The organism is Streptomyces sp. NPDC001156 (assembly GCF_053598275.1).
In genome coordinates this window covers 1-44412 of record NZ_JBSFJX010000066.1, presented here as the reverse complement: position 1 = coordinate 44412, position 44412 = coordinate 1, and the positions used below count along the sequence as shown (strand labels likewise).

The 44412-nt window shown below is 72.2% G+C and carries 36 protein-coding genes; 24 read left to right on the top strand and 12 right to left on the bottom strand.

What is annotated here, in order from left to right; translation table 11 throughout:
* Together ACWDA7_RS27215 and ACWDA7_RS27210 are read left to right on the top strand one after the other, a co-directional pair.
* On the top strand, nucleotides 1-802 hold an 802-nt coding region (locus tag ACWDA7_RS27215), incomplete at its 5' end, for a hydroxyacid dehydrogenase (RefSeq protein WP_450607118.1).
* Nucleotides 799-2715, top strand: a complete 1917-nt coding sequence (locus ACWDA7_RS27210; protein WP_450607116.1) for a DUF2264 domain-containing protein — start codon at nucleotides 799-801, stop codon at nucleotides 2713-2715. The genes ACWDA7_RS27215 and ACWDA7_RS27210, both read left to right, overlap by 4 nt.
* Here ACWDA7_RS27210 and ACWDA7_RS27205 read toward each other — a convergent pair.
* A complete protein-coding gene (locus tag ACWDA7_RS27205) occupies nucleotides 2703-3551 on the bottom strand; it encodes a chitosanase (protein WP_450607114.1) in 849 nt (282 codons plus the stop codon). The genes ACWDA7_RS27210 and ACWDA7_RS27205 overlap by 13 nt on opposite strands.
* Nucleotides 3552-3678: 127 nt before the next feature.
* A complete protein-coding gene (locus tag ACWDA7_RS27200; RefSeq protein WP_450607112.1) occupies nucleotides 3679-6477 on the bottom strand; it encodes a SpoIIE family protein phosphatase in 2799 nt (932 codons plus the stop codon).
* 296 nt (nucleotides 6478-6773) lie between these two features.
* Between ACWDA7_RS27200 and ACWDA7_RS27195 the strand changes: the two genes are divergently transcribed.
* The 11 genes from ACWDA7_RS27195 (at nucleotide 6774) to ACWDA7_RS27145 (ending at nucleotide 18116) form a co-directional block, all read left to right on the top strand.
* Entirely contained in the window at nucleotides 6774-8510 is a 1737-nt protein-coding gene (locus ACWDA7_RS27195) for an enoyl-CoA hydratase-related protein (protein WP_450607110.1), read from the top strand.
* Complete coding sequence (locus ACWDA7_RS27190; protein ID WP_450607109.1) at nucleotides 8507-9748, top strand: hypothetical protein; 1242 nt, start codon at nucleotides 8507-8509, stop codon at nucleotides 9746-9748. Before ACWDA7_RS27195 ends, ACWDA7_RS27190 begins: the two co-directional genes overlap by 4 nt.
* On the top strand, nucleotides 9745-10287 hold the full coding sequence (locus tag ACWDA7_RS27185) for a hydrogenase maturation protease (RefSeq protein WP_450607107.1): 543 nt from the start codon (nucleotides 9745-9747) through the stop codon (nucleotides 10285-10287). Before ACWDA7_RS27190 ends, ACWDA7_RS27185 begins: the two co-directional genes overlap by 4 nt.
* A 207-nt stretch (nucleotides 10288-10494) precedes the next feature.
* Nucleotides 10495-10890, top strand: a complete 396-nt coding sequence (locus tag ACWDA7_RS27180) for a hydrogenase maturation nickel metallochaperone HypA/HybF (protein WP_450607105.1) — start codon at nucleotides 10495-10497, stop codon at nucleotides 10888-10890.
* 3 nt (nucleotides 10891-10893) lie between these two features.
* Entirely contained in the window at nucleotides 10894-11667 is a 774-nt protein-coding gene (gene hypB / locus ACWDA7_RS27175) for a hydrogenase nickel incorporation protein HypB (protein WP_450607103.1), read from the top strand.
* Nucleotides 11664-14054, top strand: coding sequence for a carbamoyltransferase HypF (gene hypF, locus ACWDA7_RS27170; protein WP_450607101.1), 2391 nt, complete (start codon nucleotides 11664-11666; stop codon nucleotides 14052-14054). The genes hypB and hypF overlap by 4 nt, the downstream gene beginning before the upstream one ends.
* A gap of 55 nt (nucleotides 14055-14109) precedes the next feature.
* On the top strand, nucleotides 14110-14418 hold the full coding sequence (locus ACWDA7_RS27165) for a HypC/HybG/HupF family hydrogenase formation chaperone (RefSeq protein WP_450607099.1): 309 nt from the start codon (nucleotides 14110-14112) through the stop codon (nucleotides 14416-14418).
* Complete coding sequence (gene hypD, locus ACWDA7_RS27160) at nucleotides 14415-15539, top strand: hydrogenase formation protein HypD (RefSeq protein ID WP_450607097.1); 1125 nt, start codon at nucleotides 14415-14417, stop codon at nucleotides 15537-15539. The genes ACWDA7_RS27165 and hypD overlap by 4 nt, the downstream gene beginning before the upstream one ends.
* Nucleotides 15532-16611, top strand: a complete 1080-nt coding sequence (hypE, locus tag ACWDA7_RS27155; RefSeq protein ID WP_450607095.1) for a hydrogenase expression/formation protein HypE — start codon at nucleotides 15532-15534, stop codon at nucleotides 16609-16611. The genes hypD and hypE overlap by 8 nt, the downstream gene beginning before the upstream one ends.
* A 69-nt stretch (nucleotides 16612-16680) precedes the next feature.
* The gene (locus ACWDA7_RS27150) at nucleotides 16681-17250 is read left to right on the top strand and encodes a TetR/AcrR family transcriptional regulator (protein WP_450607094.1); all 570 of its coding nucleotides are present in this window, start codon (nucleotides 16681-16683) and stop codon (nucleotides 17248-17250) included.
* 167 nt (nucleotides 17251-17417) lie between these two features.
* Nucleotides 17418-18116, top strand: coding sequence for an SDR family oxidoreductase (locus ACWDA7_RS27145; protein ID WP_450607092.1), 699 nt, complete (start codon nucleotides 17418-17420; stop codon nucleotides 18114-18116).
* Nucleotides 18117-18190: 74 nt separating this feature from the next.
* Here the strand turns inward: ACWDA7_RS27145 and ACWDA7_RS27140 are convergent, their stop codons facing one another.
* From ACWDA7_RS27140 to ACWDA7_RS27130, 3 genes are all read right to left on the bottom strand, one after another.
* The gene (locus ACWDA7_RS27140; RefSeq protein WP_450607090.1) at nucleotides 18191-18946 is read right to left on the bottom strand and encodes an NUDIX hydrolase; all 756 of its coding nucleotides are present in this window, start codon (nucleotides 18944-18946) and stop codon (nucleotides 18191-18193) included.
* A 125-nt stretch (nucleotides 18947-19071) separates the two neighbouring features.
* Nucleotides 19072-20595 (bottom strand): N,N-dimethylformamidase beta subunit family domain-containing protein, encoded by a 1524-nt coding sequence (locus ACWDA7_RS27135; RefSeq protein WP_450607122.1) that lies wholly within the window; start codon nucleotides 20593-20595, stop codon nucleotides 19072-19074.
* 137 nt (nucleotides 20596-20732) lie between these two features.
* Nucleotides 20733-21848: an AI-2E family transporter gene (locus ACWDA7_RS27130; protein ID WP_450607088.1), complete on the bottom strand. Its 1116-nt coding sequence runs from the start codon at nucleotides 21846-21848 to the stop codon at nucleotides 20733-20735.
* Between the two features lie 350 nt (nucleotides 21849-22198).
* Here ACWDA7_RS27130 and ACWDA7_RS27125 point away from each other — a divergent pair, with 350 nt between their 5' ends.
* On the top strand, nucleotides 22199-23926 hold the full coding sequence (locus tag ACWDA7_RS27125; RefSeq protein ID WP_450607086.1) for a GAF domain-containing protein: 1728 nt from the start codon (nucleotides 22199-22201) through the stop codon (nucleotides 23924-23926).
* 118 nt (nucleotides 23927-24044) lie between these two features.
* On the opposite strand, the gene ACWDA7_RS27120 is transcribed toward ACWDA7_RS27125, so the two are convergent.
* Both ACWDA7_RS27120 and ACWDA7_RS27115 read right to left on the bottom strand, forming a co-directional pair.
* A complete protein-coding gene (locus tag ACWDA7_RS27120) occupies nucleotides 24045-24746 on the bottom strand; it encodes a response regulator (protein WP_450607084.1) in 702 nt (233 codons plus the stop codon).
* A 144-nt stretch (nucleotides 24747-24890) separates the two neighbouring features.
* On the bottom strand, nucleotides 24891-25574 hold the full coding sequence (locus tag ACWDA7_RS27115) for a CBS domain-containing protein (RefSeq protein WP_450607082.1): 684 nt from the start codon (nucleotides 25572-25574) through the stop codon (nucleotides 24891-24893).
* Nucleotides 25575-26066: 492 nt separating this feature from the next.
* Here ACWDA7_RS27115 and ACWDA7_RS27110 point away from each other — a divergent pair, with 492 nt between their 5' ends.
* The 8 genes from ACWDA7_RS27110 to ACWDA7_RS27075 all read left to right on the top strand — a co-directional run bounded on the left by ACWDA7_RS27110 (nucleotide 26067) and on the right by ACWDA7_RS27075 (nucleotide 35529).
* Entirely contained in the window at nucleotides 26067-26975 is a 909-nt protein-coding gene (locus tag ACWDA7_RS27110) for a universal stress protein (RefSeq protein ID WP_450607080.1), read from the top strand.
* Nucleotides 26976-27227: 252 nt separating this feature from the next.
* The gene (locus tag ACWDA7_RS27105) at nucleotides 27228-28133 is read left to right on the top strand and encodes a universal stress protein (protein ID WP_450607120.1); all 906 of its coding nucleotides are present in this window, start codon (nucleotides 27228-27230) and stop codon (nucleotides 28131-28133) included.
* Nucleotides 28134-28504: 371 nt separating this feature from the next.
* Nucleotides 28505-30886, top strand: a complete 2382-nt coding sequence (locus ACWDA7_RS27100) for a phosphoketolase family protein (RefSeq protein ID WP_450607078.1) — start codon at nucleotides 28505-28507, stop codon at nucleotides 30884-30886.
* A 936-nt stretch (nucleotides 30887-31822) separates the two neighbouring features.
* A complete protein-coding gene (locus ACWDA7_RS27095) occupies nucleotides 31823-32893 on the top strand; it encodes a zinc-dependent alcohol dehydrogenase family protein (RefSeq protein WP_450607076.1) in 1071 nt (356 codons plus the stop codon).
* Nucleotides 32894-32911: 18 nt separating this feature from the next.
* On the top strand, nucleotides 32912-33589 hold the full coding sequence (locus ACWDA7_RS27090; RefSeq protein WP_450607074.1) for a helix-turn-helix domain-containing protein: 678 nt from the start codon (nucleotides 32912-32914) through the stop codon (nucleotides 33587-33589).
* A 71-nt stretch (nucleotides 33590-33660) separates the two neighbouring features.
* Entirely contained in the window at nucleotides 33661-34110 is a 450-nt protein-coding gene (locus ACWDA7_RS27085) for a pyridoxamine 5'-phosphate oxidase family protein (protein ID WP_450607072.1), read from the top strand.
* Nucleotides 34111-34144: 34 nt separating this feature from the next.
* Entirely contained in the window at nucleotides 34145-34864 is a 720-nt protein-coding gene (locus ACWDA7_RS27080) for a CBS domain-containing protein (RefSeq protein ID WP_450607070.1), read from the top strand.
* Nucleotides 34865-34938: 74 nt separating this feature from the next.
* Nucleotides 34939-35529: an Rv1733c family protein gene (locus ACWDA7_RS27075; RefSeq protein WP_450607068.1), complete on the top strand. Its 591-nt coding sequence runs from the start codon at nucleotides 34939-34941 to the stop codon at nucleotides 35527-35529.
* Nucleotides 35530-35565: 36 nt separating this feature from the next.
* On the opposite strand, the gene ACWDA7_RS27070 is transcribed toward ACWDA7_RS27075, so the two are convergent.
* Nucleotides 35566-36219 (bottom strand): CBS domain-containing protein, encoded by a 654-nt coding sequence (locus ACWDA7_RS27070; RefSeq protein WP_450607066.1) that lies wholly within the window; start codon nucleotides 36217-36219, stop codon nucleotides 35566-35568.
* A gap of 102 nt (nucleotides 36220-36321) precedes the next feature.
* The gene (locus tag ACWDA7_RS27065) at nucleotides 36322-36777 is read right to left on the bottom strand and encodes a Crp/Fnr family transcriptional regulator (RefSeq protein WP_450607064.1); all 456 of its coding nucleotides are present in this window, start codon (nucleotides 36775-36777) and stop codon (nucleotides 36322-36324) included.
* A 654-nt stretch (nucleotides 36778-37431) separates the two neighbouring features.
* On the opposite strand from ACWDA7_RS27065, the gene ACWDA7_RS27060 reads away from it, so the two are divergent.
* Both ACWDA7_RS27060 and ACWDA7_RS27055 read left to right on the top strand, forming a co-directional pair.
* Entirely contained in the window at nucleotides 37432-38307 is an 876-nt protein-coding gene (locus ACWDA7_RS27060) for a universal stress protein (protein WP_450607062.1), read from the top strand.
* A 76-nt stretch (nucleotides 38308-38383) separates the two neighbouring features.
* On the top strand, nucleotides 38384-40762 hold the full coding sequence (locus tag ACWDA7_RS27055; protein WP_450607060.1) for a glycoside hydrolase family 65 protein: 2379 nt from the start codon (nucleotides 38384-38386) through the stop codon (nucleotides 40760-40762).
* A gap of 64 nt (nucleotides 40763-40826) precedes the next feature.
* On the opposite strand, the gene ACWDA7_RS27050 is transcribed toward ACWDA7_RS27055, so the two are convergent.
* From ACWDA7_RS27050 to sthA, 3 genes are all read right to left on the bottom strand, one after another.
* Nucleotides 40827-41150, bottom strand: a complete 324-nt coding sequence (locus tag ACWDA7_RS27050; RefSeq protein ID WP_450607058.1) for a DUF1876 domain-containing protein — start codon at nucleotides 41148-41150, stop codon at nucleotides 40827-40829.
* A gap of 231 nt (nucleotides 41151-41381) precedes the next feature.
* The gene (locus ACWDA7_RS27045) at nucleotides 41382-42002 is read right to left on the bottom strand and encodes an L-threonylcarbamoyladenylate synthase (protein ID WP_432924712.1); all 621 of its coding nucleotides are present in this window, start codon (nucleotides 42000-42002) and stop codon (nucleotides 41382-41384) included.
* Nucleotides 42003-42201: 199 nt separating this feature from the next.
* Nucleotides 42202-43605: a Si-specific NAD(P)(+) transhydrogenase gene (sthA, locus tag ACWDA7_RS27040; protein WP_450607056.1), complete on the bottom strand. Its 1404-nt coding sequence runs from the start codon at nucleotides 43603-43605 to the stop codon at nucleotides 42202-42204.
* Nucleotides 43606-44412 lie beyond the last annotated feature (807 nt).

Genomic DNA, 44412 nt, shown 5'->3' with positions numbered 1-44412 from the left:
CCCCGTCGCGCAGCCGCCCCGGCTGCGCGCGGTGGTGCACACCGCGGGCAGCGTGCGCTCGCACATCACCGAAGCCTGCTGGGAGCGCGGCATCGAGGTGTCCTCCGCCGCCTCGGCCAACGCGGTGCCGGTCGCCGAGTACACCCTCGCGATGATCCTGCTCACCGGCAAGCAGGTCCTGGAACGAGCCCGCGACCACCGCGTCCGCCGCACCGGGGACACCTGGCTGCGCACGCCCCGCGCCGTCGGCAACTTCCGCCGCACCGTGGGCATCCTGTCGGCGTCGCTCATCGGCCGCCGGGTCATCGAGCTGCTGCGCCCGCATGATCTCGAAGTGCTCCTGTACGACCCGTACGTCACCGACGCGGACGCGGCGGAACTCGGCGTGACCCGAGTCGGGTTGCCCGAACTGTTCACGCGCAGCGACACCGTCAGCGTGCACACCCCGCTGCTGCCCGCGACCCGCGGTCTGGTCAGCCGCGAGCTGATCGGGGCGATGCCCCCGGGCGCCGTACTGATCAACACCGCCCGGGGCGCCGTCGTCGACCAGGACGCGCTGACCGAGGCCGCCGTGGCGGGCCGCATCCGTGCCGTCCTCGATGTGACCGATCCCGAGGTACTGCCACCCGTGCACCCGCTGTGGGACTGCGACAACGTGCTCATCACCCCGCATCTGGCAGGCAGTCAGGGCAACGAGTGGCGCCGCCTCGCCGAGCTCGCCCTGGCCGAGACCGCGCGCTGGGCGTCGGGCGCGGGCTTCCTGCATCCCGTACGACGCGAAAGGCTGGCGTTCCAGGCATGAGCATCCCCTTCGAACTGCCCCCGGAGGACCGTGAGTCGAGCCCGTACACCGGCTACCTCCGGACCCACTGGGAGGCTGTGGCCGACGGGCTGCTGGCATCCGCGTGGCGCTGGAGCACACCGGGTGGTGCCCTGCTCGACCTGCCCGGACGGCCCTCTCGCTCGGGAGTGCGCTCCGACGGTCTTGAGGGCTACGCCCGCACCTTCCTCGCCGCCGCGTTCCGCGTGGCCGGCGCCGGCGGCGGCGACCCGCACGGCTGGCTGGAGCGGTATGCGCGCGGTCTGGACGCGGGTACGCGCACCCCCGGCCGCGACGACGGCGAGTCATGGCCCCTGATCCTCGGTCACGACGTCCAGGGCCAGCCGATGGTGGAGTCGGCGTCCGTCGCGCTCGGGCTGCGGCTGACCGCACCCTGGCTGTGGAAGCACCTCGCCCCCGGTGTCCAGGACCGGGCGGAGGAGTGGCTGCGCGGAGCACTGCGGCACACGCCCTCGCCGAACAACTGGTACCTCTTCCCGTTCACCGTCGCCGGGTTCCTGGAGTCCGTGGGCCGCGGCGACGCGGAGACCGCCGCGGTCCGGGAACGCGCGCTGGAACTGCTGGAGGGCTGGTACCGGGGCGACGGCTGGTACGCGGACGGGGACGGACGCGCCTTCGACCACTACAACGGCTGGGCCCTGCACCTGTATCCGGTGCTCGACGCCCACCTCGGCGGGCACGCGGAACTGTCCGCCCTTCATGGCGCCAGGCTGCGCACGCATCTGGACGGCTTCTCGTCGATGTTCGGCGCGGACGGCGCGCCGCTGTACTTCGGCCGGTCGCTGACCTACCGGTTCGCCGCGTCGGCGGCCGTCGGCCTGGGCGCTGTGACCGGCCACACCCCGCTGCCGCCCGGCACCTCCCGACGGCTGATCAGCGGCAGTCTGCGCTACTTCCTGGACCGCGGCTGCCTCACTGAGGACGGGCTGCTCGGCCTCGGCTGGCACGGCCCGCACGAGGCGACTTTGCAGAGCTACTCCGGTCCCGCGTCCCCCTACTGGGCGTCCAAGGCGTTCGTGGCCCTGCTGGCGCCGGCCGGCGATCCGCTGTGGACGGCCCGCGAGGAGCCCGCGCCGGTGGAGGCCGCCGGCCGTGTTCTCGCCCTGCCCGCACCGGGGTTGCTGGTGCAGTCGACTCACGCGGACGGGATCGTACGACTGCACAACCACGGCAGCGACGACGTACGTCCGCACCAGGGAGAGTCGGCGGCGGAGGACGATCCGCACTACGGCCGCCAGGCGTACTCCACACGCACCGGGCCCACGGCCCTCGGGAACGTCGCGGACAACCACTTCTCGGTCGTGGTGAACGGCCGCGGAAGCGTACGGCGCCGTATCAGTCCCCTGGGAGCCGAGCACGGCGACGGCTGGGGCTGGGCCGCGTCCTGGCACCGGCCCGTCTTCGCCGCCGGGCCCCCGATGGTGCCGGGCCTGCGCGTGGAGAGCGTCACGGTAGTGCGGGGGCGGTACGAACTGCGGATCCACCGCGTGGCCGGGGCGCCGGAGGGCGCCCGTGTCACCCAGACGGGATGGGCCAGCGGACCCGAGGAGCCCGTCGTGTCGGCGCTGCACGGGCTGTACGGCTGGGACGACGGCCTTGAGACGGTCCGCGCGCCGCAGGGCACGGCCTGGACCCGCTGGGCCCGGGTGCCAAGGCTCACCGGGCCCGGCGGAGGCACGTCGGTGCATGTGTGCCTGGCCGTCCTCACCGCCGAACCCGGGCCCGCCCCCCTGGCCGACGTCGTCGCCGGCGTGCTGGCCGACGACGACGCCGTCGAGGTCACCTGGGCCGGGGACGGGGCCCGGACCCGGGTGGAGTTCCGGCCGTTGAAGGTCTCACTCGTGGAGCGGGAGCCGGGCCGTCAGCCGATGTGATAGCTGTCGCCGTACACCTTCCAGTCCAGCGGCGGGTCGAGGTTCAGATTGCCCTTGCGCAGGAAGACACGCTGTTCGGTGTCGACCCGGCTGGTGTCGCTGTGCGCCTCCTCCTGCTTCATCGCCCACACCCGCGCGTCGAGGAAGGCGTTGAGGTACGCCACCTCGCCGCCGCCCTGCGCCGGCGGCTTCGCCGTGCGCAGGGCGCGCTTGCGGATGTTGCGGAAGCTCGTGGGGTCGTCTCCGTCGCCGTGCATCACGATCGCGTCGTAGTACGTGAACTGCCCGAGGACGCCGAGGCCGTCGGCCTTGCCCTGCTGGACGGCTGGGTTGAAGTACACCCGGTCGCGTTCGTCGTTCTGCGCCTGCTGGAACGCCGTGTCCTGGGCCGCCTTGCGCCAGTCCTTGGGGAAGTTGGGGTCGAGTCCGTCGTGCGAGTCGGTGCCGTTCACATCGCGCAGTGCGGGCAGGTACTTGGCGAGGACGTTGCCGGGCTTGCGGTCGGTGTAGAGCTGGACGAGGTCGAGCATGTCGCCGGTGCCGGAACAGAATCCGATGATGCCGGCCGTGTAGCCGCGTCCGTCGCCGATGTCCTCGATGTACTTGTACTGCGCCTTCCAGTCGAGGGAGGAGTTCTCCGCGCTCGACACCAGCTTCATGGCGATCTCCTTCTTCGCCGGGTCGTCGAGTCCGGTCGCCTTCGCGGCTGCCGGAGTGGCCGAGACGCTCGGGGCGTCGAGGAGCGGGAATGCCGCCAGGGAGGCGCCGATCAGCGCGAGGACGGTGCGGCGGGAGGTGACGCGGGCGCCCTGCGTGTCGTGGAACGGATGTGCCACGGGGACTCCAAGTGGGTTCGGGGGGTGGTGAGTTGTACTGATAGGAAGGTTTACTATCAGATCCCCTGAGTGTTGGGTACCCGTCAAGCGCCAAGTTTCCGGCGGCGATCACTCCTGTGAACAGGCCTCAGGACAGCGGCTGTTCGGCCCAGATGACCTTGCCCGTCGGCGTATAGCGGGTTCCCCAGTGCTCGGCGAGCTGCGCGACGAGGAAGAGGCCGCGTCCGCCCTCGTCCGTCATCGTCGCGTACCGCAGATGCGGCGAGGTGCTGACGGCGTCGAAGACCTCGCAGATCAGACTGCGGTCGCGCAGCACGCGGACGTGGATGGGAGAACTGCCGTAGCGGATGGCGTTGGTGACCAGTTCGCTGAGAATCAGCTCGGTCGTGAACGTCAGCTCCTCCAGCCCCCATTGCGCCAGCTGCCGTGTCACCGCCGCGCGTACCTCGGCGACGGCCGCCGGGTCCATCGGCACCTCCCACTGGGCGACATGGCCGGCTGTGAGGGTCCGGGTGCGCGCGACGAGCAGGGCGATGTCGTCGCTCGACCGGTGCGGCAGCTTGGCGTCCAGCACCGCCCGGCAGGTGTCCTCGGGCGACGGCCCGGCCTCCGTCAGCGCGGTGCGCAGCAGCTCGAGCCCGGCGTCGATGTCGTGCTCGCGGTCCTCGACGAGCCCGTCCGTGTAGAGGACGAGACGGCTGCCCTCCGCCAACTCCAGCTCCGCCGTCTCGAACGGAAGCCCACCGAGGCCGAGCGGGGGACCGGCGGGCACGTCCAGGAACTCGACGCGGCCGTCGGGCCGAATCAGGGCCGGCGGCGGGTGACCGGCCCGGGCGACGGCGCAGCGCCGGGAGGCCGGATCGTAGATCGCGTACAGACAGGTCGCGCCCGTGACGGGGGCGCTGCCGCCCTCGGTCGCCTCGTCCTGGTCGATACGGCCCACCAGTTCGTCGAGCAGGCCGAGGAGTTCGTCGGGCGGCAGATCCAGCGCGGAGAAGTTGTGGACCGCCGTGCGCAGCCGTCCCATCGTGGCCGCCGCGTGCAGGCCGTGGCCCACGACGTCGCCGACGACCAGCGCCACGCGGGCGCCCGACAGCGGCAGCACGTCGAACCAGTCGCCACCCACCCCGGCCTGCGCCGGGAGGTACCGGGAGGCGATGTCCAGGGCGTCCTGCTCCGGCAGCTTCCGCGGCAGCAGACTGCGCTGCAGGGTCACCGCCATGCCGTGCTCCCGCGTGTAGCGGCGCGCGTTGTCGATGGACACCGCGGCACGGGCCACCAGTTCCTCCGCGAGGGCCAGTTCCTCCTCGTCGAAGGGCTCGGGTTTCTGCGAGCGCCAGAAGTTGGCCACTCCGAGCACCACGCCTCCCGCCCGCACCGGAACGGTGATCAGCGAGTGGATTCCGTACTCCACCACCTGCGCGGTCCGCTCGAGGTCCTGGGCGAGCCAGCCGGGGGCCTCGCCGAGGCGGGGTTCCAGGGCGGCCCGGCCGCTGCCCAGGCTGTGCGCCTGGGGAGTGGTCGCGACGAAACGGATCCGGTCACCCACCGGGTACAGGGGAGGGTCCTCGCGGATCCCGCTGAACGCGGTGCGCCGCAGTTCGTTGCCCGCCTCCGGCTCCTCTCCGCGCAGCACCTCCTCGAACAGGTCCACGGTGGCGAAGTCCGCGAACCGGGGGACGGCCAGCCGCGCCAGCTCCTGCGCGGTACGCGTCACGTCAAGGCTGGTACCGACACCCACACCGGCGTCGTAGAGCAGCGTGAGGCGCTCGCGTGCCTCCTCGGCCTTGCCGGAGAGGGCGCGCAGCTCGGTCGAGTCACGGAGGGTCGCGACATGACCGGCCGGGGCTCCCTCCAGATCCGTTGGCCGCTGGTTGACGGCCAGCAGCCGGTCCTCGACCAGGTGGACCTCGTCCGTGGCGATCCGCCCCGACGCGAGCAGGGCGGCGGTGTCGGGCGGAAGCCCGAGGTCGCTCACGTGCCGCCGCTCCGCGTCCGGCGGCAGGTCGAGCAGCCGCTGGGCCTCGTCGTTGGCGAGCAGCAGACGTCCGTCGCCGCCGACGATGATCACTCCCTCCCGGACGGAGTGCAGCACGGCGTCGTGGTGTTCGTACATCCGGGTCATCTCGCGCGGTCCCAGGCCGTGGGTCTGGCGCAGCAGCCGCCTGCTGACGAGCGCGGTCCCGGCCGTCGCCAGGACCAGCCCCGCGGCGGCCGCCGCCAGCACGAGCGGCAGTTGCCGATCCGCCGCGCCGCCCACGTGCTCCGTGGTGATACCGGCCGACACCAGGCCCACGACCTTGCCGTCGGGCGCCTTGACGGGCACCACGGCCTGCACCAGCCGGCCGAGGGTCCCGTTGATCTCCTCGATCACGATGCCACCCGCCAGCGCGGGTTCGATGGTCCCGACGAACTTCTTGCCGATGCGGTCCGGCTTGGGATGGGTGTAGCGGATGCCCTCGGTGTTCATCACAACGACGAAGTCGACCTTCGCCTCCTTGCGTGCCGCCTCGGCCCGCGGCTGCAGCACCGCGGTCGGGTCCGGGCTGCTCAGCGCGTCACGTGTGCCCGGCGCGTTGGCGAACGCCTCGGCGACGGCGAGGGAGCGGTGGCGGGCCTCCTGAGTGGTGTCGTGCCGCACCTGCAGCAGCAGCGCGACCACCGCCGACAAGACCAGCAGCAGCACGATGACCACTTGCAGGACGAAGACCTGCCCGGCGACACTGCGCCCGGTCAGCGCCGACCAGATCCCCGCGAGCGGACTCGGCGCGGCGGGCCCCGCGTCCGGCGCACGCTCCTCCTGGTGGCGGTGCTCAGCCTGCCGTCCCTCACTCGCGGGCGCTCGGCGAAAGCGGTGAGCGCGTGGCGCGCGCGGGCCGCTTGGGCGGGTCGACCGGGTGCCGGTTCGACGCAGGAGCCGGACCATGTGCCATGTCTACACTGCCGCGCCCCAAGAGGCGAGGGGCGTCACACACGGTGGTGCCCGCCCAGCGGCCGGAAACGAGGCGGGAGCCCCCGCGGAACGCAGCGCGCCGGGCGGCCGCGGTCGGTCTCCCGGAGCGCAACAGCCGTGCCCCAGCACGGTCTCGCGCCCGAGCAGCCCTCCGGCGCCCGCGTTCGAGTGACCCGGCGGCTTGTCTTCGGAGCAGATGGACCGGACGTGCCTCACGATCACACTCGGCGGGGCTGATCTGCCCGCACGTCGTCCGCCGGGAGCCCACCGTGCACATCCTGCTCGTGGCCAGCGCGTTCAACAGCCTCACCCAGCGCGTCCATGCCGAACTGCGGGACCGCGGCCACACCGTGGCGGTGGAACTCGCCCTGTCCGCCGACTCGTTGACAAACGCCGTATCCCGGCAGGGGCCGGAGCTCGTCATCGCGCCGATGCTGAGGACGGCCATCCCCCGGCAGGTGTGGACGACCCGCCCCTGCTTCGTCGTCCACCCGGGTCCCGTGGGCGACCGCGGACCGTCCTCCCTCGACTGGGCGATCCAGGGTGGCGCCGAGCAGTGGGGGGTGACGGTCCTGCAGGCCGAGGAGGTGATGGACGCCGGCGCCGTGTGGGCGTCCGTCGCGTGTCCTCTCCCGCCGCTGGCCAAGAGTGATCTGTACCGCAACGAGATCGCCGACGCGGCGCTGGCGGCCGTGCTGCTCGCCGTGGAGCGGTTCGCCTCCGGCAGCTACCGCCCCCTCCGGCAGGAAGCGGCGCGGACCCGTCCGTACCTCGACCAGAGCGTCCGGACGATCGACTGGAACACGGACCCCACCGCGACCGTCCTGCGCAGACTGCGCGCCGCCGACTCCCGGCCGGGTGTGCTGGACACGCTGCTGGGCGAGGAGTGGTACCTGCACGGCGGCCACCCCGAGGACGTCCTGCGCGGCACGCCGGGGGAGTTGCTGGCCAGCCGGGCCGGGGCGATCTGCCGGGCGACGAAGGACGGCGCCGTATGGATCCCCGAGTTGCGCCGCCGACGGCGTCCCGGGCATCCGGCCACGGTCAAACTCCCGGCCGTACAGGCCCTCGGCGACCTGCTGCCCGCGTTGCCGCGGCTGCCCGCACTGGCCGGTCCGGGCCTGCGCACCTGGACGGACATCCGGTACCGCGAGGAGGGGAGCGTCGGCTTCCTCTCGTTCTCCTTCCCGAGCGGCGCGATGAGTACCTCTCAGTGCCGGCGCCTGCTGGACGCCTACCGCGAGGCCTGTGCGCGTCCCACCTCGGTGCTCGTGCTGGGCGGCCGACGGGACTTCTTCTCCAACGGGATCCACCTGGGCGTCATCGAGGCCGCCGAGGACCCCGCGGCGGAGTCCTGGGCGAACATCAACGCCATGGATGACCTGGTGGAAGCGGTCCTGAGGACCACCGACCGGCTGGTGGTCGCGGCGCTCGCCGGCAACGCCGCGGCCGGCGGCGTGATGCTCGCCCTGGCGGCCGACGAGGTGTGGTGCCGCGCCGGCTGCGTACTGAGCCCGCACTACCGGCTGATGGGCCTGTACGGATCGGAGTACTGGACGTACACGCTGCCGCGCCGGGTGGGTGCCGCGGCGGCCGACCGGCTGATGCACGAGGCCCTTCCGATGAGCGCCGTGAGCGCCCGCCGCCTCGGACTCGTCGACCGGGTGGTCGAGTGCGGGCCGCAGGACTTCGCGGCGGAGGCGGGCAGGTTGGCGGCCCGGCTGGCGTCGCTGCCGGGAAGCCGCTCACGCCTCGCGTCGAAGAAGGCGGACCTGGAACGCCAGGAGAGCGTCGAGCCGCTGTCCGCCTTCCGGGCCCGCGAGCTGGCCGAGATGCACCGCATCTTCCACGACCCGGATGCTCCCTACCACGCACTGAGGCGAGCCTTCGTACGCAAGGAGAAGCCCCTGTGCACGCCCCCGCACATCGCCCTCGCCACGGGCGGCCGGACCGGGGCGGATCCGGTCGGCAGCGGAAGCCCGACCACCGGAAGGACCGCGCCGTGAGCGTCACCTCGTTCGCCCCCGAGACCGAGGCGCGCCTCGCCCTCGCCCGGCGGGTGGCCGACGCCGTCCTCTTCGAGGGCTGCCCCCTCCACCCGCACCGCGCCACCGCCGGCAGGAGCCGGCTGCGGCCGTTCGGTGTGCTCGTCCCGCCCGCCTGGGACACCGACGACGAGGAGTACGACTTCCAGTACACCGAATGCCTTATGGAACCCGGGACGGATGCCTGCCTGGCGGTCGAACTGCGCTTCCTCCGCGCCCGGCGGCGCACCGTCCAGCGCGCCCGCCCGGACGGAGAGTTCGAGACCGTACCCGAACTCGCTTCCCCCGATGGGATGTTGGTCTCCCTGGACGAGGGAACCGAAGAGCATGTGGAGGCCCTGCTCACGGTGGCGGAACTCGCCGGCGGCGACGGGATCACCATCCCCTTCGGCTGCCCCGCGAGCGAGGAGAGCGAAGCGGTCCTGGACGGGGACGGCCGCGTCGCCGGCCGTCTGATCCACCGCCACGAGGAGATCAACGGCGTACTGCGGCTGTCGGCCCGCAGACTCGAGGGGCCGTTCCGGCTCATGCGGCTGACCGCCGTCGTGGAGAACACGAGCGGCTGGGCACCCGCGGAGAAACGGCCCGCGGACCGGGACGCGGCGCTCCCGCACTGCCTGGTGGCCACCCATCTGCTGATGGGGCTGAGCGCCGGGTCGTTCCTTTCGATGACCGATCCTCCGGAGTGGGCCAAGGGCGCGGCCGCGGCCTGCCGCAATCTGCACACCTGGCCCGTCCTCGCGGGCGAACGGGGCCGCGCGGACGTGGTGCTGTCCTCGCCGGTCATCCTGGAGGACCACCCGGTCCCCGCGCCCGACGGCTCCGGTGCTCCCGCCGTCGTCCACACCCCCGAAGCCGATGCGATCCGCGGCCCAGCGGGCTCGGCGCCCCCCGAGTGGCGGGATCCGGTGACCGCGACCGAGGCATCCCCGGTGTCCGACCGGGTCGTCGTGGAGGGCCGCCCGGTTGCCGTCGGAAGCCGGGTGCGCCTGAAGCCGGGGATGCGGCGCACCGACGCACAGGACCTCTTCCTGCGAGGGCGCACCGCGAGGGTCGAGGCCGTGCTGAACGACGTGGACGACACGGTGTACCTGGCGGTGACGGTGGAGGACGACCCCGGCGCCGACATCCGCCGCGTACAGGGAACCTTCCTCTACTTCCGGCCCGACGAGGTCACCCCACTGGAGGACGACACATGAGCCTTCCCCCGGACGACGGCAGGGTCCTCGTCGCAGGCATCGGCAACATCTTCCTCGGGGACGACGGCTTCGGCGTGGAGACCGTGCGCGCGCTGGCCGGGCGCGATCTGCCCGACGCGGTCGAGGTCGTGGACATCGGGGTGCGGGGTGTGCACCTCGCGTACCAGGTCCTCGACGGCTACGGCACACTGATCCTGGTGGACGCCACCGAGCGCGGCGGCGAGCCCGGGACGCTGTACGTCATCGAGCACGACAGCGCGGGTCTGGACGCGGAGGGCGTAGCGCTCGACGGCCACCGGATGGCCCCCGACGCCGTACTCGCGCTGCTCGGCACACTCTGCGCCGGAACCGGGGCACGTCCGCCGCGGCGCACACTCGTCGTGGGCTGCGAACCCGCCTCGGTGGAGGAGCGCATCGGCCTTTCCGCGCCGGTGTCCGCAGCCGTACCCCAGGCGGTCCGGCTGATCGAGAAGTTGCTGCGGAACCAGGACGACGGCCGGACGACGCCGCAGAGCCTCGTCGGCGACGCCGCGCAGTGAGGAGCGCCGCCCCCGGCCTCCGGCGCCCCGCGTAACGGGCCGTGCGCCGCCGGACGGTCCGTTGCGGCGAACGGTGTACGCGGCCGGGGAGTGACGGCGTGCCGGTCTCGTGCTCCATGGCGGCTCACCTCTAATGGACACCGGCGGGCCGCGTACGCACGCCCTGTCCCACGGGGCGGGGACCGGTCTTCGCCGGGACGGAGACGCATGCACGAGATGTCCATCGCGATGGCGGTAATCGGCCAGGTGGAAGAGGCGGCCGAGCGGGCCGGTGGCGTCACGGCGGTGCTCTCGGTGCGGCTCCAGGTCGGCGAACTGGCCGGCGTCGTCCCCGATGCCCTCTCCTTCTGCTTCGAACTGGCCTGCGCGGGAACCGTGCTGGAGGGCGCCGAGCTGGTCACGGACACGGTGCCCGGACGGGCCCGCTGCACACCCTGCGCACACGAATGGGCCGTCGGTATGCCACCCCTGCTGAGCTGCCCGCTGTGCGACGGGGGGACCACCGACCTGCTGTCGGGCCGCGAGCTCCAGATCGTCGGCGTGCAGTGGGAGGACGGACGGGCAGCCGCGCCCACCCCCCAACCGATCCCCGAGGAGCGCTGAACCATGTGCCGTGTGGTGGACCTGAAGCAGGCCGTACTCGCCAAGAACGACCGGGCCGCGGACACCCTTCGCGCCGAGCTGACGGCTCGCGGCACCACCGTCGTCAACCTGCTTTCGAGCCCGGGGAGCGGCAAGACCGCGCTGCTGGAACGCGAACTGGTGCTGGCCCGCGAGCGGTCCGTGCCGGTGGCGGCGCTCACCGCCGACCTCGCCACCGAGAACGACGCGGCGCGGCTGGCGCGTTCGGGAGTCCCGGTCAAGCAGGCCCTCACCGACGGGCTGTGCCACCTGGAGGCCGGGATGCTCGCCCGCCATGTGGCGGGCTGGCTGCCGGATGCGACCCGGCTGCTGTTCGTGGAGAACGTCGGCAACCTCGTCTGCCCCGCTTCCTACGACCTGGGGGAGACGCTGCGGGTCGTGCTCGCCTCCGTGACCGAGGGCGAGGACAAGCCGCTCAAGTACCCGACCGCCTTCGGCCTCGCCCACCTGGTGGTGGTCACGAAGACCGACCTCGCCGAGGCGGCCGCGTTCGACGAGGCCGCGTTCCGCGCGAACGTCGAACGGGTCAACCCCGGGGTGGAGGTGCTGCTGACCTCGGCCCGCCGGGAGTTCGGCCTCGGCGCCCTGCTCGACCGGGCGCTGGCGGCCGCCGACGGTGCGCCCCCGCACATGCCCGTCATGGCCCGTCAGCCCCACGGCCACGGTCATGACCACGCTCATGACCGGACCCATGACCACACGGACGGCTCCGGGGTCATGGCACCTTCGCGCTCGTGAGCGGTGTGCCCCCGGCGGCCGTCGCGGTCCCCACGTCGCTGCGCCGAAGGGTGACCGTGCGCGGCGTGGTGCAGGGCGTCGGTTTCCGGCCCTACGTCTACACGCTCGCCACCGGACTCGGCCTGTACGGGCATGTGACCAACACCCCGCAGGGCGTCGTCGTGGAGATCGAGGGAGCACCCGAGGCCATCGCCGGGTTCTGCGACCGCATCGCCCGCGAGGTACCGCCGCTGGCCCGCGTGGACCGCGTCGAACACGAAGAGGTGCCCGTCACCGGCGACACCGCGTTCGCCATCCTCGCCTCCCGTACGGACGGGCCCGCCGGAACCCTGATCCCGCCGGACACCGCCACCTGCGCCGCGTGCCTGCGCGAACTGGCCGACCCTGCGGACCGGCGCCACCGCCATCCGTTCGTCAACTGTACGCACTGCGGCCCACGGTTCACGATCGTCACGGGCCTGCCCTACGACCGGCCGCACACCACGATGGCGGACTTCCCGATGTGTTCCGACTGCGCCCGGGAGTACGCCGATCCGGCAGACCGCCGTTTCCACGCCCAGCCGGTGGCCTGCCCGCACTGCGGACCCCGGCTCCGCCTGCTCGTCCACCCGCAGGACGGCGCGGGCACACCGGTACCGTCAGCCGCGGCGGACCCGGTGGCCGAGGCGCGCAGGCTTCTGGCGAGCGGCGCGATCCTCGCGGTCAAGGGCCTCGGCGGATATCACCTGGCCTGCGACGCCACCGATTCCGAGGTGGTCGCCAGGCTGCGCCGCCGCAAGGCCCGCGACGGCAAACCGTTCGCGGTCATGGCCGGTGGCGTCGACGACATCGAGCACCTGGTCCGGATCTCCCCCGAGGAGCGCGAGCTGCTCGACGGAGCCGTGAGACCCGTCGTACTGCTGCGCCGCCGCATCGGCTGCATTCCCGCAGCGGATGCCCCGCGCCCGGCCCGGACCGTGGCGCCCGGCAGCCCCGACCTCGGCGTCATGCTGCCGTACACGCCGGTGCACCGCCTGTTGTTCGGGCTCCCCGGCGACCCCGCGGGTCCTCGACTGCTCGTCATGACCAGCGGAAATGTGTCGGGCGAACCGATCGTCACCGACGACGGGGAGGCGCTCGAACGGCTGGCGCACCTGGCCGACGCCTGGCTCACGCACGACCGGCCGATCCATGTGCCCTGCGACGACTCCGTGGTGCGCGTGTGCGACGGCCTGCCGCTGGTCGTGCGCCGTGCCCGCGGGTACGCGCCCCTGCCGCTGACGCTCCCGGTGCCCGTACGCCCCGGCATCGCCGTCGGTGGAGACCTCAAGAACGCCTTCTGCCTCGGTGAGGGCCGACAGGCCTGGCTGTCCGCGCACATCGGCGACATGGACGATCTCGCCACCCAGCGGGCCTTCGAGTGCGCCGTGGCACAACTGGAGTCGATCACCCCGGTGCGGCCCGGGCTGCTGGCGGCCGACCGGCATCCGGGCTACCGCTCCGCCCGGTGGGCCGAACGCCACGCGGCCGGCCGCCCCGTGGTCCGCGTACAGCACCATCACGCGCATGTCGCCGCCGCGATGGCCGAGAACGGGCTCGACGGCAGCCGCCCGGTGATCGGCGTCGCGTTCGACGGCACCGGCTACGGCGACGACGGGGCCGTGTGGGGCGGCGAGTTCCTGATCGCGGACTACGACGGGTTCACCCGGTTCGGGCACCTCGCCTATGTGCCACTGCCCGGCGGCGATGCCGCGGTGCACCGGCCGTATCGGATGGCGCTCGCGCACCTGCGCACGGCCGGGATCGCATGGTCCGGTGAGCTGGCCTGCGTGGCCGCCTGCCCGCCGGGAGAACGCCGGGTGCTGGAAAGACAGTTGGAGCGAAACCTCAACTGCGCTCCCACCTCCAGCATGGGGCGGCTCTTCGACGCGGTGTCGTCCCTCGCGGGCGTCTGCCACCGGGCGGGGTACGAGGCTCAGGCCGCCGTCGAGCTGGAGGCCGCCGCGCTGTACGCGCCCGCCGGTGACACCTCCGCCTACACGTTCGGCGTCGGGGACCCGGAGGCGGACACCGGGCCGGTGCGGGCGGATCCGGCACCCGTTCTCGCGGCCGTCGTCGGCGATCTGCGCGCGGGCGTGGCACCCGTCCTGATCGCGGCCCGCTTCCACCGGGCCGTCACCGGCCTCGTCCACCGCGTGTGCGTGCTGGCGCGGGAGCGGCACGCGGTGGACACGGTCGCTCTGACCGGCGGCGTGTTCCTCAACTCCCTGCTCTCCTCGGCCTGTGCCGGGGTCCTGGCCGCGGACGGCTTCACGGTGCTGCGCCACCACCTCGTTCCCCCGGGCGACGGCGGTCTGGCCCTCGGCCAGCTCATGGTGGCCGCCCGCCGCCTCGACACCTCCGACTGATCCGACCGTCCCGGCAGCCGCCGGGCCACGTACCACCCACAGCGAGGAGAGGCCCATGTGCCTGGCGGTACCCGGCAAAGTGCTGGACATCCAGGAGCGGGACGGCACCCGGATGGCCGCCGTCGACTTCGGCGGTGTGGTCAAGGAGGTGTGCCTGGAGTACCTGCCCGACCTCCAGGTCGGGGAGTACGCCATCGTCCACGTCGGCTTCGCCCTGCAGCGCCTCGACGAGGAGTCGGCGAAGAAGACGCTCGAACTGTTCGAAAACCTCGGCATGCTGCAGGAGGAGTTCGGCGACCCCTGGGAAATGGCCGCGGAAGCCGGCGGGGCTCTCCCGCCTGCGCGCGAGGAGGCGCGGAAGTGAAGTACATCGACGAATTCCAGGACCCGGAACTGGCGCGCCGGCTCCTCGACGAGATCCACGCCACGGTGACCAGACCCTGGGCGCTGATGGAGGTCTGCGGCGGACAGACCCACTCGATCATCCGGCACGGCATCGACCAGCTCCTGCCCGACCAGATCGAACTCATCCACGGTCCCGGCTGTCCCGTGTGCGTGACCCCGCTCGAGGTCATCGACAAGGCGCTGGAGATCGCCTCCCGCCCCGAGGTCGTCTTCTGCTCCTTCGGCGACATGCTCCGCGTGCCCGGCAGCGGTCGGGACCTGTTCCAGGTACGCGGCCAGGGAGGGGACGTCCGGGTCGTCTACTCGCCGCTCGACGCCCTGAAGATCGCGCAGCAGAACCCCGACCGGCAGGTGGTGTTCTTCGGCATCGGCTTCGAGACGACCGCGCCGCCCAACGCCATGACGGTGTATCAGGCCCGCAAGCTGGGCATCCCGAACTTCAGCCTGCTGGTCTCCCATGTCCGGGTGCCTCCGGCCATCGAGGCGATCATGCAGTCCCCGAGCTGCCGGGTGCAGGGCTTCCTGGCCGCCGGTCATGTGTGCAGCGTGATGGGGGTCGACGAGTACCCGGATCTGGCGGCCCGCCACCGCGTCCCGATCGTCGTGACCGGGTTCGAACCGCTGGACATCCTCGAAGGCGTACGCCGGACCGTGGCACAGCTGGAGCGTGGCGAACACACCGTCGACAACGCCTACCCGCGCGCCGTCCGGCCCGAGGGGAACCCGGCGGCGAAGGCCATGCTGGAGGACGTCTTCGAGGTCACCGACCGCGCCTGGCGCGGTATCGGCGTGATCCCCGCCAGCGGCTGGCGGCTCTCCGCCGAGTACCGCGAATACGACGCCGAGCACCGCTTCTCGGTCGAGGACATCCAGACCCGGGAGCCCGCCGCGTGCCGCAGCGGCGAGGTTCTGCAGGGCCTGATCAAACCGCACGAGTGCGAGGCGTTCGGCACCGTGTGCACACCCCGTACCCCGCTCGGAGCCACCATGGTCTCCAGCGAGGGCGCCTGCGCCGCGTACTACCTCTACCGGCGCCTGGACACCACCCCCAAGCCCCGGGAGGCGACCTCCGTTGTCTGACACCCTCGACCTCGGCACGCCGGCCGTGGACCCCGCGACCTGGACCTGCCCTGCTCCACTGCGCGACCAGTCCCGCATCGTGATGGGCCACGGCGGGGGCGGGGCGCTCTCGGCCGAGCTGGTCCAGCACGTCTTCGCACCCGCCTACGGCTCGGACGCCCTTGCCCAGCTGGGCGACGCCGCCGCCCTGTCGCTGGGCGGTGTCCGACTGGCCTTCTCCACCGACTCGTTCGTCGTACGCCCGCTGTTCTTCCCCGGCGGCAGCATCGGCGATCTCGCCGTCAACGGCACCGTCAACGACCTCGCCATGAGCGGGGCCCGCGCGGCGTACCTGTCCTGCGGATTCATTCTGGAGGAGGGCGTCGAGACGGAGACGGTCGCCCGCGTCGCCGACGCCCTCGGCAGGGCGGCACGGGCCGCCGGAGTCGAGGTGGCGACGGGCGACACCAAGGTGGTGGAGGCCGGCCACTGCGACGGTGTGTTCATCAACACCGCCGGTATCGGCTTGATCCCGGAGGGGGTCGACCTGCGGCCGCAGCGGGTGGTCCCGGGCGATGTGGTGATCGTGAGCGGCCCGATCGGTGTGCACGGCGTGGCGGTCATGAGCGTTCGTGAGGGCCTCGAATTCGGCGTGGAGATCGAGAGCGACTGCGCGGCCCTGGTCGGACTGGTCGACACCATGCTCGCCGTCACCCCGGACCTGCACGTCCTGCGCGATCCCACCCGGGGCGGCCTCGGGGCGGCGCTGAACGAGATCGCGGCCGCCTCGGGCACCGGGGTCGTGATCACGGAGCGCGAGGTCCCGGTCCCGGAGCCCGTGGCCAACGCGTGCGCCGTGCTGGGCCTGGACCCCATGTATGTGGCCAACGAGGGGAAGCTGGTGGCGTTCGTCCCGCGCGAGCACGCGGACGCGGTCCTGGACGCCATGCGCGCGCACCCCCTGGGCAGGGAGTCCCGGATCATCGGCGAGGCGGTGGCGACCCATCCGGGTATGGTCGTGGCCCGCACCGGCCTCGGCGGCACCCGCGTGGTGGACATGCCGATCGGCGAACAGTTGCCGAGGATCTGCTGACCCGCGCAGACCGTCACCAGGTAAACTGATCGGTTTTCATGGGGTGGAAACGGGTCTAACCTCTGGTACATGACCACGGACGCGAAACAGAGTTCCCGTGACCGGCTGCTGGATGCGGCGGCCAGACTCGCCTACCTCGAGGGTGTCGGCGTGGGCGTCGAAGCGCTGTGCCGGACGGCGGGTGTGTCGAAACGCTCGATGTACCAGTTGTTCGAGAGCAAGGACGAACTGCTGGCGGCGAGTCTGGACAAGCGGGCTCCGGTCTACGCGGCCGAGCTGCTGCCGGACGCCGACGACGGTCGGTCGCCGCGCGAACGCATTCTGTACGTCTTCGAGCGGACGGAGGAGCAGTCGGTGGCCCCGGACTACCGGGGCTGCCCCTACCTCGCCGTGCTGACCGAGCTCAAGGACCCGGACCATCCCGCGAGCCGTGTGGCCGGCCGGGTCAAGCAGGATCTGACCGCCTTCTTCCGCGGCGAGGCCGAACGGGGCGGGGCGAGTGATCCCGATCTGCTGGCCAGGCAACTGGTCCTGGTCTTCGACGGTGCGAGCGCCCGCGCCGGCGCCCGGGTCGAGTCCCTGGCCGGACTGGTCGGCCCGACCGTCACCACCCTCCTCGACGCGGCCGGCGTGCGCTGAGCCACCGGCCGCCGGCGGGGCCTTGAGCGCCTCCGCCGGGGCCGGGGCGCGTCCGCCGCGCGCTCTGCGTCGGAAAACCAAACTGAATGCGCGCCTCGACTTGAACGAGGAAACCGATCGGTTTACGGTAAGCGGAAACCGATCGGTTTCCTGCTGTGGAGGCAATCATGACCGCGATCAAAAACGCCACGGTTCTCGTCACCGGTGGCAACCGGGGTATCGGCAAGGCACTGGTGGAGGAGCTGTACGCCCGTGGTGCGGGCAAGGTCTACGCGACGGCCCGCGACCCCCGCACGGTGACGCACCCCGACGCCGTCCCGGTGGCACTGGAGGTGAGCGACCCCGCTTCCGTCGCGGCCGCCGCCGAGCAGGCCGGGGACGTCACGATCCTGATCAACAACGCCGGGACCGCGAGCCACGCTTCGTACCTCGACTCGCCGATGAACGACGTGCGCCGTGACATGGACATCAACTTCTACGGTCCGCTGCAGGTCGCGCGCGCCTTCGTCCCGGTCATCGAGCGCAACGGCGGCGGCCACGTCCTCAACGTGCACTCCGCCCTGTCCTGGCTCGCCGACGGCACCCCCTACAGCGCCTCCAAGGCCGCGCTGTGGTCGCAGACCAACTCCCTGCGCCTGCACCTGCGGCCGCGCGGCATCACCGTCACGGGGCTCCATGTGGCCTACGTCGACACCGACATGACCTCGGGTATCGACGCGCCCAAGTCGAGCCCCCGCGACGTCGCCGTGGTGGCGCTCGACGGCATCGAGTCCGGTGCCCACGAGGTGCTGGTCGACGACATCACCCGACAGGTCAAGTCGGCGCTGGCCGGGGACCTGGAGGCGCTGTACGAGCAGCTGCGGTAACCGCGGTCACGGCCGCACGGCGATCGGGGCGGTGCGCCGGCGCCGCCCTCGCGGCGCACCGCAAAGACCGCAGGTCATGGCTGCGGCACCGGCCGGGTGTAGAGGCGTACGACCGGTTCCAGATAGTCCACGTGCGGGCCGTCGAGTCCGGCCAGATCGCCGGGGGAGCGGATCAGGGCGATCCGGTCCAGTTCCGGCTGCACGCCGTCTGCCGTCTCCGAGCGCACCAGGGCTTCGAATCGTTCGTACAGGAACGACGCCGGCTTACGGGGAGCGGTGAACAGGGCGCCTATGTTCCCGTTCCGGCCGCGGGTGACGCGCCACAGCGTCAGTTCCCCGGGTGGCATGTCGAGCCCGGTCTCCTCGACCAGCTCCCGCGCGGCGTGTCGGCGCAGCGTGCCGAGGTCGAGGGGCTCCTGGTCGTCCGGCGGTTCGACGGAGCCGCCCGGCAGCTGCCAGCGGCCGGGGGCGGCTGTGGACGACGACATCCGTGCCACCATCAGGCGCCCGTCGTCCGTCGGCTGGACGACGGCGACGAACAGCGACGGCAGCCAGGAGACGGCACCCCGTACCCGGCGCAGGACGTAGTGCCGGTAGGTCGTCCGTGCCCAGGAGACCACCAGGCTGTGCGGACCCTCCCGTTCGACGCCCGCGCACGCCGCCACCGGCCCGTCGAAGAGGCTCGGGTTGGCCCGGACCGCCTCATCCCACCCCCGGTCCATGGCCGAACGGTCGTCGGGCGACAGCAGCGGTGTGGCCGCTTCGACGAACCGGAGCCGGTGGACGTCCAGCAGGGCGACATCGGAAGATCGCGGCAGTGGCTCGTTCACCGGCACATGCTGGCACACCCGGCCTTCGGCCGCCGCCGCGGGCCGCGGCACGTGTCGCGGCGCACGGGGACGCAACGGGGAGGCCCTGCTCGACCGAGGCGTGGACGGAGAGGGCGGACCGTGCTTCAGTCCGGCCTCGTGTACACCTCGTCCACGTTGGGACGCGGTGCCGGGCGACGGCCGGCCGCCGGGCCTTCCGCGAAGGCGCGCAGCAGGTTCTCCGAGGTGCGGGTCACGAAGGCTCGCGTACGGCCGTCCATGCCGTGGTCGCGACCACCGTCGGCGGTGCCGGCCATGAGCGCCTCCACCCAGCGCATGGTGCCGGTCGCGAAGACGCCCGCTCCGCTCGGGACCGTGTAGTAGGCCGAGTCGCTGTGACTGCGCTCGCCGTTGCACACCAGCGGCGAGTGGGCCGTGATCTCCAGGGGTTCGGGCACGGGCGCCGCCGGGGTGACCCGGTCGTACTCGACGCCGACCAGGTGGTCGAAGCCGTCGCCTGCCCGCACCCCCGTGCCCTCGTACAGCCAGTGATCCGCCGTGTGGACGACATAGGGCGCGTCCACCGGATAGCCCTCGTAGAGGACACCCGTGAGGGACGACTCCGGGTCGGCCGCGGGTGCCTGGCGGAAGTCGGTGGTCGCCAGGGCGGGGCGGGTCGCGTAGTACGGGTCGGCGCGGACGGAGGACTTGTAGCAGACCACGGTGCGGTCGGACTGCTTCTCGCCCTCCTCCAGCCGGACCCGGCGGAAGCACGTGTTCGCGCCGAGGAACGCGACGTTGGTGCCGGTGTCGCGGGCCTCGGTGATGTGCCGCCGCTGCTCCGGGGTCCAGTACTCGTCATGGCCCAGGCAGAGCACGGCGGTCGCGTCGCGCAGGACCCGCGGATCGCGATGCACGTCCATGCCCGTGGTGTACGCCAGCGGTATGCCGAGCCGTTCGGCCAGAACCACCAGCGCCCGCTCGTACGTCAGGAACCTGGCGTTGCCCTCGGAGTCGTAGGGCCGGTCGAGACTGACGGCCAGGGACCGGGTGGCGTAGGCGCCCGACGGGCCGGCGTACAGGCTGTACCCGCCCCACCCGTTGTACGCCTGCCAGGTGGCCGGGGCGTGCATCAGGACGGTACGTCCCGCGGCCCGGGTGGAGCGCACGATGAGCGGGAGATGGCGCTGGTGCCCATTGTCCGCGTCCACTCGCAGCAGATACGCGCCCTCCGGCCAGCCGTCCGTGCTGAACACGAGGGTGCGCTTCCAGTCGGCGCGGACCGTGCGGGTGCTCTGGAGCAGGCGGGGTTCCGTCTGCGGTCGCCCCGGTATGCGCCCGGAGGACCAGACGAGCCGGGCCTCGGCTCCGCCGTACCAGCCGATGCGGAAGGCATGGACGCGGACGGAGGACGCGGTCGTCGAGACGTACAGACCGCACTCCTCGCCCGGGGTCACGCTCACCCGGTCGGCGTAGGCGGCGACGGACGTGGCGGGGCCCTCCGAGGTGACGCGCCAGTCCGGGCTCCCCGGACGGTCGCGTTCGGATTCGGCCCGGTGGGCGGCCGCTACCGCGGACCGCTTGCGCGCGTGCGGGGCCGGATCGGCACTGGCCGCCGCCGAGGCGAGCCCGACGCCCGTGCACACACCGAGGAAGTGCCGGCGCCGCATGTGCTCACCGCCGTGCTGCGGCCTGCTCCGTTCGTCTGGACTCACATCGCCTCCCCTGCTCACGGCCGGGGTGCCATCGCCTTCAGGCCAGAGTCGCACGGCGGGGCGGGACGCGCCCCGCGGCCGGCCGCCGGACGTCAGGTGGGTGCCGGCCGCAGCGCCTGCAGCACCGCCCAGACGACGGAGACGAACGGGACGGCCACGACGGCGCCGATCACCCCCGCGACGATGCTGCCCGCGATCACGGACACGGCGACGACGAGCGGATGGAGACTGACGGCCCAGCTCATCACGAGGGGGTGCAGCACGTGCCCCTCGAGTTGGCCGATGACCACGATGAGCAGCAGCACGGCCGCGGCCGTCAGGGGCCCGCGCCCCGCGAGGGCGACGACCGTCGCGACCCCGAGCGCCACCGGCGAGCCGACCAGCGGGACGAACGCGGCGATGAACTCCAGCAGGGTGAGCGGTAGCGCGAGCGGCACCCGCAGCAGGAGCAGGGCGATGCCGACCAGCACGGCGTTCGTCGCGGCCACGATGATGATGCCCCGTGTGTAGCCGGCGAAGGTCCGCCAGGCCGCATGCCCCGCCCGGTCCCAAGCCGGCCGGGCAGAGCGGGGCAGGAACGTGTCGCGGGCCCACGACCACAGCTTCTCCCCGGAGTGGATGAAGAAGACGGAGGCGAAGATCGCGAGTGCGGCCCCGGTGATCAGTTCCACTACCCTGCCCAGGCCGCTGACGGCGCTGCTGAGCAGTTCGGAGCGGTGGGTCGAGATGTAGGAGGCGACCTGCCGCTGCAGATCGCCGAGTTTGCGGTGGCTGAGCCGGAAGGGCGGGTTCTCCAGCCATTTCTCGATCCGCCGGATGCCGCCGCGGAACTCGCCGGCGAGCTTCCCGGACTCGCCCACGACCGCGTCGCCCACGAGGGCGAGCAGGGAGACCAGCACCAGGATGCTGCCGATGAGGGCGATAGCGACGCTGAGGGGCCGTGGCATCAGACGGTTCAGCAGGTCGGTGACGGGCTTCAGAAGCGAGGTGATGACGAGCGCGAGGAACAGGGCCACGGCGATGAGCTGGAAGCGGCCCAGCACCATGAAGACGACGTAGACGACGACCCCCACCAGGACGAGACGCCAGGCGTAGGCGGCGGCGACCCGCAGCCATGGAACTGTGCGCTCGGCCTCCAGGACTCCTGGGGCGGACGGGGCGCGCCGTGCGACGCGTGCGGAACGGGGCGGCCGGCTGCCCCGCACCACGGCGCCCCTCCTGCGCCCCCGGCCCCGGCCGCCCGCATGCGCCACCACGTCTCCCGTGTCCCGGTGTCGGTCGTCTCGACAGCACAGTAGGGGTAAATCGGACATGGGGCGCGGCGTGGAACACACCCGGGTGCACGGCAAACGGTGGTGCGCCGTTGCGTCCGGTCCGACCTCGCCGGGGCGGCTCGGAGAGCCTCGCGGGGTGGAGCGCCACCCGTGCCGGAGTGCACGGGCCAGAAGGTGACGGTATGTGAGCGCTGGTCGCCCGGTCGGGTATGCCACCCAGTATCGTGAGGACCAAGGGTGGTCGCGGGCCCGCACCTTGTCTGCCTGATGCGGTGGAGGAAGCGATGAGCGGGGAAGGGCATGGGCGGCCGGAGCAGCACCTGCCCAAGCTGCGGCTGGACGAGCTGCTGGACGAGGTCCAGGCGCGCATCGACGCGGCGCGCGGAACCCAGAACCGGGTGCACCGCCTCCTGGAGGGCGTCCTGTCGGTCGGACGCGAACTCGATCTGCAGCCGGTGCTGCGAAGCATCGTCGAGTCGGCCGTCGTCCTCGTGGACGCCGAGTACGGCGCACTGGGCGTCATCGGCGAGGACCGTATGCTCTCCGAGTTCCTCACCGTCGGCATCGGCGACGCGGAGCGCGCGAGGATCGGGGCGCTGCCCAGCGGACACGGCATCCTCGGGGAACTGATCCGCAACCCTGAACCGCTGCGTCTGTCGGAGCTCTCGGAGCACCCGGCCTCCTACGGCTTCCCGGCCCACCATCCGCCGATGCGCTCCTTCCTCGGCGTGCCCATCCGGGTGCGCGACCAGGTCTTCGGGAATCTGTACCTCACCGAGAAGCGCGGCGCGGCGGAGTTCGACGCCGAGGACGAGGCCGTGCTGTCCACTCTGGCGGTGGCGGCCGGCGTCGCCATCGAGAACGCCAGGCTCTACGAGGAGACCCGGCTGCGTGAACGGTGGCTGAGGGCGAGCGCGCAGGTCACCAGCGCTCTGCTCTCCGGTGCTCCCAGTGCGGACGTGCTGGAGCTGATCGTCGAGCAGGCGCGGGGCATCGTCTCCGCCGACGTGGGGATGATCGCCGAGCGGGCGGCCGGGGAAGAGGTGCTGCGGCCGCTGTTCGCCGTCGGCCGCGACGCGGAGCGGCGCAGCGGGCTCGTGATGTCAGGGCAGGACGGCTTCGTGGAAGCCGCTCTGAGCACGGCGGAACCGCTGATCAGCCCCGACATCCGGCAGGACCCCCGGATCGATCCGGACTCGGTCCTGTGGAGCGGGCTCGGATCCGTGGTGGGCGTCCCGCTGGTGGCGAGCGGCAAGTCCATCGGGGCGCTGCTGCTGGGGCGCACCGCGGGGCGGAACCCGTTCACGGACACCGACGCCGGCCCTCTTCTGGGCTTCGCGGGACAGGCCGCGCTGGCGCTGGAGCTGGCCCAGCGGCGCCGGGACGCCGAGCGGATCGCGTTGCTCCAGGACCGCGACCGGATCGCCCGGGACCTGCACGACCTCGCGATCCAGCGGCTGTTCGCGGCGGGCATGACCCTGCAGAGCACCCAGCGTTTCGTGGACCATCCCGAGGCCGCCGAGCGGCTGTCGCGGACGGTGGACGACCTGGACGAGACCATCAAGATCATTCGGTCCACGATCTTCGGGCTGCGTACTCACGGTGGCGGCGGCAAGCAGGAGGCCGGTCTGCGCAGCCGGGTGTCCGAGGCGGTGACGGCGTCGGCCGCCTCCCTCGGTTTCACTCCCGCGCTGCGGATCGAAGGCCTGGTGGACACCGATGTCCCGGGCGATGTGGCCGATCATGTGGTCGCCGTCCTCGGTGAGGCCCTGAGCAACGCCGCACGGCACTCCGGGGCCCACTCCGTGGACGTATACCTCCGGCTCCTGGGCGGTGAGCTGACCCTGACCGTGGCAGACGACGGCTGCGGGGTGCCGGAGAACGCGGCGCGCAGCGGGCTGCGGAACCTGGAGGAACGGGCGGTCGCGCTGGGCGGCACCCTCACGGTGGGCGAACGACGCGAGGGCGGGGGAACGCGACTGGTGTGGCGTGTCCCCGTGCGTTCAGGGTGACGCCGACCGCCGGGCAGTGCCGTCGAGTACCTCATGAGCGGGGCGGCGCGGCGCTGCGACGCGAGACGGCGCAACACGCGTCCTCCGGCCGCAGGATGCCGTCGCACGGCCCCGGGGCTCACCGGGCGGAACGGTCCCCGGACTCGGGCGTCTCCAACTGGGAGGCGAGGACGGCGGCCTGCACGCGGCGCTGAACGCCGAGCTTGGCGAGCAGCCGTGAGATGTGGTTCTTGACGGTCTTCTCCGACAGATAGAGCTTCTTCCCGATCTCCCGGTTGGTCAGCCCGTCCCCGATCAGGGCGAGGATGTCGCGCTCACGCGGCGACAGACTCGCCAGCTCGGGCGCCACGGCCGGCTGCTCGGCCGGGTCGGCCCGCAGTGAGCGCATCAGCCGTGCCGTGGTCGCCGGGTCGAGCATGGACTGGCCGGAGGCGACGGTGCGGACCGCCGAGATCAGGTCGGAGCCCTTGATCTGCTTGAGCACATAGCCCGAGGCCCCGGCCATGATCGCGTCGAGCAGCGCTTCCTCGTCGTCGAACGACGTCAGCATGAGGCAGGCCAGCTCCGGCATGCGGCTGCGCAGCTCACGGCAGACGCTGATGCCGTCGCCGTCGGGGAGGCGTACGTCCAGGACGGCCACGTGCGGCCGTACGGCCGGCCCCCGGGCGAGCGCGTGCTCCACGGTGTCGGCGTCGCCCACGACCGAGATGTCGGGTTCGGCGTCCAGCAGATCGGCGAGGCCCCGCCGTACCACCTCGTGGTCGTCCAGCAGGAAGACCCGGATCGGGTTCCGCTCGCTGAAGGTGTGTGCCTCGGCCATGGGGTACCTCTCGTTTCCCGGTGGAGGACAGACCGCGGAGGGCCCGTGCCGACGATCATCACCCGTGGGGACCGCCCGGCACCAGGGCCGATCGGCCCCAGTGGTGCCCTCGATGCCCGGCGGGAAGGAACGCCGCACTCCGCCCTACGCAGGTTTCGGCTCTCGTGCGGTGAGCTCGAACCGTACGTCCACGACGCCCTCGACGGCCCGCGTCAGACGCGCGGCCACCGGCACCAGAGCGGTGTCCCGGATGTGGCCCCCCAGTTTCACCACCCCGTCCTCCACCTCGACGTGCACGACCGAGGCCGGCGGCGGGAAGAGGTACCACACCACCTCGCGCCGTACCTCCTCGGCGATCTCCTCGTCGTCCCGCAGGAACACCTTCAGCAGGTCCGCACGGCTGACGATGCCCTGCAGCATGCCGAAGTCGTCGACGACGGGCAGCCGCTTGACCTTGTGGCGCGCCATGATCCGCGCCGCCTGCGCGACGGTCGCGTCGGCATGCGTGGTCAGAGCGGGGGAGGTCATCAACTGCTCGGCCGTCACCGCGTCCGCCTTGCCCGAGCCCGCAATGCCGCGCAGCCGGGTGAAGGGCGAGCCCTCAGGGGCGCCCTGCCGGGACGGATCGTCGCCGCGGGACTCCTCCTTGGACAGCAGGTCGGCCTCCGACACGACGCCGACGACGCGGCCCTCGCCCTCCAGCACCGGCAGGGCGCTGACCCTCCAGTCCTGCATCATCTGCACGATCTCCTTGAAGGGCGCGCGGCGGCCGATGGCTGCGACCGTCTGGGTCATCACATCACTGACGATGTGCGGGGTGCCGTGCATGATGTCTCCTCCTGTCGACGGCCCTGCCGGTCAGCGGGGGCTGCCGCTGCCGTACGGGACGCGGAGATCCGGCAGCCGGGTCCGCGGCGCGGCCGTCCACGTCGACACAGCGCGTTCCCTGGAGCAAGGAACGGAGGGAGGACACCTCGCGGGCGGTCCGCATCAGCCGTTCCCGGTGCCCGAGGGGCAGCGCGCGGAGCATGCTGGTGAGGGGAGGCGTGTTCATCACAGCCTCCAAGGTGCTGGGAACCCGACGCTTCCAGCGTCTCCCGGTACTTCGGTGCTGACCATGGGCCACCTGGCCCACCTGCGCGAGCGGCCTCGGCGAGCCGGGCGAAGACCGGTGCTCGGGACCCGGGGCGCGCCGTGGCCCGCGAGGCGGCTTGGCCCGGCAGGCCCCCCGGACCGGCCTGGGCGGCTCTGCGCACGGGGCCTTGTGCGCACGAGGCTCGACGCGACAGCAGAACATCCCGGACGCAGGAGGTCCGACCCATGGTTCGGCACGTCACCGCGGGAGTCGACGAGAGCGACGAGAGTCTTGCGGCCGCCCACTGGGCGGCACGGGAAGCCTTGCGCCGGGGTGCCACGCTGCGCCTCGTGCACGCCTGGAGTTGGCAGCTGACACCGCCGCCCTCCGTGCCCATGGACGCCACCCAGCACGATTGGGCGGAGCAGGTTCTGAAGCGGGCGGTCCGCAGTGTCCATGCCGCGCATCCGGGGCTGCGGGTCGAGGACGTGCTGGTGGGCGACTCAGCGCTCACGGTCCTGCTCGCGTCGGCCGAGGACTCGGAGTTGCTCGTGCTCGGGTCCCGCGGCCTCGGCACTGTCGCCGGGTTCGTGATGGGCTCGCTGTCCCAGCGCGTCGTCGCCAGGTCCTTGTGCCCCGTGGTGCTCGTACGGGCCGGGGAGACCTGCACCGACGAACATCTGCCGCCCCTGGACGGCGTCTCGCCCGAGGAGATACCCGAGACACCGTTCCGCGACGTCGTGCTCGGCCTCGACCCCCGGCACCCCGCCGACGAACTGATCGAGTTCGCTTTCGCGGGCGCCCGGCGTCTTGGCACCTCGCTGCGGGTGATCCATGTTGCCTGCGACGTGTCGGACAGTGGTGCCGACGGCAGAGCGGGGGCGGCGCGCGGCGCGAACCTGCTCGAGGACCGGCGGGAGCTCGTGGCGGCCACGCTGCGCCCCTGGGCCGAGAAGTTCCCCGGAGTGCCGGTGTCCGAGACCGTCACCGCGGGGCGGCCCGCCGCGGAGCTGGTGCAGGCGGCGGCGCACGCCTGCCTGGTCGTCGTCGGCCGCCGGACCCGCGACGCCCGGCTCGGCAGGCACATCGGTTCCGTCACGCACGCCGTGCTCCACCATGTGGGCTGCCCGGTCGCCGTGGTGCCGCACACCTGAACCAGTTCCTGGACGCGTTCGGGGATCCGACGCCCACGGGAGGACCTTCCCATGGCCCAAGGACGGGGCTCACGGTGCCCCACCGCCCCCCTGCGGACCGCCCCAGTGACGCCACGAGACCTCGCGCCCCCCGGCCGGCCCAAGGGGCCGGTCGGCCCCGATGGGGGACCTGCGGCCCCTGCATCCCGCCCTCTGCCCGTACGAACCTGAGCACGGATGCCCGAATCCGCGACCTGCGACCAGGAGGACACCATGCCCCGCCCCGTCATCGTCGGTCTCGACGGTTCACCCGAGAGCAGGGCCGCCGCCGAGTGGGCGGCCCGCGAGGCCGAACTGCGCGGTCTGCCGCTGAAGGTGGTGCACGTGTGGGAACCCGTTGCGGACCCCATGGCGCAGGCCCCGCTGCTCGGCGCAGAGACCCAGCAGCACTGGACCGAGCAGATCCCCCGCGAGGCCGCCGAGGGCCTCCGCCGGCGGCACCGGGGGATCGAGGTGACCTCCGAGCACGTGGAGGGCCGGCCCGGCAGCGTGCTCGTGGACCGTTCCGAGGACGCCGAACTGCTGGTGCTGGGCTCGCGCGCCATGAGCGGCACCGTCGGCTTCCTGGTCGGCTCCGTCTCACTCGCCGTCGTCGCACACGCCACCCGTCCGGTGGTTCTGGTCCGGGCGGGGGAGCAGGCGCCCGACGAACATGAGCCGGACCCCTCGGGCATTCCCTCCGCGGCGGCCCCGTTCCGGCCCGTCCTGCTGGGCCTCGACATCGCGAGCCCGGACGAGTCGCTGATCGAGTTCGCCTTCGAGGCGGCCCGTCTGCGCGCCACCGCCCTGCGCGTCGTGTATGCCTGGAACCCTTCGTCCTCCTACCTGTACGGCCTCTCCATGGGGCAGGGGATCCCCGTCGAGCCCGCGGGCCCGGACCCCGAGTCCCTGAGCGAGGTGCTGGATGGCTGGCGGCAGAAGTACCCGGCGGTGGAGGTGTCGGCCGAGGTCCCGACGGGCACTGCCGCCGACCGCCTCGTCGCCGCCTCGGGTGAGGCGTCGCTGGTCGTGGTCGGCCGGCGTATCCGCCGCAGCGCCCTCGGCACCCACATCGGCTCGGTCACCCACGCCGTACTGCACCACGCCACGGCCCCCGTGGCCGTCGTCGCCCACAACTGACCGGCCCCCACTCGCCCCCGCACGGAGGAGAGTCCTCATGCAGACAGCCGCCGTCCGGGCCCTCGGCCGGCCCCGGGTCGTCGAGGAGGCCGGAACCTCCGGCCAGGTCCGCATCCGCCCCGCGGCCCGCGGACCTGGCCGGATCGGCACCCACGCCGCCCACGCCGCCCACGGCGCCCCGCGCGACCGGCCGAGAGCGTCCGTCGTTTCCGGCACCGCAGCCCGCACTGCACGGAACTGTGCGTGGTCGTGCGGCGGCTGCCCGGTCTCCGTGGTACCCGGTCGGCGTGACCGGCAGTTTTCACACCCCCGCGGCAGACCAGACGCCTGCCGTGCTCGACGAGGACCGTCGACGACTTGTGGAGTCACCCATGGCCAACGCCGCACAAACCCACGGCACCGCACTGACCGACGACGAACTGCGCACTCTGGACGCCCACTGGCGAGCCGCCAACTACCTGGCCGCCGGACAGATCTACCTGATGGCCAACCCGCTGCTGACCGAACCGCTGAAGCCCGAGCACATCAAGCCGCGGCTGCTCGGCCACTGGGGCACCTCGCCCGGGCTCAACCTCGTGTACACCCACCTCAACCGTGTCATCAAGGCGCGCGACCTCGACGCGCTGTGCATCTGGGGGCCCGGGCACGGCGGGCCGTCGGTGCTCGCCAACTCCTGGCTCGAGGGCAGCTACAGCGAAACGTATCCGGACGTGACGAGGGACACGCAGGGCATGGCGCAGCTGTTCCGCCAGTTCTCGTTCCCCGGTGGGGTACCCAGTCATGTCGCACCGGAGGTGCCCGGCTCGATCCACGAGGGCGGTGAACTCGGCTACTCGCTCGCCCACGCCTACGGCGCCGCGTTCGACAACCCGGACCTGCTGGTCGCCTGTGTGATCGGCGACGGCGAGGCGGAGACCGGTCCGCTTGCCGCGTCCTGGCACTCCAACAAGTTCCTCGACCCGGTCAACGACGGTGCCGTCCTGCCGATCCTCCACCTCAACGGCTACAAGATCGCCAATCCGACGGTGCTCGCCCGTCTCCCGGAGCCCGAACTCGACGCGCTGCTGCGGGGGTACGGCCATGAGCCGATCCATGTCGCTGGTGACGACCCCGTCCAGGTCCACCGGGCCATGGCGCAGGCTCTCGACGACGCGCTGGACCGCATCGCCCTGCTGCAACGCACCGCACGCGAGGAGGACGTGACCGAGCGGCCGCACTGGCCCATGATCGTGCTGCGCACCCCCAAGGGCTGGACCGGGCCGGCGGAGGTGGACGGCGTGCCGGTCGAGGGCACCTGGCGCGCCCACCAGGTCCCTCTGCCCGGCGTCCGGGAGAACCCCGAGCATCTGCGGCAGTTGGAGGAGTGGCTGAAGTCGTACCGACCCGAGGAGCTCTTCGGCCCCGAAGGACGCCCGGGCCCCGACGTGCTGGCCTGTGTGCCCGAGGGCACCCGGCGGCTGGGCTCCACTCCGCACGCCAACGGCGGGCTGCTCGTACGCGATCTGCCGGTCCCGTCCCTGGACGACTTCGCGGTACCCGTCGACAAGCCGGGCGCGACCCTGCACGAGCCCACCCGGGTGCTCGGCGGTCTCCTGGAACGGATCATGGAGGACACCACGGCCCGCCGGGACTTCCGCCTGGTCGGCCCCGACGAAACGGCCTCCAACCGGCTGGAGGCCGTCTTCGACGCCAGTGGCAAGGCCTGGCAGGCCCAGATGCTCCCGGTGGACGAACACCTCGACCGGCACGGCAGGGTGGTGGAGGTCCTCTCCGAACACCTCTGCCAGGGCTGGCTCGAGGGGTATCTGCTGACCGGACGGCACGGGCTGTTCTCCTGCTACGAGGCGTTCGTGCACATCGTGGACTCGATGGTCAACCAGCACATCAAGTGGCTCAAGACATCGCGGCGGCTGAACTGGCGCGCTCCCGTCGCCTCCCTCAACTACCTGCTGACCTCGCATGTGTGGCGTCAGGACCACAACGGGTTCTCGCACCAGGACCCGGGCTTCGTCGACCATGTGCTCAACAAGAGCCCCGAGGTCGTCCGTGTCTATCTGCCCCCGGACGCCAACACCCTCCTGTCCGTGGCCGACCACGCCCTGCGCAGCCGCGACTACGTCAACGTGATCGTGGCGGGCAAGCAGCCCTGCTTCGACTGGCTCTCCATGGACCAGGCGCGCGCCCACTGCGCCCGGGGAGCCGGCATCTGGGAGTGGGCGGGCACCGAGAACGGCACCGAACCGGACGTGGTGCTCGCGTGCGCCGGCGACGTGCCGACCCAGGAGGTGCTGGCCGCCGCGCAGCTGCTGCGCCGTCATCTGCCCCGGCTCGCGGTCCGTGTCGTCAACGTGGTCGACATGACCTGCCTGCTGCCGCACGAGGACCACCCGCACGGCATGACCGGCTTCGAGTACAACGGCCTCTTCCCCGCGGACAAGCCCGTCATCTTCGCGTACCACGGCTACCCGTGGCTCATCCACCGCCTGGCCTACCGCCGGGACGGCCACGGCAACCTGCATGTGCGCGGGTACAAGGAGTCCGGAACGACGACCACCCCGTTCGACATGGTGGTCCGCAACGACCTGGACCGGTACCGCCTGGTCATGGACGTCATCGACCGGGTACCAGGACTCGCCGTCCGTGCGGCCGCCGTGCGTCAGGAGATGGCCGACGCCCGGACCCGTCACCACGCCTGGATCCGCGAACACGGCACGGACATGCCCGAGGTCGCCGACTGGGCCTGGACGTCCTGATCCCCTGTTCCGCGGGGAGCCGGCCCGGCCGACCGCGGGGTGGGCGCGGCCCTGGGGCAGGACGTCACAGCTTCAGGCTCACCAGATGGATTAGCGAAGCGTAGTGAGCCTGTGGCAGAGTGTGACGCGCATGCCCGGCGCCCAGGCGACGTCGGGCACCCTCCCCCGGTCGGGTCTTGCGGCCCGGTCGACCAGCGTCCGGAGGGACGTGCCACGCGGGCTGGCGGCTCCTGTCGTTCAGTACCAGGGCACGAAGGCGATTGGCTCCCAAGGCTGAGCAACGCTCAGGCTCGCTAAGCAGATCAGAGACGCTGAACCATGTCGTCTTGCCCTCGTCCGTGGGCCGCCCCCAGTCGTCGGCGAGGGCACGGACGAGCGGGAGGCCGCGGCCCGACTCCGCGTCCAGGCTTCCGATGAGACGCGCTATCCCAGCGCAACCGGGGCGGCCTCGCGGGGGGCATGTCGGTTAGTGGCCCCACAACGCCCGAACCTGTCCGCACACGGCGATCACCGTGATTGCTCCTGGTCCGCGTCCGCCCGGTCACGGCGCGTCGTCGGGGCGCCTCACCCGTCGGGTGACCTAGGCGTCGGCCGGCCCCCGTCACGGCACGCCGTCCGCGCTGGACACTCCGGCCACGCTCGGCTTCTCCACGAGCCGGCCGTCAGGCGAGGGGGAGCGTACGGCCCGATGCGGGGAGGAAGCCACGGACGCTCCGGACCGCTGGTGGCGGGCGCTGTCGGCAGGCCGCCGCGGCCGAGCGTCCCGTGGGGGCGGGCCTGCCCGGCGGGCGATGGGGCCGACCGGCCCAAGCGGATCTCGGAGAGATCGGACATGCTGGATCTGCTGGGCAAACGCGGCACCCCGCCGGCGCCCGGCCGTACCGGCTTCCGGAGAGTCCCCGGACCTCGGCCCGGGGAGAGGAAGGAAGGATCGCCATGAAGGGCTTCGTCTTCCACGGTCCCGGCCAGTCAGGCTGGGAAGAGGTTCCGGACCCCGACATCAAGGAGTCCACCGACGCGATCGTGCGCGTCGACATCGCCACCATCTGCGGGACGGACCTGCACATCCTCAAGGGGGATCTGCCCGAGGTGCGCCCGGGCACGGTGCTGGGGCACGAGGCGGTGGGCGAGATCGTCGAAACCGGCAGCGATGTGCACACCGTGCAGCCGGGGGAGCGAGTCCTGGTCTCCTGCATCACCGCCTGCGGCCGGTGCGGCTACTGCTGGGAGCGGACGTACGGCCAGTGCCGCGGAGGCGGAGGCTGGATCCTCGGCCATGTCATCGACGGTACGCAGGCGGAGTACGTACGTGTCCCGTACGCGGACCTGTCCGTGCACGCACTGCCCGGCGCGCTTGACGGCAAGGACGCCGTGCTGCTCGCGGACATCTTCCCCACCGCCTACGAGGTGGGCGTCCTGAACGGGCACGTACAGCCGGGTGACACCGTGGCCGTCGTCGGAGCCGGCCCCATCGGGCTCGCGGCGATCGCCACGGCCCAGCTGTTCGCTCCCGGACGCATCATCGCCGTGGACCTGGCCGCAGCAAGGCTGGAGGCGGCGAAGGAGTTCGGTGCCGACGCCGTGGCCGATGCCAAGGAGGCGCCCGAGCAGCTGATCGCCGACCTCACCGACGGACTGGGCGCCGACGTGGTCATCGAGGCGGTCGGCGTGCCGGAGAGCTTCGAACTGTGCACGCGCATGGTGCGGCCCGGCGGGCACGTGGCCAATGTCGGCGTGCACGGCAAGCCCGTCACCCTCCACCTCGAGGAGCTGTGGATCAAGGACGTCACGATCACGACCGGACTGGTCGACACCTACTCCACGGCCACGCTGCTGCGCATGGCTGCCGCCGGCCGGCTGCCCACCTCGTCGCTGATCACGCACACCTTCCCGCTGGACCAGATCGAGGAGGCGTACGACATCTTCGCCCGGGGCGCCGACACCGGGGCGCTCAAGGTCGTACTGGGCGGTCCGCAGCACGAAGTGGTCGCCGTCCGGGCGGCCTGAGGAGAGGATGTGACGGCCATGGGCGCACGGGGAGCGTCGGGCGCGGTGGCGGGCCACCCCGCGGGCAATCTCGGACGTTGCATCGCTCTGCGGCGCGAGGAACTCGGACTGTCCCTGGACGAGGTCGCCAACCGGGCGGGGATGGCTGCCAGCTATCTCCAGTACCTGGAGGGGCAGCCCACCGCCGCGCCCGGGGTGAGCACCCTCCTCAGACTGGCCGGTGCGCTCGAGACCACGGTGCTCGAGCTCACCGGTGGCGATGTCGAACTCCCGCCTGGGATGGGGCAGGCCGGGCGACGCCCGGAGTTCACCGAACTGACCATGGAGGAGTGCCGGGACCTGCTCTCCACGCACGGGGTGGGACGGCTCGCCATGCCCACCGATAGCGGCCCGGAGATCGTTCCCCTCAACTACGCCGTCGTCGACGGATCCGTCGTCTTCAGAACCGCGGCGGAGACGCTGCCGTCGCGGGCGGCCGGCGCCCAGGTGGCCTTCGAGGTCGACCGTATCGACGCCGCCTTCAGCCAGGGCTGGAGCGTCCTGGTGCGCGGACACGCCGGCACCGTGACCGACCCGGACGACGTGCGCCGGCTGGAGGAACACGCGCACAGCACGCCCTGGGTGGGCGGACACCGCGATCTGTGGATCCGCATCGTCCCCGACACCATCACCGGGCGGCGCATCACGGTCGTCTAGCGCCTCGGCACCGGACCGGGGACGAGGCCGCACCGCTGCGCCGCCGCACCAGGCGAAAGACGGACCGACTCATGTACCCGAACGACGGCTTCCGTGAACTCGACCGCCACGAGTGCCTCCGTCTGCTGGCGAAGGTCCCGATCGGCCGTATCGTCCACACGCGTCAGGCGCTGCCCGCGGTCCTGCCGCTCAACTTCTCCCTCGACGGCGACGGCGCGGTCCTGCTGCGCACCTCGGCGGCCTCGGAACTGGTCCGCGCGGTCGACGGCTCGGTCGTCGCCTTCGAGGCGGACGAGTTCGACGCGGTCGCGCACTCCGGCTGGAGCGTGGTCGTCACCGGTCCGGCCGCGGTGGTCACGGATCCCGCCGAACACGCGCGACTGACCCGGTCGGGTCCCCGCTCCTGGGCGCCCTCGCCCAAGGAGGTCTTCGTACGCATCGAGCCCGCATTGGTGACGGGCCGCGAACTCGCGGGCGGCCGCAGCATGTACGGGTGGACCTCCCGCCCCGATCGGCAGTGACCCCGTTCCCGTCCCAGCATCACCGGAGGACACCATGGATGGCACTCCCCACCTCGTGAGCGATGTCATGACCCGCAGGGTCGTCGCGCTCAGCCGTACGGCGACCTTCAAGGACATCGTCAAGGCGATGCGGCAGTGGAACGTCAGCGCGCTGCCCGTGGTCGAGGAGGAGAACCGGGTCGTCGGCGTCGTCTCCGAGGCGGATCTGCTGCGCAAGGAGGAGTTCCGCGGCACTGAGCCCGCCCGGTACGGGCGCCTCGAGCGGCTGTCCGACCTCATCAAGTCGGGCGCCGTGAAGGCCGAGGAGCTGATGACCACCCCCGCCGTCACCGTCCACGCGAACGAGACCGTCGGCCAGGCTGCCCGCACCATGGCCCGCGCCGGGGTCAAAAGGCTGCCCGTGGTCGGCGACGAGGACACGCTGCTCGGCATCGTCAGCCGCTCGGACCTGCTCAAGGTGTTCCTGCGGGACGACGAGGACATCGCGGAGGAGATCCGGCAGAGCGTGGTCGCCCTGTTCCCCGCCCCGCTGGAGCCCATCCGGGTGGAGGTGCAGGGCGGTGTCGTCACACTCACCGGCCGGATCCGCGACACCACCCTCGTGCCGGTCGTGAGGCGCCTGGTACTGGCAACCGAGGGCGTGGTGGACGTGGACTGCGCACTCGCGGGACCGCCCCGAGTTCCGGACCTCGACGCCGACCTTCCGGGGGAGGACGCGACACGGTGGCCGAGGAGAGCCGGAACCGTCACGTGAGGCGGCGGACGCCGCGGCAGCACCCTGAGCGGGAGATGCCACGGCCCGCGGCACGCGGAAGAAGGTGATGACCGATGGCGACAACACGGCACAGGACGGTGGCGCAGGTGTGGCTGTGGCGCTGGCGGCGCAATCCGCTGCTGCGCCGCAGTGACCGTCTGGAAGCGTGGCTCCTGCTCGTCACCGGGGTGTTCGTCGTGCTGTTCGGTGTGCTCGCGGGATGGGCCGCCACGCATGCGGTGGAGCACGAACTCGCCGTGCGGGGCGCCCGTTCGCACCCGGTGCAGGCCGTACTGGCCGAGGACGCGGCCAGGGCCCCGCGGGCGGTGCCCGAGTACGGCGGCGGCAGCGTGTGGGCGAAGGTGCACTGGAGAGCGGCCGGAGCCGAGCACACGGGTCTGGCCCAGGTCCAGCCGGGCCTGAGGACGGGCACTTCGGTCACCGTGTGGACCGGTCGGGACGGCGAGTTGGTCTCGCGGCCGGCCACCGAGGCCCAGGCCCGCGTGCAGGCCCAGATCGTCGGCTCGCTGACCGGGATCGGCGCCGCCGGCGTGGTGCTGGCCGGCCAAGGGGCGGCACGCCGCCGGCTGGAGCGGCAGCGCATGCGGGCGTGGGACCGGGAGTGGAAGTCCGTCGGTCCCCGGTGGCGCCGCACCACCGGCTGACGCGGCCGCTCATCGGCTGCGCGCCGGGGCCGGCGGTCAAGCCCCGTCGGCTCCGCCGAGATGGCTTTCGACGTCGACCACGCCCTCGACGGCCCGGGCCAGACGGACGGCCACCGGGATGAGGGCGGCGTCCGGGACCTTCCCGGTCAGGGTGACGACGCCCTCGGTGACTATCACATGCACGGGCTCGACCGGGTCGGGGAAGAGGACGTCGACGATGTCGCGCCGGATCTCGTCCGCGATGTCGTTGTCCGGCCGCAGGAAGACCTTCAGCAGGTCCGCGCGGCTGACGACGCCTTCGAGCAGGCCCTCCTCGGTGACGACGGGGAGCAGCTTGACCCCGCGCTGGGCCATGATGCGGGCGGCCTGGGCGAGGGTGCTGCCGGAGTGCACGGTGATCGCCGGTGCGGTCATCAGCTCGCCCGCGGTCAGCGCGCCGGCCTTCGCCAGGTCGGGCATGCGGTCCCGCTGCGTCTGCCGGTCGGGATCGCTGTCGCGGAACTCCTCCTTCGGCAGCAGATCGGCCTCGGAGACCACGCCGACCACGCGTCCCTCGCCCTCCAGCACGGGAAGAGCGCTGACCTTCCACTGCTCCATGAGTTTGACGATGTCCTTGAACGACGCGTCGCGGCCGACGGCGGCGACGGAGTGGGTCATCACGTCGCTCACGACGTACGGGCTGCCGGTCACGGTCTCCTCCTCGGTATGTCGGGCGCGCTCGGCGGCACGGTCGGGGAATGCGGGCGGTTCACTACGGGCCGCGCGGTGCGGGGGTGTGACGGGGATCGGGCGTCACCGGCCGCCGCTGCCGTAGGGGGCGTACAGATCGAGCAGCCGGGTGCGGGCCGCGTGCAGCCGGTGGGCGACCACCCGGCCGACCCAGACCGCGATGGCGCGGCCGAACTCGGCGTCCTCCTCGCACATCGCCCGCACATGCAGCGCGTCGAACTCATAGGCGCGCACCGGGGTCGTGGCCTCGGCGCCCATCTGCCACACATGGGGCGTGAAGTGCCAGGACCAGCCGACGAGCTCGCCCCGGCCCAGTGACTCGATGACCGGGGCCCGGCGCCCGGGCACATGCAGGTCCAGCGCCACGGTCCCGGTCCGGACGATCCAGAACCGGTCGGCGTGCCGGCCCTCCTCGAACAGCCGGGTCCCCTCGGGGAAGGAGACCTCGCGGGCGATGTGCATCAGCCGTTCGCGGTACTCCACGGGAAGTGCGGCCGTCATGGTGGTGACAGAGGTCATCGCTCCGTGTCCTTTCGTTCCTGTCGCCGCGAACGGACGGCGGCCGGCCGGTGTCGGTACCGGCTCCGCTTCCCGGCGCGCACCGGATCTCCGCAAGGGAAGCCGGGGCAGGAGCCGGCCAGGACCAAGGCGCCGTCCCGCGCGGCCGGCCCGAGGACCGGCCGTTTCGCCGCCCCCCGGAGTCCCGGCCGGGGGGCGGTCGTGAGGCTGCTTCTCATCGTCCCCTCCGGCCTGCCGTGGCTGCCCAGGACCAGGGTGGACGCCCGACGGCGGTGGCGACACGGGCCGGCCGGTCCTGGTGGGGGGTCGTTCGGCCCAACCTGGGGCTGCCCGGGGCAAGCGACCGGACGGGGCAGGACGAGGCGGGAAGGACCCCACCCGGTTCTCCCGGATCCTGATTGCGCGGTGCACGGCCACCGGCCGCTTCTCCGCGCCTGTCGTCGGAGCCCTTCCCGTCACCTTCAGGACACCACGTGAAAGGCGGAACCGCCAGGTCGGCTCAGCTGCGGCAGGGCCGCCTCCGAGCCGGGCGCACAGGGCCGAACATCGCCGCCGGGGCCGAACCGCCCATGGCCGCCCTCGGGGTCCGGGTGGGATTGTGAAAGTGGTGTCCGGCCGCGTGGCTGCGCGGTCCGGCGAGAGGCGGTGAAGAGGATGGAGCTGCCCATGGTCGTGGGCGTCGACGGCTCGGATTCCAGCCTGACGGCGGTCGACTGGGCCGTGGACGAAGCCGCCCGGCACGGTGTCCCCCTGCGGCTGGTCTACGCGTCCCTGTGGGAGCGCTACGAAGGTGCCGTCCCGTGGAGCGGTCCCGAGCCCCCGTCCGGGGAACTGATGGCGCAGCTCATCGTCGGCTCGGCGACGGAGCGTGTGCGCAGTCGCAACCCGCGGGTGAAGGTCGTCGCGGAGGTCCTGCCCGAGGACGCCGTGCACGCCCTGGTGCGCCAGGGCGACACCGCCTGCGCCCTGGTGACCGGATGCCTTGGCCGCGGCCAGCTCACCGGGGTGCTCCTCGGTTCGGTCGGGCTCGCCGTGGCCGCCCGGGCCCACTGCCCGGTGATCGTCGTCCGGGGCGACAAGGCTGGGCTGGCCGGTCTGCACGAGCGGATCCTGCTCGGGGCCGGAGATCAGGCCAGGAGCACCGAGGCAGTGCGGTTCGCCTTCCGGGAGGCGGCAGCACGGCACTGCGTCCTGGACGTCGTACGGGCCTGGCGCCGCCCGGCGTCCGAGACCGCCGATCACCCGCCGGCGAGGTGGGAACCGGAGCCACGGCACGAGCAGCAGGCGTCCGCCGAGCTGGAGCGCCTCATCCGCGACGAGAGCGCGCACCACCCGGATGTCCGGGTGCGCCCGGACACGGTCGAGGGACCGGCCCGCACCGCACTGCTGAAGCGCTCGGCCGCCGCCGATCTCGTCGTCATCGGGGCACGGCGCAGGCACGGCCACTTCGGGCTCCAGCTCGGCCGGGTGGCCCACACCCTGCTCCATCACGCGGACTGCCCCGTCGCGGTCGTTCCGCAGCAGGTGTGACCGCCCCGCACTCGCGAGACTGGTGGCGACGTGGCGGTACGACGTTCGGAGGACCCCTCGTGGCAGGAACCCCGCAGTGACCGGCTGGACCTGGCGGTACGAGGGCTACCACCCCGCGGACGAACGTCTGAGGGAGTCCCTGTGCACGCTGGGCAACGGATACTTCGCCACCCGCGGGGCGCTCCCCGAGTGCGCCGCTGACGAGGTCCACTACCCGGGCACCTATGCGGCCGGCTGCTACGACCGGCTCACCTCGCAGGTGGCGGGACGCCAGGTCGAGAACGAGGACCTGGTCAACCTCCCCAACTGGCTCCCGTTGCGCTTCCGCCGTGCGGGGGAGCAGTGGCTCTCGCCGGACACGGGGACCGTGCGCGGCCACGACCAGGCCCTGCACCTGTCCTCGGGCGTACTCGAACGCCGCACCCGGTACGGGCTGGGCGAGGGACGCACGCTGTGCGTGCGCCAGCTGCGGCTGGTGCACATGGCCGACCCTCACCTGGCCGCCCTGCGCACCGAGTTCACGGTCGAGGGCGATGCCGGGGCATCGGACGAACTCGAGGTCGAGGCGGCACTCGACGGTGGCGTGATCAACGCCGGAGTGCCGCGCTACCACGATCTGGACGGCCGCCACCTGGTGCACGTGCACACCGGCACCGCCGCCCCGGACACGGTGTGGCTGCGCTGCCGCACCCGCACCTCCGACATCAGGATCGGCATGGGGGCCCGGCTGACCGCCGAGGCGCCCGTCACCGTCCGGCACACCTCGCCGTGTGCCGTCCAGGCGGTGCGTCTGCACCTGGAGCCCGGGCGGACCGTCACCGTCGACAAGACCGTCGCCCTGCACACCTCCCGCGACCCGGCGATCAGCGACCCGCTGGACGCCGCGATCGACCGGGTGGAGGCGGCCCCGGACTTCGGCGAGCTGCTCGCGACCCACCGCACCGCCTGGCACCAGCTCTGGCGCCGGGCCGGTCTCGACGTCCCCGGTGAGGCCGGGCAGATCCTGCGGCTGCACCTCTTCCACGTCCTGCAGACGCTCTCGCCGCACACCGCGGACCTCGATGTGGGAGTGCCCGCCCGGGGACTGCACGGGGAGGCCTACCGCGGCCATGTCTTCTGGGACGAGCTGTTCGTGCTTCCGTACCTCAATCTGCACTTCCCCGAGGTGTCCCGCGCCCTGCTCCGCTACCGCCACCGGCGCCTGGACCGGGCCCGGGCCGCGGCGCGCGCGATCGGCCGGAGAGGCGCGCTGTATCCCTGGCAGAGCGGCAGCGACGGACGCGAGGAGACCCAGGAGCTGCACCTCAACCCGCGCTCGGGTCGGTGGCTGCCCGACAACACGCGTCTCCAGCGCCACGTCGGCTCGGCGGTGGCGTACAACATCTGGCAGTACTGGGAGGCCAGCGGCGACACCGAGTTCCTGAACACCAAGGGCGCCGAGATGCTGCTGCAGATCGCCCGCTTCTGGGCGGACTCGGCGACCTACGACGAGAGCCTCGGACGGCACCGCATCCGTGGCGTGGTCGGCCCGGACGAGTACCACGACGCGTATCCCGGCGCGCCGGAGCCGGGAGTGGACGACAACGCGTACACGAACGTCACCGCCGCCTGGGTGCTCACCCGCACCCTGGAGGTGCTGCGGGCCCTCCCCGAACCCCGCCGCCAGGAACTCGTGGAGCGCACCGAACTGGGCGAGCGCGAACTGGAGCTGTGGGAGGACGTGTCCCGCACGCTCCACGTGCCCTTCCACGACGACGTCATCAGCCAGTTCGAGGGCTATGGCGCCCTCGCGGAACTCGACTGGGACGGCTACCGGAGGCGGTACGGCGACATCCGGCGCCTGGACCGGATCCTGGAGGCGGAGGGCGACAGCGCCAACCACTACCAGGCCTCGAAACAGGCCGACGTGCTCATGCTCGGCTACCTCTTCGCGCCCGCCGAGCTCGAGGGGCTGTTCGCCCGCCTGGGACACCGGCTCGACGCGGACGCCTGGCGGCGCACCGTCGACTACTACCTGGCCCGCACCAGTCACGGGTCCACGCTCAGCGGTCTCGTCCACGGTTGGGTCCTCGCCCGGGCCCGGCGCGCCGAGGCGTGGACGTACTGCCAGGAGGCCCTGTGCGGCGACATCGCCGATGTGCAGGGCGGCACCACCGGGGAGGGCATCCACCTCGGCGCCACGGCGGGCACCCTCGACCTCGTCCAGCGCGGACTGACCGGTCTGGAGACCCGTGAGGGAGCGCTCTGGCTCGATCCCGCACCGCTGCCGGAGCTGTCCTCGTACGGGTTCTCCCTCCGCTACCGCGGCCACTGGGGCGTACGGCTCCGGCTTCTGCGGGGTGGCCTGGAGGTCGCGGTGCCCTCGTCGGACCGTTCCCCCATCGACATCCGGCTGCCGGATCGCGCGGTATCCGTCGAGCCGGGGGAGACGTGCCGGCTGCCGCTCCCGGACTGAGACGTGCGCGGCGGGGCCCGCGGCCCATCGCCGTCGCGGTGCGGGGACGCGCCTTCCGGCGCCGTCACGGTGCGGCGGGGCCCGCCAGTTCCACGATGTCGTCGGAGGCGACGTCATGCAGCCTGATGGCGAGGTCCTCCAGGGCGCGACTCGCGGCGAGTTCGTCGCCGATCTCCGGAATGGGCCGGTCGACCGGATTGCGCCGAGCCACGCCCCGGCCGGTGACGGTCGCCGTGTCACGGCTGCTCAGGACGGCACGCGCGTGGGTGTCGTCGCCTTCCTCGGTGATGTAGATCTGCACGGTCCACTGCTTGGCTTCCATCGAGATCACTTCCGTGCGGAGTTCTGCGCGGTGCGAGGCGATGCCGCGGGCCGCGAGCCGTGCCACGGGCCCTTGCGGGCCGTGCGGCACTCGCCCCGCCGTCTCTCAGCCTGCACCTGCCGCGGGAGCCGGTCCAGCCGTCCGTGCACGAGTTCGATCGTCACCTCGTTCACCCGTCCGCGGCAGTCGCGGTGGCCGCTGGATCGTCACCGCCCGCCACAGACGAATGTCGACTTCGCGCACAGCCATCCCCCGGGTGGGCGAACGCCCACCCGGCCCCGGGAACTCGGCGTCACCTCACTCGAACCGCGATGTGTCGCCCGCACCCTTGCGTACGATCTCGGGCTCGCCGCCGGAGAAGTCGATCACCGTGGTGGGCTCGGTACCGCAGTCACCCGAGTCGAGCACGGCGTCCACGTCGTGGTCGAGCCGCTCCTTGATCTCCCACCCCTGCGTCATCGGCTCCTCCTCACCCGGCAGGAGCAGTGTGCTGGAAAGGAGCGGTTCCCCGAGTTCGTCCAGCAGCGCCTGGGCGACCACATGATCGGGAATGCGGACGCCGACCGTCTTCTTCTTCGGGTGCAGCAACTTGCGCGGCACCTCGCGCGTGGCCGGGAGGATGAACGTGTAGCTGCCCGGCGTCGACGACTTGATCGCCCGGAACACGTCCTTGTCGATCTGCACGAACTGGCCCAGTTGCGCGAAGTCCCGGCACACGAGCGTGAAGTGGTGGCGGTCGTCGAGATGACGGATCGCCCGGATGCGGTCGATGCCGTCGCGGCTCCCGAGCCGGCATCCCAGCGCGAAGCAGGAGTCCGTCGGGTAGACCACGAGCGCACCGTCGCGGATGCTGTCGGCGACGTGAGCGATCGTGCGTGGCTGCGGGTTGTCGGGGTGAACGTCGAAGTACCTTGCCATCCGCCGAGTCTCGATCACCGGAGGGCGGGCTGTCCATGCGAAGGGCCGACGGCGCACGTCGGTGTCACCCTCCGGTGCGCCGGCCCCCCGGCGAGGCGCCGCTTCCAGGTCCCTTCGCGCGCTTGCCGTCGGGTCTTCCGCACGCCTGGCCACACGTGCCGTGGCCAGGCGTTGCGGTCGGGTTCCGCGGCCGATTCCGTCAGTCCCTGAGCCGGTCGATCTGCCGGATCTTGTTGGTCGCGTCCAGCGCGGCGACCTTGTACGACTCCGCGAGCGTCGGGTAGTTGAAGACCGCATCGACCAGGTAGTCCACCGTGCCCCCGCAGCCCATCACCGACTGGCCGATGTGGATCAGCTCGGTGGCCCCGGTGCCGAAGCAGTGCACGCCGAGCAGGGTCCGGTCCTCGGGGGAGACCAGCAGCTTCAGCATGCCGTGGGAGTCGCCGATGATCTGCCCCCGGGCCAACTCGCGGTAGCGGGAGATCCCGACCTCGAAGGGCACGCGGTCCTCGGTGAGCTGATCCTCCGTCCGTCCTATGAAGCTGATCTCGGGGATGGTGTAGATGCCGATCGGCTGGAGGTCGAAGATCCCGTGCACCGGCTCGCCGCAGGCGTGGTACGCCGCCATACGGCCCTGTTCCATGGAGGTGGCGGCCAGCGCGGGAAAGCCGATGACATCGCCGACGGCGTAGATGTGCGGAACCTCGGTGCGGTACTTGTCGTCGACCGTGATCCGGCCCCGCTGATCGGCGCTCAGGCCCGCCTTCTCCAGGTCGAGTCCGTCCGTCATCCCCTGCCGGCCCGCCGAGTACATCACGGCGTCGGCAGGGATCTTCTTGCCGCTCTCCAGGATCGTGAGGGTGCCCTTGGGGTGCCGTTCGACCGCCGCGACGGTCTCGCCGAACCGGAAGGTGACCGCAAGGTCCCGCAGGTGGTACTTCAGCGACTCGATCACCTCGACGTCGCAGAAGTCGAGCATTCCTGGTCGCTTCTCGACCACGGTGACCTTGCTGCCCAGGGCGGCGAACATGGAGGCGTACTCCATGCCGATCACGCCCGCCCCGACGATGACCATCGAACGTGGCACCCGCTCCAGCTCGAGCACATTGTCCGAGTCCATGATCGACCGGCCGTCGAACTCGACGCTCGCCGGGCGGGCGGGCCGGGTGCCGGTCGCGATGATGATGTGCTCGGCGCCCAACAGCCGTTCGTTGCCGGTCGCTTCGCGCACGGCCACGGTGTGGGGGTCGACGAACCGGCCGGTGCCGGCGAACAGGGAGACATGATTGCGGGAGAGCTGGTTGCGGATGACGTCGACCTCCCGCCCGACCACATGCCGGGTGCGCGCGGTCAGGTCGGCGACGGTGATGTCCTCCTTGAGCCGGTAACTCTGCCCGTACATATCCCGCTGGGTGAGACCGGTCAGATAGAGGACGGCCTCGCGCAGGGTCTTTGAGGGGATGGTCCCGGTGTGGATGGAGACCCCGCCGACCATGTCGGGGTGGTCGACGACGGCGACCCGGCGGCCGAGCTTGGCCGCGGCGATGGCGGCCTTCTGGCCGCCCGGGCCGGATCCGATGACGAGTATGTCGAAGTCGGGCACGCTCCGGAGTCTGTCAGGCCGGACCCCCTGGCCGAAAGGGCGAAGGTGATGGGATCCGTGGCAAAGGTACGCATCTGCGGCGGCTGCGCCCCGGTGCAACGTCCGTGCGCCTACGGCCGGTTGACGACGTACCGCCACCAGGCCGAGCCGCGCATTCGCTGCCCGGGTCCAGACGTCTTCCATGGCGCCCCGGCCTGGGCTGCGGCCCGCAAGGTCCGGCGCGCGGGAAGCGGTGGGCGCCCGGAAGGCGGTCGGGTGCGCTGGAAGTATGGTCGGGGGGACAGCGGTTGGCCGCGCTGAAAGTGGCGCGCGGGCGGGCAACGGCGCGCGGCATGCGTCGGCTGGACGGACGCCATGAGCGCGAGCCGTCCGGCGCCGTACTGACGACGGACCCCGCTGTGAGCGCCGCGGCCGGGTCCGCCGACCGGTGTGTCCGCCTGGGCGGACAGTGATTGGCCGCGCTGAGTGCTGAGCCCGGCCGGCAACGGCACGCCGCATGCGTCGGCTGGGCCGTTCGGCGCCGGACTGACGACGGATCCCGCCGGGAGTGCGACAGCATCGCGGCCGAGTCCGCCGACCGTGAGTCCGCCTGGGCGGACAGCGGTTGCTCCGCGGGCAGCCGAGGCCTGGTCGGCATCGGCGCGCGGCATGCGTCGGCTGGGCTGTCACGACGCACCCCGTCGTGAGTGCGGCAGGCGCCGCGGTCGGGCGCGCCGGCCGGGGGGGGTGGCGGCGGGCCCCCACCCCACACCCCACCGGAGCTCGCGCGGCGCGCCGGGGGGCGCCCCCCCCCCCCCCCGGGGGGGG

What these genes read in the sequence shown, in the direction of transcription:
- ACWDA7_RS27100 (WP_450607078.1), top strand. Translation starts at nt 28,505, where the DNA reads ATGGCCAACGCCGCACAAACCCACGGCACCGCACTGACCGACGACGAA.
- ACWDA7_RS27060 (WP_450607062.1), top strand. Translation starts at nt 37,432, where the DNA reads ATGGAGCTGCCCATGGTCGTGGGCGTCGACGGCTCGGATTCCAGCCTG.
- ACWDA7_RS27165 (WP_450607099.1), top strand. Translation starts at nt 14,110, where the DNA reads ATGTGCCTGGCGGTACCCGGCAAAGTGCTGGACATCCAGGAGCGGGAC.
- ACWDA7_RS27065 (WP_450607064.1), bottom strand. Translation starts at nt 36,777, where the DNA reads ATGACCTCTGTCACCACCATGACGGCCGCACTTCCCGTGGAGTACCGC.
- ACWDA7_RS27085 (WP_450607072.1), top strand. Translation starts at nt 33,661, where the DNA reads ATGTACCCGAACGACGGCTTCCGTGAACTCGACCGCCACGAGTGCCTC.
- ACWDA7_RS27150 (WP_450607094.1), top strand. Translation starts at nt 16,681, where the DNA reads ATGACCACGGACGCGAAACAGAGTTCCCGTGACCGGCTGCTGGATGCG.
- ACWDA7_RS27200 (WP_450607112.1), bottom strand. Translation starts at nt 6,477, where the DNA reads ATGGTCCGGCTCCTGCGTCGAACCGGCACCCGGTCGACCCGCCCAAGC.
- ACWDA7_RS27115 (WP_450607082.1), bottom strand. Translation starts at nt 25,574, where the DNA reads ATGCACGGCACCCCGCACATCGTCAGTGATGTGATGACCCAGACGGTC.
- ACWDA7_RS27145 (WP_450607092.1), top strand. Translation starts at nt 17,418, where the DNA reads ATGACCGCGATCAAAAACGCCACGGTTCTCGTCACCGGTGGCAACCGG.
- ACWDA7_RS27045 (WP_432924712.1), bottom strand. Translation starts at nt 42,002, where the DNA reads ATGGCAAGGTACTTCGACGTTCACCCCGACAACCCGCAGCCACGCACG.
- ACWDA7_RS27210 (WP_450607116.1), top strand. Translation starts at nt 799, where the DNA reads ATGAGCATCCCCTTCGAACTGCCCCCGGAGGACCGTGAGTCGAGCCCG.
- ACWDA7_RS27135 (WP_450607122.1), bottom strand. Translation starts at nt 20,595, where the DNA reads ATGCGGCGCCGGCACTTCCTCGGTGTGTGCACGGGCGTCGGGCTCGCC.
- hypB (WP_450607103.1), top strand. Translation starts at nt 10,894, where the DNA reads ATGTGCCGTGTGGTGGACCTGAAGCAGGCCGTACTCGCCAAGAACGAC.
- ACWDA7_RS27095 (WP_450607076.1), top strand. Translation starts at nt 31,823, where the DNA reads ATGAAGGGCTTCGTCTTCCACGGTCCCGGCCAGTCAGGCTGGGAAGAG.
- ACWDA7_RS27120 (WP_450607084.1), bottom strand. Translation starts at nt 24,746, where the DNA reads ATGGCCGAGGCACACACCTTCAGCGAGCGGAACCCGATCCGGGTCTTC.
- ACWDA7_RS27125 (WP_450607086.1), top strand. Translation starts at nt 22,199, where the DNA reads ATGAGCGGGGAAGGGCATGGGCGGCCGGAGCAGCACCTGCCCAAGCTG.
- ACWDA7_RS27105 (WP_450607120.1), top strand. Translation starts at nt 27,228, where the DNA reads ATGCCCCGCCCCGTCATCGTCGGTCTCGACGGTTCACCCGAGAGCAGG.
- ACWDA7_RS27180 (WP_450607105.1), top strand. Translation starts at nt 10,495, where the DNA reads ATGCACGAGATGTCCATCGCGATGGCGGTAATCGGCCAGGTGGAAGAG.
- ACWDA7_RS27080 (WP_450607070.1), top strand. Translation starts at nt 34,145, where the DNA reads ATGGATGGCACTCCCCACCTCGTGAGCGATGTCATGACCCGCAGGGTC.
- ACWDA7_RS27110 (WP_450607080.1), top strand. Translation starts at nt 26,067, where the DNA reads ATGGTTCGGCACGTCACCGCGGGAGTCGACGAGAGCGACGAGAGTCTT.
- ACWDA7_RS27075 (WP_450607068.1), top strand. Translation starts at nt 34,939, where the DNA reads ATGGCGACAACACGGCACAGGACGGTGGCGCAGGTGTGGCTGTGGCGC.
- ACWDA7_RS27090 (WP_450607074.1), top strand. Translation starts at nt 32,912, where the DNA reads ATGGGCGCACGGGGAGCGTCGGGCGCGGTGGCGGGCCACCCCGCGGGC.
- ACWDA7_RS27185 (WP_450607107.1), top strand. Translation starts at nt 9,745, where the DNA reads ATGAGCCTTCCCCCGGACGACGGCAGGGTCCTCGTCGCAGGCATCGGC.